Source organism: Campylobacter concisus (assembly GCF_003048835.2).
Taxonomy (GTDB): domain Bacteria; phylum Campylobacterota; class Campylobacteria; order Campylobacterales; family Campylobacteraceae; genus Campylobacter_A; species Campylobacter_A concisus_D.
The window spans coordinates 1,666,882-1,724,552 of sequence record NZ_CP060705.1; the positions used below are offsets into that span (position 1 = coordinate 1,666,882).

Sequence of the window (57,671 nt, forward strand, 5' to 3'; positions counted from 1 at the left end):
TCTTTGCAAGGTCTATGAGCAGCCTCTGCGCTCTCTGTCACATCAACGCTATCGATGTCAAATCTAAAAGCGCTAAATTTACCAGGTCTTTTTGTGTCGATGAAGGCTGTTAGTCCAGTTAGGCCATCTTTCATGCATTCAAGGTATTTTGCCTCGTCAGGATTTAAAAGACTTTTTGCTCGCTCGATAGCCTTTTGGCACTGCTCTTTGCTGCCAACGCCAAGCCTTGCATCGCTTTTTACGACCTCTTCGCCAAGCTTCACCTCATAGCCTAGCTCGCTAAGTCTTTTTGCTAAAACTGCTGTCGTAAAGAAGGTAAACCAGCCAGTTTCTGGGTGCGAGTGAAAGTATCTGCGATCTTTGATCATATCCTCTTTTAAAGATAGTGCTAATTTTGCTATTTTATCCATGACTACTCCTCGTTTGAAAGTCTAATTAGTGCGTTTGTTAAAATTTTTGTTGCTGTTACGGCGTCTTTAAAATTTATCGCCTCTTTGGTGTTGTGGCTGATGCCATCCACGCAAGGGATAAATAGCATGCCAACGCTGTTTGCAAGCTTTGTTAAATTCATCGCATCATGGCCTGCCCCACTTGGCAAAGTAAGAGTTTTTATGCCAAGCTTTTTGGCTTCATCTTCAAGTAAATTTATGGCGTGCTCGCTTAGTTTTACTGGCTCGTCGCTACTTAGCTCTCTTATCTCGTAGCTAAATTTTAGCTCGCAGCTTAGCTCTTTTATAAAATTTCTAAGCTCTAAATTTAGCTCATCAAGGCTTTTTTTATCGATATCTCTTAGATCAACGCCTAGCCTAGCCTCGCCTGGCACGACGTTTAAAACGCCTGGTTTTGCATGAACGTAGCCAACGGTCGCGACGGCTGTTTTTTTGTTTTTAGCAAATTTATTTGCAGCGATTATGATGTGTGAAGCAGCAAGCAGGGCATCACTGCGCATATTCATCGGAGTTGCGCCGCTGTGATCAGCTTTGCCCTGTATTGTGATCTCAAATCTAATAGGCGCTGCGATACCACTTACCACGCCAACGCTTATAGCGCTTCGCTCAAGCACTGGACCTTGCTCGATGTGAAGCTCAAGATAGGCGTGTAGGGAGTTTTCTTTTAAGATGGCTTCATCTAAATTTTGTGGCTTAAACCCCGCTGCACTCATCGCCTCAAAAAGTGAAATTCCATCTTCATCTTTTAGCTCATGAAGCCTTTGCTGGCTTAGTTTGCCGCTTATTATCTTGCTGCCGATAGTCGCTGTCTTAAAGCGGCTTGACTCCTCACAGCTAAAATTTATAAGCCAAAGTGGGCGTTTTAGCTTGATGCCAGTCTCTTTTATCGCAGTTAGTGCCTCAAGACCAGCCATAACGCCAAGTGTGCCGTCATAAAAGCCGCCATTTGGCACGCTATCTATGTGAGAGCCCACGCAAACTGGCTTCGCGTCCGCTTCGCAGCCCTCATCATAGATGGCATAGATGTTGCCGACATTGTCAATTTTAAGTTTAAAGCCATTTTTTTCTATCAAATTTATAAGAAATTCTCTTGCTTCAAGGTCCTCTTTGCTAAAGGCTAGCCTTGTTAGCCCGCCACCTTTTAGCGCTCCAAACTCGCTTATAGTGTTAAAATTTGTCTCAAATCTCTTAGCGTCTATCATCATAAATCCTTAAAATATAAAGCCAATCTTAAAAAGATTTATTACTTTAAGCATTTTACATTTTGTTTTATGATTTGAAGCTGAAAAAGTGTGAGTTTTTAAATTTTATAAAGCTGAGTCTTGAGATCTTTGATGATAAATAGCAGTTTTTCTAAAATTTCTATCTTATTTGGGTTGTCAGAGCCTTTTAAAATTTGCTGTTCATTCTCATAAAAGGCGATTTGCATATTTAAAATAGCCTTTTGCAAAGTGGTTGGGTCGGTGATCTCATGGATCTTTTCGTCCATTAAAATTTCTCTAACCATCTCCTCATCGCTCACGTCGTATCTATAAAGGATAGCATTTAGATACTCAGGATGCTTTATAAAGTATCTAGCCCCAAGCTTTGAGAGTATCTCATCTCTGTAGTTTGGGTTATTTAGCATGGTTTTAAAAAGAGCAAACTCGAGTGGGTCTTTGTTCATCACAGCTGGTACCTCATCTACCATGACAGAGTTGCTAAATTCATCTTTATCTTTTTTTTTAAACTCTTTTTTAAATTTATATTCATTTTTTGGCTTCTGCTTTAGCCCAAACCTATCTGCCACGCTTTGTGGAGTTAGGTTAAATCTTGCCGCTACCTCTGTTACATACGAGCTTGCTATCTCCTCTCCAAGCTCGTCCATATAGGCTTTTATCTCGCTTAGGCAGTTATCTCTTTGCATTGAGCGAGTGATGTCATACTTTTGCATGATCTTTTCTATGTAAAATTTCACCGCATCCTCGCCAGAGCCAAAGAGCTCTTTTAGCTCCTTTATCTTACCTGCAAAGACCATATCAGCAGGATCTGCGCCGTTACTTATGATGACTACTTTTGTATCTATCTTATTTATGCTTAGCAGGTGAGCGGATTTTATGGCTGCATTTATGCCAGCGCCATCGCCGTCAAAGCAAAGCACTACGCTTATCTCGCCCCTTTTTAAAAGTGGTAAGTGGCTAGTAGTAAGTGCTGTTCCAAGCACTGCAACAGCGTTTGTAAAGCCAGCATAGTGAAGCATGATGACGTCAAGGTAGCCCTCTGTTATGATGATCTGATTTTTCTCAAATATACTTTGCCTAGCTAGGTGGTAGCCGTAAAGTAGCTTTGACTTATCAAATACCGCACTTTGGGGCGAATTTACATATTTTGCAGGGTGATCTGAGATCGTTCTGCCGCCAAAGCCAACAAGCCTTGTCGTGTGCGAGTAGATGGGAAATGTTATGCGCTCGATAAAACTAGCATAAATTCCCTTCTCATTTTGCTTTAATATGCCAACTTCAAGCGCCTCTTTAGGCTCGATATTTTCATTTTGCAAAAGCCTAATGGTGCTTTTACTATCCCCAGCCCAGCCAAGCTCAAATTTCTCGATCATCGCATCATTTATACCGCGCGACTTGATATATCTAATGGCTGCTTCATTTTTGTAAAACTCGCTTCTATAAAAGGCATTTACCTTTTCTAAAATGTGCTTATTTTCTTTTTGCGTTGGCACCTTGTCATTTGTGTATTCAAGGCTAAAATTTGAAATTTGAGCGATCTTTTCTATCGCCTCTGGGTAGGTTAGTTTTTCATAATCCATCACAAATTTAACCGCATCTCCGCCAGCCTTGCAGGCAAAACAGTGATACATCTGCTTGCTTTGATTTATGCTCATGCTTGGGTTTTTGTCGTCGTGAAACGGACATACGCACTTGTAGCTTGAGCCCATCTTTTTAACAGGGATATACTGCTCGATGATATTAACAATGTCTATTTGGTTTTTTAATTTTTCAATGGATTTTGGATCTATCATAAGCAAAATTATACAACTGCTTTGTTATAATTAAAGTAAAATTTTATTACAAAGTGTTAGCGTGGATATTTTTTTCATTGGACACAGAGATCCGATATTTAGCCTTATTATTCTATTTAGTATCATCTTGATGATCGCAGCTTTAAGCTATGCTTGGGGCATATTTTCTAGCAAAGATGAGAAAAAACGTATCGAGAAATTTATAAAGAAATTTGACAGCAAAGATGGCATAAGCGACGAGCACAAGCAGATGCTAAAAAGCCCAGAAGTAGATATACCAAGCCTTAGCATGCTAGGTCAGACCTTTGCTAAAAATGGCGACTTTGAAAAATCGATCGGCGTCTATCTAATCGCACTTGAAAAGGTAAAAGATAAAAACGAGAAAGAATTTATCCTAAACGAGCTTGGAGAGGTCTATTTTAAGGCTGGATTTTTAAAAAAAGCTAGCGAAATATTTGAAAAAGCGCTCGAGCTAAGCCCTAGAAATGTCCTCGCACTGCGCTTTTTAACGATGATAGATGAGAAGCTTAAAAACTATAAAGAAGCGCTTTATGCACTAAATTCTCTTGAAGAGCTTGGGACAAATGTAAAAGATCAAAAGGCCTATATAAAGGCGATTAGCACGCTTGATGATAGAAATTTAAGCTTTAGCGAAAAGGTGGAAATTCTCTCGCATCTTAGCCAAAATTTTGAGCTTTTAAAGCGCATGATCTTAGCACTTTTCATAAGACACAATGAAAATTTAGAAAATTTAAAAGATTTTGCCAAATTTGAAGATGTGCTAGACCTGCTTTACAACCTAAAAACGCCTATAAATTTAAGCGATCCAAAATACAAATCACTCTTTTACGCAAAGGGCGATATAGATGAGCCATGTGAAATTTACGGCTTTGAGCTAAACGCCATAAAAAGGCTAAACGATGCTAAATTTGACGCGGCTGGGCTAAGCTTTAACTACGTTTGCAAAAACTGCAAAAACTCATTTCCTATGCACTTTTACCGCTGTCCGGTCTGCCACGAGCTAGGAAGTGTCAAAATTTTATCTCACATCACAGAAAAATCAAGTGAAGATAGTAACACTTTTTAGCGACGGCTCATGCCTTGGAAACCCTGGAGCTGGCGGCTGGGCTTACATTTTGAGATATAACGAAGCGCAAAAAAAAGAGAGTGGCGGCGAGGCATATACGACAAATAACCAAATGGAGCTAAAAGCTGCGATAATGGGGCTAAAAGCACTAAAAGAGCCCTGCGAGGTAAGGCTCTTTACCGATAGCTCATACGTGGTAAATAGCATAAACGAGTGGCTTGCAAATTGGCAAAAGAGAAATTTCAAAAATGTAAAAAATGTCGAGCTTTGGCAGGAGTATTTAGAGATTTCAAAGCCGCATAAAGTCGTAGCTAGCTGGGTTAAGGGGCATGCTGGACACCCTGAAAATGAGGAGTGCGACCAGATGGCAAGGGACGAGGCATTAAAAATAAAAGATGAGAATAAAATATGAAAAATTTAGAAGAATTTGAACGTAGTCTTGGTTATAAATTTAAAAAATCTGAGCTTTTAGAAGAGGCTCTAACGCACAAGAGCACTAAGCAGGCGTTAAATAACGAGAGGCTCGAGTTTTTGGGCGATGCGGTGATGGATCTGCTCGTGGCTGAGTATCTTTTTAAGAAATTTAGCAAGATCGCAGAGGGCGATATGAGCAAACTTCGCGCCGCACTTGTAAACGAAAAAAGCTTTGCAAATATGTCTAGGCGACTAAAAATGGGCGAGTTTTTAAGACTTAGCCAAGCCGAGGAAAATAACGGCGGCCGCGAAAAAGATAGCATTTTAAGCGACGCATTTGAGGCGGTGATGGGGGCTATCTACCTAGAGGCTGGGCTTGATAAAGTGCGAGAAATTTCGATCGCCTTGCTTGAGCTTTGCTATCCGCAGATCGACTTTGCGCACCTTGAAAAAGACTACAAAACCGCCCTTCAAGAGGTCACTCAAGCAAACCTTGGTGTCATACCAAGCTACGAGCTCATAGGCTCTTTTGGCCCTGATCACAAGAAAGAATTTGAGATAGCTCTACTACTAAATGGCAAGGAAATTTCACGTGCCGTTGGAAGCTCGAAAAAGCAAGCCCAACAGCTCGCAGCAAAGATAGCGCTAGAAAAAATCAAAAAATAGGATAAATTTTGAATACATTTGGCAAAAAACTAACCTTAACTAGCTTTGGCGAGAGCCATGGGGTGGCGATAGGCGGCGTGATAGACGGCCTACCTGCTGGGCTAAAGATCGATGCAGACTTCATCCAAAGTGAGCTTGACAAGCGTCGCCCTGGACAAAGCAGCTTCACAACGGCAAGAGATGAGGCCGATAAGATAGAAATTTTTAGCGGCGTTTTTGATGGCATGAGCACTGGAGCGCCGATAGGTTTTGCCATTTTTAACAACAACCAAAAGTCAAATGACTATGAAAATTTACGTGAAATTTTTCGCCCTGGGCATGCTGATCTTACCTATTTTAAAAAATATGGCATTAGAGATCATAGAGGTGGTGGGCGCGCGAGTGCCAGAGAGACTGCGGTAAGGGTCGCTGGCGGGGCATTTGCGCAGCTACTTTTAAATGAATTTAAGATAGAAGTTTTAAGCGGCGTGCTTGGCATCGGCAAGGTCATCAGCGAAAAAGTTGATTTTGCTTTTGCTCAAAATTCGCAAATTTACGCCCTTGGCAACGAAGAGGCAATGAAAGAGGCGGTTAGCAAGGCTAGAAGCGAGCACGATAGCGTAGGAGCTGTGGTTTTAAGCGTGGCTAAAGGCGTGCCAGCTGGTCTTGGTGAGCCACTTTATGATAGGCTAGATAGCGCTTTAGCGGCGGCCTTAATGGGTATAAACGGCGTAAAGGCCGTAGAGATCGGTGCTGGCGTAAATGTAAGCTCCATGCTTGGCTCAGCAAACAACGACGAGATGGACGAGCTTGGCTTTTTGAGCAACAACGCTGGTGGCATACTTGGAGGCATAAGCAGTGGGGCCCAGATCGTGCTAAAGAGCCATTTTAAACCAACGCCTTCGATATTTAAAGAGCAAAAAACTCTAAATTTAAAGGGCGAGGCGGTGGATTTTGAGCTAAGAGGCAGGCATGATCCTTGCATAGGCATACGTGGCAGCGTCGTAGCAACCGCGATGATAAGGCTAGTTCTTGCTGATATGCTCTTACTAAATGCAAGCACAAAGCTTGAAAATTTAAAGAAAATTTACGGCTAAATTTATTTACTAAATTTCAGCTAAGCTTCGAGTTAAAAACAAATCAAATTTAGCCCCCCAAAGTGAGAGCTAAATTTAGAAATTTACAGCGACCAGCTTGATCTGGCCTTTATATATTTCTAAATTTGCTAATACCCTGCGTCCGCACTTGCTTGAGCGATGCCAGATGTGCCTTTGTCGCGAGTTAGAATTCTCCTCTAGTACTTCAGGATCGTAACATGCACCTTCGCAGATGGCGATGACGTGCTTTGGGATGATGAGCGACTAGCGCGCCAACTAAAATTTCACCCATGTCGTTAAATACTCTCACCACGTCGCCAGTTGCTATGCCTTAATTTACATTTATAAGCATCGGCTCTCTAGCACGCATTTTGGCGTAGTTTCTGATCACGGAGTTATTTGGCTGTGAGTGGAGGCGGTATCTTTGGTGCTGGGTCTTTGCACTCAAATTTAGCCTTTTTCTAAAAGATTTTTATTAAAATTTTAAGCCATTTCAAACAAAATTTGCAAACTAACTTTTACCAAATTTCATCTATAATCCCCTTATGAAAAACGAAAATTTGCAAGAGAAAATTTACGCCGTTATCGACCTAAAGTCCTTTTACGCCTCGGTTGAGTGCGTAGAGCGCGGGCTTGATCCATTTAAAGCCGATCTTGTCGTGGCTGACGCTAGTCGTGGCAGTGGCGGCATCTGCTTGGCTGTTAGCCCTGCACTTCGTGCCAAAGGGGTGAAAAACCGCTGCAGACTCTTTGAGATACCAAGGGATATCAAATTTATCGCTGCACCGCCTAGGATGCAGTTTTACATCGACTATGCCGCTAGGATTTATGAAATTTATCTAAAATATGTCTCCAAAGAGGACATCTACGTATATTCGATCGATGAGTGCTTTATCGACCTCAATTCTTACTTGAAATTTTACGCTCTTGGCGCAAAAGAGATGGCAAAGATGATGATGGATGAGATCTTAAAAACGACTGGCGTTACGGCGACTTGCGGCATTGGGACAAATTTATACCTCGCAAAGATCGCCCTTGATATACTAGCAAAGCACCAAGATGACGGCATCGCGTATCTTGACGAAGAGCTTTATAAAAAGCAGCTCTGGACGCACCAGCCACTAAGTGACTTTTGGCGCATAGGTAAGCAAACTAGACTAAAGCTCGAAAAATGCGGCATCTTTTGTATGAAAGATATCGCAAATGCACCAAAAAGCCTGCTTGAAAAAATTTTTGGCGTTGATGCCTACATCACGATCGATCACGCAAACGGCATAGAACCAACGACGATAGCCGAGATAAAGGCCTATAAACCAAGCACGAAGTCCTACTTTAGCTCGGAAATTTTGCCCAGAGACTACGAGCGCTGCGAGGCGGTGATCGTGCTAAAAGAGATGGCTGACAGGCTCGCTCTTAGGCTCATAAACAAAGATGTGAGGGCGAGTGGGCTAACGATAAATGTGAGATTTGCCGATAAGCTTGAGCCACAGCAACGTGCAAGTGTGCGGTTTAAAACGCCTACAAATATCTCAAGCGTGCTGATGAGTGCGGCTGAGGAGCTGCTTTTAAATAAGATAAAAAATGCTGGGCTAATTAGGCAAATAGGCATATCGGCAAACGATGTGGTAAAAGAAAATTTGGCAGAATTTAGCTTATTTGAAGATAACGCCAAAGAAAAAGCGGTGCTAAAATCACTAAATTTGATAAAAGAGAAATTTGGCAAAAACTCGATCCTACGCGCGATCGACCTGCTGCCAGAAGCGACTGGGCAAGATAGAAACAAAAAGATCGGAGGGCACAAGAGCGGTGAGTAAAGATAGGGCAAAAATTTTTAGCTCGTTTAATCCTCTCTCAACATTAGAGCGAGCCTTGCGACAAAAAGAGCGAGAAAAATGCGAAAAACTAGAGCTTGATGAGAGCAAGGTCGATGAAATTTTAAAAACGGTAAGCGAGATAAAGATAGCTGATGAGGTGCGTGTGAGCTACCACGACGGCTTTACTTACGTAAAAACTAGTGGCCTAGTCTCGGATGTAAATTTCAAAGATAAAATCCTCATGGTCGTAAAAACTAAGATCAAATTTGAAGATATAAATGAGGTGGAGATAGTAAAGAAACGCGCAGTTAGAAACGAAACATTAGATGGGGCATTTTTTTAGTTATATTATTTAAAAGCTTTTTAGAAACTAGGATTTTTCTTTTTGCAAAAGCATCAGTTATGGATAGAAATTTATGAAAAAAGCTGATTAAATTTATAAATTTGCTTTTTAGCTTTATTTCGTTTAGACGTCTAACTCACACGATAAAAACTTGCTGTAACGTCAAACGCTTGTCTGCTTCTTGCTTGATACGCAAAGACTTGCCCATGTCTTTGCTAGCTTGCGCTCTAACACTATTTCAATTTAATAGGTCGTTTTATCATCAAAATAGGTCAGACTTAAAAAGCTAATACAGGTCAAATTTTATAAATTTAATCCTTCCAAAGCCACCATTTTAGCTTGGCTTTGTCTGGGTGCGGAGTATTTGCGTAGTAACAGACCATGCGGTAAACATAGAGGATACACCTATCACTGCCTCGTCCAAACGCCTTTGTGCATTCAAACATCTCGTCAGCATCTGCGCCTTTTAGCGAAGCGATATCCTCGTAGCCAAGTGCTAGCAGATCTGCCTCGGTTGCCTCGCCGACGTAGGGAATTTTCTTAAAAACGCTCAAATTTACCTCAAATTTCTTTTAAGCTCGCCAAACTCGCCGCTTTAAATGAAATTTTAAATTTTATTCGTGCACTACAAAGCTTGTTAAATTTTATCTTGCTACTGCACTAAGTCGTCATCCAAGCTTCTGGCGAGGTGATTTAATTTAAAAATTTCTTACGCGCAAAACCACCATTAAAATGATTTCCCGTCAAATTTCGTGCAAAACTCAAGCCCTAAATTTGCTCCAAAATTCGTTCGCAAATTTCTCTTGGGTTTGCGTTTTCGTAGATCGGTCTGCCAACGACGATAAAGTCGCTGCCCTCTTGCTTTGCGCTAACTAAATTTGCAACCCTCTTTTGATCGCCCGCGCTCTCACCAAAAGGCCTAACTCCAGGGCAAAGCGTGATGAAATTTTGATTTATCACGTCTTTTATGAGCTTGCTTTCAAAGACCGAGCAGACCATGCCGTCAAGTCCCGCTTCAAAGCTCATCTGGCTAAATTTCCTAACCGAGCGAGATAGCGTATCGTTATAAACCGCTTCAAATTCGCTCTCATTAAAGCTAGTAAGTGCCGATACTGCAAGCACTAAAGGGCGATTTTGTAGCGCATTAAGACGCTCCATTACAGTTTTCATTGCACGTACGCCAGCACTTGCGTGCAAGTTTATCATATCTACGCCTATCTTTGAGACGACCTCAGCAGCGTCTGCCATCGTGTTTGGGATGTCATAGAGTTTTAGATCAAGAAAGATTTTAAACTCCCCTGCCCCTTTTAGCTCCTCTATAAATTTAGCTCCGTCTCTAAGATAGCTTCTAAGCCCCACTTTTAGCCAAAGATCAAGCCCTTTTAGCTCTCTTACAAGGGCTAAATTTTCATCCTTGCTCGCCATATCAAGAGCGACGCAGAGCCTCATAGATCGCCCTTTATCTTATCTAGCACGCCGTTTATAAATTTTGGCGCCTGGTCGCTTCCAAGCTCTTTTGCAAGCTCGATCGCCTCGTTTATGATGACGGCTTTATCAGTTTGGCTAAATTTCATCTCGTAAAGCCCAAGTCTAAGGATGGCTAACTCTGTTGCGCCAACCTTGCTAAAGTCGCCATCTTTTAGGTGTGGCTTTAAAATTTCATCTAGTTTTTCTTTGTTTGCTAGCACCTCTTTAAAGGTCTGCTGCGCCTCGTTTTTGCGCTCATTTCTTATCTTTTTCTCTTCTAAAAATTCCTCTTCAAACTCCGCAGTTACAGGGTTTATCTCGTTTGAGTAAAGCAGTGAAACGATCGCTTGTCTCACTTGATGACGTGTGGCCATTTTACTCTCCTAGCTTTTTGTATAAATTTAGCATTTCTATGACGCCAGTCATCGCTTCAAAGCCTTTGTTTCCAGCCTTGCTGCCAGCTCGCTCGATCGCTTGCTCGATGCTATCTACCGTTAGCACGCCAAATGTGACTGGCTTTGCGTGTTTTAGCGTCACGTTTGCGATGCCTTTGGTGGTCTCTGCGCTTACGTAGTCAAAGTGCGGCGTTGCGCCTCTTATCACCGCTCCCACGCAGCAAACCGCGTCAAATTTACCGCTTGCAAGCACCTTTTCAAGCGCCATAGGTATCTCAAATGCCCCAGGGACTAGCACTAAAGTTAAATTTTTCTCATCGCCGCCGTGACGTAAAAATGCGTCTTTTGCGCCTTCTACCAAGCGGTCTGTGATGATGTGGTTAAACCTTGCGTTGATGATCGCGATCTTCTCATCGCCTTTTAAAGCTAAATTTCCTTCGATTATTTTCATCTTTTCTCCTTTTTTTGTGCAAGTTTAGCAAAAGCTTGTTTAATCATCAAACTATCTTTAGCATGATGACGCTAAAGATGATGAGCACTAAAAACAAGGTCTTTTTAAAATTTATCTTTTCATCTTCAAAAACTACGCCAACCACGACTGCTCCGATCGCTCCGATACCAGTCCAGATCGCATACGCCACCGACATAGCGACAGTTTGCATCGCGTAGCTAAGCAGCGTTAGAGAAAGGGCGAAATTTCCAAGCAAAAGGATGAAATTTGCCCACTTTTCTACGCCTGTGCTCTTTGAAAATTTCGTGATAAAAAAGACGCCAGAAACCTCGCAACATCCAGCTAGTAAAAGCGCTAAAAAGTGGATCATTCTTTTATGCCTTTTAGCCCAAGCACGCCTAAAATGAGCGTCGCTATAAAAAATAGCCTAATGAAATTTGGCATGATCCCACTTGCTGCGTAGTCGCTAACGATCTCAGCTATGACGATAAAAGCCGTCCCAAAGCCCACAAATACGGCATAAGAGATGCTTACAGGCAGATACTTTAAAGCCTTCATAAACGAGACAAAACTTATGCTTACTAGCAATGTCGTGAGCAAAAACTCGCCTAAATTTGCTGCGTGCTTTAGCCCATACGCCCAGCCACACTCAGCTACCGCGCCAAGCAATATCCACAAAAAACCTCTATTTGACATAAATTTACTTCATGCCTTTTATGGTATCAACGATCTCTTTTACATTTGCGTTAATCGCCTTATTTTCAAGGCTATCATCGTTATTTTGTCCAACTAGACCCTTTAAATTTCCAAAGACTCCAGGGTCAAACCTTAGCTCGCTAGAGCCATAATGCCTTAAAACTTCGCCATTTCTAATGACTTCTACCTCGTAAGTAAGGTAGATATTGCCCATCCTATCGCTCTTAGCAAAGGTTGCTTCGCCTATAAATTCCCTGCGGTGAGTTATCTTTATCTTTAGTTCGTCGCTTGAGTTTTGATCAAGCAAATTTTCTTTTGTAAGCGCCCCCAAAATTTGCTCATTGTACTTTTTCTCGACCATTTTTGGGCTTTGGTAGAGAAATTTTGTCGGCTCGTGATGCTGCACGTGAATGTACTCAATGCCCTCAAATTTATACTTGCCAGCAAGCGGTGGCAATTTTGGCTGAGATGAGCTACAACCTACAAAAAACAGCACCCCTAAAAGTAGTGCAAATATCCTTTTCATCTCTCTCCTTAGCTTAAAAATTTAAAATTTCCTCTATTTTTAGCGTGTCATTTACGACTTTTTCAAGCTCGTCTAAATTTAGCATATTTGGCCCGTCGCATAGCGCTTCGCAAGGATTTATGTGCGTCTCGTAGAAAAATCCATCCACCCCAACGCTAGCTGCCGCTCTTGCAAGATAAGGCACAAACCTAGCATCGCCGCCGCTCTTTTCGCCAAGTGCACTTGGCATCTGCACGCTGTGAGTCGCGTCAAAGATGACTGGCGCAAATTCTCTCATCATCACCAAATTTCTCATATCAACGACTAAATTTCCATATCCAAAGGTACTTCCACGCTCCGTTAGCCAGACGCCATTTACCTTTGCGACATCGTATCCGTCGCCACTCACACACCTTGTCTCAAGCACCTTTTTAACAGAGTGCTTCATAGCAGACGCTGCCAAAAACTGCCCTTTTTTGATATTTACGACCGCTTTTGTCTTTGCAGCCGCTACTAGTAGGTCTGTTTGGCGGCATAAAAATGCAGGGATCTGCAGCACATCAGCCACCTCGCCAACAGGTGCTGCCTGATAGCTCTCGTGGATATCGGTTAAAATTTTAAAGCCAAATTCTTTTTTCACATCAGCCAAAATTTCGCAGCCTTTTTCAAGCCCAGGCCCACGAAATGAGCTAATGCTCGTGCGATTTGCCTTGTCAAAGCTCGACTTAAAGTAAAAATCAAGCTTTGGATTTTCATTAAATTTAACTAACCTTTTTGCCACTTCAAAAACAAGCTCCTTGCTCTCTATCACGCAAGGTCCAGCGATTAAGATCATTTTTTCTCCTTTATTTTTCTTTAACAACTAAAATTCCACTCACCACGACAAGCACGATACCTGCGAGTGCCAAGTGATTTGGTAACGCATCGCCCATAAAATAGCCAATAATAAGCGTAAAAATGACGTCTGCATAGCTAACCGCAGCGATGACGCCAGCCTTTTTACCGACTGCAAATGCCTTTGTCATAAACGCCTGAAAATAGTATCCGCTAAGCCCCATTAGCAAGATAAAAACGACGTTGTGCCAGCTTGGCATAGCAAATTTAGAAAATAAAAAATCAAGCGGCTCATATGTAAAAAACTCAGCCATCCCCATACAAATAAGCGGCAAAAACGAGCCCCAAAGCATGAAGCTTAGCACGATCACGTTTGTGCCGTAGCTCTTGTTTAGCTCCTTGACACTCGTGTAGGCAATAGCCGCTCCAAGACCGCTCCAAATACCGATGATATCGGTTTTATTGATGCCTAAATTTGGCTGAATAACAAGCAAAATTCCACCAAATCCTAAAAAGACAGCAAACCAGCCAAGCGAGCTTAGACGCTCCTTAAAAATAATAGCTGCGAGAATGGCTGTAAATATCGGATTTGTCTTTTGAAAGGTAAAGGCTGTGGCTAAATTTACGTGCGCTACGTTATAAAAAAATGCAAAAAGCGCCACCGTGCCCACAAAACCACGAAACATCAGCAAGAAAAAGTGCCCACCAGTTTGTTTAAATGGAAATTTATAGATGGCGTAGATGACGATGAAAAGTCCGATCAAATTTCTAAAAAAAACAACCTCGATAGAAGGCATATCTTTGCTCAGATACTTTGCAAATGCGCCAGTCACGGCAAACATAAAGCAAGCAAAGAGCATATAAAAAATGCCAAGATGTGAAATATAAAACCTTTTTAACATCGCAAAACCTCTAAATTTAAAGCACTCATTTTAATAAAAAATGGCTTAAATTTTGGTTGATTTTTTCTTTTATTTCGGCGCTTTTAAGCGTAATTTTATACTTTATATAAGAGAAAAATTTGTATAATCAGCCATCATAAAAAGGACAAAATTTGCAAAAAGTAATATTAGTAGGCAAGCCAAATGTCGGCAAAAGCTCACTTTTTAACCGCTTAGCAAGAAGACGCATCGCCATAACAAGCGACGTTAGCGGCACTACAAGAGATACAAATAAAGCTAAGATCGAAGTTGAGGGCAAAGAGTGTATATTAATCGACAGCGGCGGGCTTGATGATAGCAGCGAGCTTTTTAAAAACGTAAAAGCAAAGACCTTGGCAGAGGCTAAAAACTCAGACGTCATCTTATACATGGTCGATGGCAAAATGATGCCAGATGATGAGGACAGAGCCATTTTTTACGAGCTTAGCAAGCTAAATTTACCAATCGCTCTAGTAATCAACAAAGTCGATAGCAAAAAAGACGAGCAAAGAGAGTGGGAATTTGTAAGTTTTGGCGCAAAAAACTCATTTGGCATTTCAGTAAGCCACAACACCGGCGTCGATGAGCTTAGCATCTGGCTGGCAAAACACTTAGAAGCGAAAGTGCAGATAAAGGCCGATTTGATCGATGATTTTGATGATTTTTTAGAGAACTATAACGACGAGGGCGAGCTAAGCGACGAGATAGACTATGAGAGCAAAAACATAAGAGTTGGCATCATAGGCCGTGTAAATGTCGGCAAAAGCTCACTTCTAAATGCCCTTGTAAAAGAGAGCCGCGCCGTTGTTAGCGACGTGGCAGGCACTACGATCGATCCAGTTAATGAAATTTACGAGCATGATGGCAGAGTTTTTGAGTTTGTCGATACTGCTGGTATCAGAAAGCGCGGCAAGATCGAGGGCATCGAGAGATACGCGCTAAATAGAACTGAGAAAATTTTAGAAGAGACAGACGTGGCACTACTTGTGCTTGATAGCTCTGAGCCGCTAACTGAGCTTGATGAGCGTATCGCTGGCATCGCCTCGAAATTTGAGCTTGGCGTCATCATCGTGCTAAACAAATGGGACAAAAGCAGCGAAGAATTTGACGAGCTTTGCAAAGAGATAAAAGATAGGTTTAAATTTCTCTCATACGCGCCGATCATCAGCGTTTCGGCACTTGGTGGCAAGAGAGTGCATAAAATTTACCCACTCATAGTTGAAATTTACAAAAACTACACCCAAAAAATTCAAACTTCAAAGCTAAATGAAGTGATCGGCGAAGCGACCAAGGCGCACCCACTGCCACGAGATAAAGGTAGAGTGGTGAAAATTTACTACGCAGTGCAGTTTAAAACCGCACCTATCATGATAGCGCTCATAATGAACCGCCCAAAATGCCTGCACTTTAGCTACAAACGCTACCTGACAAACAAGCTTAGAGAGAGCTTTAGTCTAGCTGGCGTGCCTATCGTGCTGATTCCTAAAAAACGTGGAGAGAGTGATGAAGACAAAGAACAATAATATCGTTTTGATAGGGTTTATGGGTGTTGGCAAGGGCACGACCGCAAGGGCGCTAAGTAAGGCGCTAAAGACGATGAACCTTGACTGCGACGACTTGCTAGAGAGCTCACAAAACATGAAGATAAAGGCTATCTTTGATGAATTTGGCGAAGAGCATTTTAGGCAGCTTGAAAAAGATCTTGCCAAATTTCTAGCCACAAATGTCAAAAATAGCATAATCTCAACAGGTGGCGGCTTTGCAAAGGTTAAAAATTTAAACAAAATAGGCACCGTGATCTATCTAAAAGCAAGCTTTGATGCGATCATGCAAAGGTTAAAAAATAGCAAAAATATCGAGAAAAAGCTCGCCAAACGCCCACTTTTAAGCGACCTAAAAAAGGCCGAGGCACTTCATCTGGAGCGAGAGAAGCTCTATGAAAAAAAGGCTGATTATATCGTTGAAGTGGAGGGCAAAACTCCAAAACAGATCGTAAAAGAGATAAGGATGCTTTTAAAAATTTAGTTGCAAAGTGGCGTGAATGCTGCTTGCAACGATAAATTTCAAGATCAGGCTAGATGGATATCTAGTGTGGTGTTGGAATTTGTGATGTTTGAGCCAGATTTAGCGTTTTGTAGTGAGAAATTTTGGCGAAGTTTTGAGATAAATTTTTGCTTCTCTTTGTTTAGAGCGCTAAAGCAACAAATATTATGCAGTCAAATTTTAATCAAGGCTAGGAATTTAGCCTGCCATGCTAAATTTTAAGATCAAGCTAGACGCACAAAGTCTAACGTGATGTTAAAATTTAAACGTTTTGGCAAAGATTTTTTGTTTAGTCAAGGCGAAATTTTGTTTTTTTGCCGAGTTAAATTTTAAGATTAGATTAGATACAAAAATCTAATGTAACGTTAAAATTTAGAAAAAGCATTTTGGCGAAGAATTTTGAGATGAATTTAAATGTTGTGCAGCTAAATTTTAATCAAGACTAGGCATTTAGCCTGTCGATGATTAAAATTTACAAACTCATTTAAAGGCGCTCAAAAAACGAAGCCAAAATTTGAAAGGATAAGATGAGAGTATTAACCGGCCTCCAACCAAGCGGAAAGCTGCATTTAGGCAACTATTTTGCCTCGATAAAGCAGATGGTTGATATGCAAGAAAAAAACGAGATGTTTATGTTTATAGCAAACTACCACGCGATGACCAGTCTTAGCGAGGCAAAGGCGCTAAAGCAGAACACTTTTGACGCTGCGTGCGCATTTTTAGCACTTGGGATCGACCCAAATAAGAGCATTTTTTGGGTACAAAGCGACGTTAAAGACGTGCTTGAGCTTTACTGGGTACTAAGCCAGCATACGCCTATGGGCCTACTTGAGCGCGCGCACAGCTACAAAGACAAGGTCGCAAAGGGCCTTAGCTCGCACCACGGACTCTTTAGCTATCCGGTTTTGATGGCGGCTGATATCTTGCTTTATAACGCGCAGGTCGTGCCTGTGGGCAAGGACCAGATCCAGCACGTAGAGATCGCACGTGATATTGCTATCAAATTTAACAACGAACATGGCGAGATTTTCACTCTACCTGAAGCAAAGATCGATGAAAACGTCGCTACCGTGCCTGGCACAAACGGCGAAAAGATGAGCAAAAGCTACGGCAATACGATTGATATCTTCGCAGACGCCAAGACGCTTAAAAAGCAAATTTCTAGCATCGTAACTGATGGCACACCGCTTGAAGAGCCAAAGCAGTGGCAAAACTGCAACGTCTATAATATCGCAAAGCTTTTCTTAGACGAGAACGGACAGCGCGACTTGCAGGCTAGATATGAGCGAGGCGGTGAGGGTCACGGACACTTTAAAGCCTATCTAAACGAGCTTGTTTGGGACTATTTTAAAGATGCAAGAGAGAAATTTGAGCACTATCAAAATAATCCTGACGAGGTGGCTAAAATTTTAGATCTAGGCGCTAAAAAAGCTCAAAATATAGCTCACGAAACGATAGAAAAAGTGCGTGAAGCAGTTGGAATTTACAGATAAGGAAAAAAATGCAAAATTTATATCCCTACGCGCAGATAGTCCATCTTTTTTGTGCGATCATATTTGTTGGCTACCTATTTTTTGATGTGATCATATTAAGAGCGGCGAGCAAAAAGCTGCCACCAGAGCTTGCGCAAAAGGCAAAGCAAGCCATCGGCTCGGTAGCTGTTAGGATCATGCCTATTTGTCTGCTACTTTTAGTTTTAACTGGTGGCATAATGATGAGTAACTGGGTTGGCAGCAAGGCTGGAGGCTACTTTGAGACAAATTTACAGATCGCTTTTATGATCAAATTTTTCTTAGCGATGGTGATCGTGGCTGCGGTTATAGTAAATTTAAGCTGCAAATTTATATTTAAGCGCCCTAGCCCACTTGGCGACATCCACCCTATCGCACTTACGCTTGCGGTGCTAATCGTTCTGCTTGCAAAAGTTATGTTTATGGTTTAAGGAGAGGATAATGATAAATTTAAAACTACTTGAGACAAACTACGATGAATTCGTAAAAAAACTAGAGGGCAAAAACGTTAAAGCTAGCTTACTAGACGAGCTTTTGCACACTTTTAACGAGCTAAAGCAAAAACGCAAAGCGCTTGAAAATTTCCAAGCGATCCAAAACGCAAAGAGCAAAGAGCTTGGCGTAAAAGCAAGAGCCGGCGAGGATGTGAGCGAGCTTAAAAATGAGCTAAATTTAAACAAAGCTGCCCTTGCTGACGCTGACGAGATCGTTAAAAAATGCGAAGAAAAGCTTGAGCAAATTTCATTTAGCGTGCCAAATATCACTGACGATGATGTGCCATTTGGCAAAGATGAGGACGATAACGTCTGCATAAAAACGGTGCTAGAGCCAACTAAATTTGACTTTACGCCAAAGGAGCACTGGGAGCTAGGCGAGAGCCTTGGCTGGCTTGACTTTGAAAGAGGCGCAAAACTCTCAGGATCTCGCTTTACCGTGCTTCGCGGCATGGGAGCAAGGCTTAGTAGAGCGCTTGTTAATTACATGATCGACTTTAACAGCGCGCGTGGCTTTGAGCTTGTAAATGTCCCTTATCTAGTAAGCTCAAACACGCTTTTTGGCACCGGTCAGCTGCCTAAATTTGAAGAGGATCTTTACAAAGTGCGCGACGAGGACCTCTACCTTATCCCAACTAGCGAAGTGCCTGTGACAAATTTATACAATGACACCATTATTGAAGCCGAGCAGTTACCTATAAAGATGACTTGCTACTCGGCATGCTTTCGCCAAGAGGCAGGTTCAGCAGGACGTGACACGAGAGGCATGATCCGTCAGCACCAGTTTGAAAAGGTCGAGCTTGTAAGCATCACAACGCCCGATCAAAGCGAGGGCGTGCTTGCTGAAATGGTAGCGTGCGCGAGCGACCTACTAACTAGCCTTGGGCTGCCTCATCGCCACATGCTACTTTGCAGCGGCGATCTAGGCTTTAGCGCCGCAAAGACGATAGACCTTGAGGTTTGGCTACCAGGTCAAGGAAAATACCGCGAGATCAGCTCTATCTCTAATACTCGTGATTTTCAAGCAAGAAGAGCGAAAATTCGCTTTAAAGATGGCAAGAAAAATATGCTTGTAAATACCCTAAATGGCTCAAGCTTGGCAGTTGGCAGGACGCTAATAGCAATAATGGAAAACTACCAAAAGGCTGATGGCACTATCGAAATTCCAGAAGTTCTTAAAAGGTATATGTAGTGGCTGATGACGAGGTTGTAGTTCTAAAACCACCTGGCGAGCAAGCAGAGCAAGCGCCTGAGGAGGCAAAAGCCGAGGCCGCTGAAGAGATCGTCTCGCTTGAGAGCATCGCAAGTGATGGCGTGCTGCAAGATGAGAGCATCCCAGAGCCAATACCAGTAAAAAAGAGCAAGAAAAAGCTCTTTATCATCATCGGTGCGGCCGCTTTGGTGCTTGTCATCTTGATATCTGTTTTGTTAATTGTTTTGCTAAAAAAAGATAAAAAAGAGGAGATAGACACTACAGCTATCGTAAAAAATATAGAAAACAACTACCAAACGCAAAATTTTGGCGCTTCAAAGATCGATGAGATGATAAACAAGGCAAACCAGCTTTATGAGCGCGGCAATAAATTTGAAGCGTTAAAAATTTATGAAAACATAGCTGTTTATAACCAATCTCTCTCAAACTACAACCTCGGCGTTTCGCAGATGAAACAAGAAAAATGTGACGAGGCGATCATCTCCTTTAACAAAGCGATAACTGACCGAGAAAATACCGCAGTGAGCGCCATAAACGCCGCTGTTTGCTCACTTGAGCTAAATAACACTAAAAATTTCAACTACTACATAGGGCTTGCAGACTCCTTTTTGCAGTATGAAAACAGCTCGCCACTTTACAGCTACTACTATGCGCTGGTTAATTATTACAAAGGTAATTACTACGAGGCGTTGCAAGCACTCTCTCACCCTAGCACAGATGACTACAAGGGCGAGTATGCCTACTTGAGTGCTAAAATTTTATCGCTTTTTGGAGATGACGAGAGAGCCATAGCAAAGCTAGAAGGGCAAAAGGCCTTTAAGGCTGACTTTACGCTAGCACAGCTCTACGCAAGGCTTGGCAAATACGACAAGGCAAGGGACTATTTAACAAGGGCTTCTAAAAATACGCCAAATATCGATCTTATCAAGATGACTGAGGCGCTAATCGATCTAAAGACTGCTGATTATGGCGACGCGGCGGCATTTATCAAAGATGTTTATGACTACAACGCCTCGATGCCAAGCAAAATTTACAAGATAAAGACCATACTAAAGCCAGATCTCTTTGACGTCAGCCTAGCTCAGGCGCACTTTAGCGACGATATATTTTTTGACAGAACAAGGCGCTACGAGACGCTATTTTACTTTGCGCCTTACAAGGTTTTTGACGCAAAACAGAGCATCGAGCAGATAAGAAAGGGCGGAGTTAGCGTCTTTTTAGACGATACCTCAGCGGCAAATGACTACCTTAGCCAAAGTGCCGCCGCCTCAAAGGTCAATGCAAAACTTAGTGAAGCCATCGCAAAGGCACTTAACTACCGATTAAAAGAGGCAAACAAGGACTTTGAAGAGCTTGCCAAAGCCTATCCAAACCACTCGATCTTGCAGTATAACCTGGCTCTAAGCTACGCTCAGCTTGGGAATTTTAGCCTTGCAGCAAAGCACTTTATAGCAAGCTATCATCAAGATGTAAATAACCATCTTTCAGGCATCTTTGGCGCGATCTGTATGGATATAAATAGAAATTTAAATCCAAAACTAGTTGAGGAAATCGGCGAAAATTTAGAAAACGACAAAAGCCTAAAGCCTGTAAATTTATATGCCTCGCTTTTAAGCCTAGTTAGTGGCAACCAAAGCGCGATGATAAGGTGGCTTGAAGAGCCAAAAGAACCTACGACGCTAAATTTAGCCTTTGATATCATCACCGCTAAAATTTCAAACAACGATGAGATAATGTCAAAAAAAGCTGATGAGCTCATGAAAATCTTGCCAAACGACATCATCGCAAATATCTTAAATTTCATCTCTAAAAACAAAGATCAAAACATCAAAGAGTACGCAAAAGCGATACAAATTTACTTTAATGATAAAAATCTCGACTCAAATGCCTTTTATCACGGCGCCGACATCATCAAAAAGCAATACATCAAGCTACTTCAGATCTCAGGCTTGCTAACAAGGGAGCGCGATAGGCTAAGAGCCCAGCTAAAGAGTGCGCCAAAGAATATAAATTTGATCCAAACTCTAGCCTATGTGGATATCTTTACAAATGACTTCGACGAGAGCTATAAGCTTTATAATGAGGTCATAGACGAGTTTAAGATAAATGACGCTGGGACGCTATTTTTGGCCTCTGTGGCAGCCACTGGAGCTAACAAAATAACAAATGCGATCGCACTTTTGGAGCTTACAAAGCTAAATGATCCAAGCGCTGTTGAAAACAGAGCCGCCCTTGGCTTTATGTATCAGCAAATCGATAACATAAAAGCAGCACTTATACAATACAGCAAAGTAGGAAACGTAGGATATAACAACGAATTTTATGATTTTATGATAGATAACTAAAGAAATTTAAAGCTAGGAGCTTGAATTTAGCCTCTAACTTTAGATAAAAACGGCTCTAAATTTAAATATTAGTAACCTCAAGCCTTATCTTATCTGAGACTTCACTAAATTTATAAAGCAAATCGCCGCATTTATACTCTATGCATCTTTCATTGATCTCATCTTTTTTATCTTTTTTAGACAAGATTTTCTTCATAACGTCAGGAAGCTCTCTTTGCAAAAGCAGTTTATAAGACATCCCCATGCCGTGATTTAGAGACTTTATAAATTTGCCATCGACCTCGCTCTCATCTTTTATCATATGAAGTGTTGCGTCAAATTTAAGCTTTTTAAGAGCCTCGTAAAGCTCGGTTTTATCCTTTGCTGGAGCTACATCTTTGTCATAAATGCAGTGATAGCTAACATAAACTGGCTTTTTATAGTTGCTTTGAACATTTAAATGATCTAAATTTAGGATGTTTCTTATCTCTTCTCTTGCATCACTAAAATAATATGGTGATTTATCATCAAGAGTCCAATAAGTTTTATCACAGAAGTAAAGATTTAAATTTTCATATAAATTTCCAGTGCCACAGCCAAAAAACCTAGTAAAATCAATCTCCTTGCCAAAACCAATAAGTTTCCATAAAAATATAGCATATGAGCTATTATCTATCACCCCATCAACTAGCCACGGAGCTATCTTAGCGCACATATGTGCCAGATATCCACCATGCGAACTACCTACCATTATCACTGGCAGATGTTCAAATTTGGCACTATTTATATATTTTTTTGTATAAAGAACGGCATTTAGCACATCCATTGCCTGCATAACGCCAAAATTTTGATATTCGTTTTTTGTCGGTAGCATAGTCATACTAATATCTAAACTAAAATCGTCTGGCAAGACCCCGCTCTCTTTTCGAATAGTGATCTCCTCACTAAGACTTTTAAGTAAAACAGAGGTTTTGTCGTAGTTATCAACTATTTTTAAATCAATAGGTAGAGTTATACCGATCTTTGCCAGTTCCTTTATTAGTATTGCACGGTCTAGATCATCAAGTCCGATTTTTGCTCCGATCTGTGGACGGTTGCCTATGCAGTGATAATCCACACTAATGCAAGCTACATCATAAGACTCTGCCATAGCTTGCATCAAGTGACTTCTATAGCCAGAGTCAGAGTCCTCTCCAAAACCAGAAATGATGACTAAAAGAGCTTTTGCCTCTTTAACATCGTCATAACAGGCATAAAAAGATAGAGAAGAGTCTCTTTTTATGCTAAGCTCCACATCATCACAAGATAAAATTTCATAGCTTCCATCAACTAGCATCTTAACTCCTTTTAAATTTTGCTAAATTTCTCTACCTTTGTGAGACGTTATAAAAAAAGCTAACGATCTGTTTTGCTAGGCGCTCTTTGAAAAATGGCCAGATGTAGCTTGGCGAATAGACATTACCAGCTTGCATAAGCGAGATGTTTGTCGCTTTCTCACCGCCATCTTTTGGGCGTACTAGCACACTTACTTGCATGTAGTAAGCGTAGCTGTTTGTGCTAAAGTCGTCATCATAATCATCATAACCAAATGGGAAAAACATCGAGTAGCCAAAGCCAAAACTTGGTCTGCCAAAGCCATATCCCATACCCATTGAAAATCTAGGATCTCTTTTGGTTGTCCTAGAAAAGCTTTGTACGTCGCCAAGGATGATGAAGTCGGCATTTTTGATGTTTGGCTCATTTCTAAAGCCAGCCTTTGCAAATTCGCTTAAAATTTCAGCATTTACATCTTGTCCAGTCGCGCTATTTTTAAAATTTACATAGACGCTTTTGTTTGCTTCACCAAGTGTAAAAAAGATCGGATCGCTCGTTTTTACCGAGATATTTGGCGTGCTACTAGCACATCCGACAAAAAATAACGCCAGGACAAATAAAAATAAATTTCTCATCTTCACTCCTATAAGAGCGATCTTATAGCACCTTCAAGCACACTTTTTGGTGTAAGACCGATAAATTTTGATCGCATCTTACCATCTTTATCAAAAAAATAGATAACTGGCACGCCCATAACGCCACCAACTGCCTTGCTGAAATAATCCACCGAGACCTTATCGCTTGTAGTTTTAAAGGTGATGTTGTGCTCCTTTAAAAGCTCTATATCTTTATCAAAGCCCTTGCTAGGTCCTAAAATACCTATAAATTCAACATCTTTGCCGTATTGTTTTTGGAGTAAATTTAGATCAGGGATCGCAGCTTTACACACTCCGCAGTCCGTGCCAAAGAAAAAGAGCATATATGGCTTGTCGCCTATCTTTAGGCGCTTCTCAGTAGGAAAAAACTGCGTGTCGATGCCACTTGAGTCATTTAGTGTGATGTGGTGCTTCTCATACTGCTTGACGCAGCCCATAACTAGAGCTGCGACCAAGCACAAAAATAGAAATTTAAATTTCATTTGGCACCTTTGGATTTTCGATAGTGCGAATTTTCTCTAGCTTGCCGTGTCTTAGATATACGATCTTGTCGCCGTACTCGCCTAGATCTGGGTTGTGTGTGACTAGAAGTATCGTCTTGCCGTCTTTTCTTAGCTTGCAAAATAGATCAAGTATGATCCTCTCATTTGCCTCGTCAAGGTTACCAGTTGGCTCATCTGCTATTAAAATTTCAGGGTCGTTTATGAGCGAGCGGGCGATACAAAGGCGTTGCTGCTCGCCGCCACTTAGCTGGCTTGGTCTGTGCGTGAGCCTGTGAGAAAGTCCTACTGCATCAAGCGCTCTTTTAGCGTCCTCTTCGTCCACTGAGCTGTGATAATACTGCGCTATCATCACGTTTTCAAGGGCACTAAGATATGGCACGAGGTGAAACTGCTGGAAGATAAGGCCGATCTTTTCACGTCTAAATTTAAGTGTATCATCGGCATTTAGGTTGCTCGCATCATCGCCGCCAAGCATATAGACGCCGCTACTTGGAGTATCCATTAGAGAAAGGATATTTACAAGTGTGCTCTTACCGCTACCGCTTGGTCCCATGACGCTGACCCACTCGCCTTTTTTAACCTCAAAACTTATATCATCAAGTGCTTTTACATCGCCAAAAATTTTACAAATATTTTTAAGTTCTAGTGCATTTTGCATATCATTCTCCTCTTAGTGTATCTGCCATTTTGTTATTAAGTGCCCGCTTAATCGGGTAAAACGCTGCGATCGCTGCAAAAAGAAGTGATATGACCACAGCTACTGGGATGCTTAGAATTCTAAAATCAATACTAGAATCAAATATCGCATAACCTAAAATTTGAGCTAGTAGATAACCTAAAAACGCTCCAACTAACGCTGAAATAAGCGCTGTCACAAATGTCTCAAAGCCAAATAGCCTCAATACATCTTTTTTGCTTGCACCTATAGCTCTAAGAAGTGCGATCTCACGTGATCGAGAGAGCAAGATAGCACTAAGCGTTGTATTTACGCACATTGAAGTAATGAGTAAGATAACGAGGCTCACAAGTGCCATTAGGAGTTTGATCTTCTCTAAGATATAGCCCTCAGACTTTGAGACCTTTGCCACTGGTTTTGCGACTATTTCGTCGTTGCTTATAGTCTTTGCAAGCGATGTTATCTCGTCAAAATTTCCAAGCACAACAGCTTCAGCGTAGTTTATCTTGCCAGCTTTGTTTGAAATTTTTTGAGCCAAAGATAGTGACGTGATCAAAAGAGCGTCCTCTTTGTCGCCACTTGCCACTACACCTTTTATCTTTACATTTATGCTCTCATTTGAGCCAATGGCACGAATTTCTATATCATCGCCTGCTTTAAAGCCAGCTTGACGAGCAAGATCGACGCCTATTAGCACGTTTTTATCGTCAAAATCGACATTTATCATAGTTCCATCTCTAACATCTAAAAACGGCTTAACCTTTTTTAGATTGCTAAATTTTGTCCCCATGACGATGGCATTAGTTGGGCCGATATTTGCCTGAGCAAAGAGATATCCGCTCTCGCCAAGAAGCTTATCTTTTGGCACTTTAGCGATCATTTCATTATATGTTTTTTCACTCATATCATCACTTGTCGCCATATCTTTTGGAGCAAAGATCATATTTGCACCATAAGTTTTTAGCTCGCGTGAGACCTTTGAGTCGATGTCCAGATAGACATTGACAAATGCCGCACACACGCACGCTCCAAGCAAGATCGAGATCACGATGACCATAACCCTTGATGAGCCATTTTTTAGGCTTTTGTAGATAAGGTTGTAAAAGAATTTGCTATTTGCGGTCATATAGCACCTCCGCAGGTAGTAAATTTATGACGTTTCTCATTGGCATTAGCGAGCCAACGACTGAGATGAGTAAGGCAAATGCCACGCTAATTGGTAGCACGATCCATGCTATGCCTATGCCGTGAGAGAATATGATGTAAGACATCACGTAGCTTAGCGCGTATCCTAAAAATGCTCCCGTGATGCCTGCAAAAAAGGCAACCACAAGGCTCTCACTAGCAAAAAGGGCGTAAATTTCAAAGTTACTTGCACCTATGGCTTTTAAAAGGCCGATCTCTTTTTTGCGGCGGTAAATTTCACTTGTCATTAGCGACGTTATACCGATGGCTGAGACCACAAGAGCGATGATACTAACGATACCCATTAGGCTTTGAATTTTCTTTACGATATTACTCTCAGCATCACTTACTTGAAGGCTAGCTTTTGCGCTAACGTTTGGTAAATTTTCTTCTATCTGAAATGCGATAGATCCTGCATAGGCCGAGCAGTACCATTTGTCGTACTCTGCGCTATCAAGGTTGTCTAAATTTCGTCTAGCTTTTAGCGATAGGTCGTTTTCTGGGATCGTCATGGCTGAGACCTCAGCTTTTGTGTATGAGCCAGCGTGTCCTGAGAGATCGCCAGCAAGTTTGAGCGAGCCTATTAGCTTATGTGCCTCATCGCTTGCTCCTTTTAAGATGCCAACCACGCTAACCTCTTTTGTGCCGTTTTTGCCCTCAAGGCTAAGCTTGTCGCCAACTTTTAAATTTTTAGCCTTTGCAAGCTCATCTCCTACTAAAATTTCATCCATGCTCTCATCTTTTGGCCAAGCGCCCTCAACACCCCAAAATCCATATAAACTCTTAACGCCTGTGCTAAATTCTGGCTCATCTTTTAGTCCGATATTTTTATCAAAATATGTCCCCTCAAAGCTAAACTCATCGCCCTTAGCGTCTTTTACCTTTGTCTCTAAAAACGGAGCAAAAGCGACGATGTTATTTCTCCAAAAGATCTCTTTTATCTTGTAGATATCAGCTTCTGGGAGTAAATTTTGTGATTTTAGTGGGGTGAAATTTTTACCCTCGATCTCGATGCTTAGGCTCTCACCGCGTGGTAAAACGACGATATTTGAGCCATATCCTCTAAGCTCACTTGCCACTTGATCGCCGATTTTTAGCGTGATATTTAGCATGCAAGCTATCAAAAGAGCAGCTAGCAAGATGGTGATAAACGCCATCGTCTTTTGCACCTTTGAGCCAGTGATCGAGCTTTTTATCATTCTTAGTTGCATATTTTTCATTTTAACGTTCCATTTGTTTCTACATATTTTTCTGGATTTGCTTCAAATTTCGCCTGAGTTTCGTTGCTCTCAAAGAAATATGTGCGTCCGTAGTATAAATATGATCTTGAATCAAGATTGCTCACCTTTTTGTGGCTTACAGGATCAAGCACCATCTTTTCGACGACCTTGCTAAAGTAGTTTGCCCCTGCAACGATCGTTTTATAATCAACTATGATATTTTTACCATCGAAGGTAAATGCCATAGGGATCGGGTTACAACCGCCCTCTTTGCCAACTGACGGCAAGAAAATTCTAACATTACAAGAGATACAAATAAGATCATTGCCTTTTTTTATGTAGCCCATATCGCCGCAAATCATGCACGAGTCAAAGACGATGACTGGAGATGGGCGGTCGCTAAAACGGTTTAGCAAGAAAAATCTTATCTGCTTGCCCTCATCTGTGATGTAGGCAAATCTGTGAAGTTCATTATCTTTTAGCATATCAACATCAAATATAAATTTATCTCCCACTGGCTCAACCAAGACTGGCTCTGAAATTTGAGGTGGGCGAGATGCGTAAAGATCAAAATAAAGTGAAAATCCAAGCGCTATTAAAACGCTGCAAAATGCAAATTTTGCATTGTCAAAGACATTTTCTCTAATGGCTTTTGTAAAACGGTATTTGATAGAGCCAAACGTGCTCTTATCGATACTCTTTGGCACAAAGCAAAGCGCGATGATGCATAAAAGAAGGATCACTGCTATGTAAAAATAGGCACTAAATTCTGTGACGTAGATGCCTTTTGCGCTGATAGATAAAATTTGAGAATTTAGCTCGCTACTTATCTTTAAAGCGCCTGCACGTAAAAGTTCGAGTGCAGTTTGTGAGCTTCTATCAACTAGCAAAAAGACCAATGTGATAAGAGCTAAAATTTTAGCTACTGATGATGGGATGCTTGCTTTTAAATTTGAAATGAAGAAAAATAAAAATAGTATCAAGATCATCGCAAAGATCATCAAAAAGAAGCTTATGACTGAAAGCGTGTCAAGCAGCTCGCCACCAAATAACGGGAACAATGCACTACTTGAGCTATAGCCAAAGCCAAAGCCGATGCCTAAAATAAAAAATGTTACGATTTTTGCTATCTTAAGCTCGAAAAATATCCATAAAATGCTAATTAGTAAAAAAACCAGTGTCACAGAATCTATGAAAATTTTAAACTGATCATCAACAAGCGCATGACGAGCAGCTTTAAAGATAAGCACACCAGCAACAACGCCAAGAAATGACGGTAAAAAGATCGTTTTTAAACTTTTGCCATTGTTATTTAAGGCAGCAAAAAGCGTAAATCCAAGGAGGGCTAAAAAGACCTGATAGAAGTAAATTGACATAACTAAACCCTATGAGAATTTTTAAAAAGGGGCGAGAACGCCCCAAAGTGATTATTTAACAGGACCACCTGTCCATTGAAATTTATAAGTTGTTGTGAAAGGCTCAAACCATTTACCAACACCAGTCTCTTTGTCAGCGTGGCGACCAAAGCCTTGTTTTTCTGGATTGTCGATGTGGAATTTAAGCTCATAGTTACCAACACCTGTATCCATTTTTACGTTAGCACCGTAGTGTGGGCCATCGCTTGCAACCATTGGCATAAATGTACCTTTTTTAGTTTTACCATTATCAAGGTTTTTTAGCTCATAGTTGATCTTTAGGTATGGGATCCACTCGCCTTCGCCAAAGCCGTTTTTGTTGCCTTTTATAGCGTGGATGTCAGCCTCTAAGTGAAGGTCAGCCAAGCTTGGAGCTAGATCAACGCCTTTTGGCTCCATGTCAATTGGCTCAAGATAAACAGCAGCTATCTCCATGCCATTAGCCTCTACAGGCTCGCCGATTGGGTGCTCTCCAGCAAGTGCAAAACCAGCTGCTAGGCTAAGTGCTAGAGCTGAACTAAGAATTTTATTCATTTCCTCTCCTTTTAATAAGATTAGTTTTTATTTTGTTTTGATTTCATGATAACGATGCCTATAATTAGGGCAAGCACCATAATGATCTGAGGTACTAAACTCTCGTAATATGGCATAAGTCCTAGCCAGTCTCTCATCCAGTCAGGAAAATTTAGTCCTTTTATGATAGTTGGGATGAAAATTTTGCCTTCAACTAGCTCGCCAACGCCCTTGCCAACAAAGACGATCGACATGTAAAAGATGATCGCTGATGTAAATATAAAAAATGGTTTAATAGGAATTTTAATAGCGAAAATTTTAAATAAGAAATAGACTATTAAAAGAACGATAAGACCTACAACAAAGCCAGCTGCGATCATTGAGTAGCCAGCTGAGTCTTTTGCATCAAAGATAAGCGCTTGATAAAATAGCACTGTCTCAGCGCCCTCTCTAAATACCGCTAAAAATACAGTCCACCAAAGCATCGTGCTTGAGCCACTTGAGATAGACTCAGATAAGTGAGATTTGATGTAGTCGTTCCATTTTTTAGCACCAGCATTTGAAAGAAGCCAGAAGCCAACATAAAATAGAAGTCCCACTGCAACAAGCATCGTGATGCCTTCCATAAGCTCTCTTTTTTGACCTGCTGCCTCGCCAAAGATGACATTCATTATCCAAGCCATGACAAAGCTTAAGATGACAGCTACGCCAACTGAGCTATATACGACCTTGCCCATAGATTTTGCATTGCCAGTTTTTACAAGATATGCAACGACGGCTGCAACGATGATAAGAGCTTCAAAACCCTCTCTTAAGATGATAGTTAGAGCCCAGATAAATAGCGTCCAAGGTGAGCTTGAACCGCTAGTTTTCTCAAGTGCAGCTGCTAGCTGAGATGACATCTTGCTTGCACTTTCTTCAAGTGTTTTTTCATCTGCACCTGATTTCATAAGGGCTACAAGGTTACCAAATGTAGCTTCGATAGCTGTTTTTAAATTTACATCTATCGCACCTACTTTGTTTTCCATGCCGCTACCTTCAAACTCATCAAAGTAGATGTCTTGGATATCGCCCATAGCTTTAGCGCTATTGCCACCTTTGTAAAGCGCGATGGCTGCTTGAATTTTGTCATTTATGTTTTTAACAGTTTGAGTGTAGTCTGTGCCACTATCTTCGCTGCTATCGCTAGATGCTGCACTACTCATATCAACTTTTGCTAGTTTTACTGTTTCAGCTGGAAGTTTTGCAACAGCATCATAAGCTAGCTTTTTGATCTCTTCTAGCTTTACTTTAAAGTCATCTTTGCTTATGCCATTTGTGATGCCACTGATCGCTTCACCCATCTTTCTTTGGATGTCAGCATCTATGCTTTTGCCATTTTCTATATATTGGCGAACGGCGATTTCAAGTTGAGTGTTTCTATAATCATTAAATTTAGCATCTTGGATAGAATTTTTAGCATCATCTTGTTTATCGCTCTCGTAGCTTGCTATGGCTTTATCCAAAGTAGCTGATAAATTTTCAAATGCTACCTTCCACTCAGGGATAAATTTAGAAGTGTCATAGCCACTTGTAGCAGCTTGTGCTGGAGTGTCTGAATACTCACCAACAAGCTTATGTCCATTTAAAATAACTGGCAAAACTTCAGCGATTTCGCTATTTATCTGATCTATTCTTTTTTGCACATCATCTGGTGCTTCGCCAGCTTTTATCGCCTTTCTGATCTCGCCAAACTGCTTCTCCATAGAGTAAGCTTTTTTCTGACCTAAATTTATTCTGATGCCAGCTTCGACATCTTCAAACAGACCAAAATAAGCATTTTGAGTATCGCTAACTGCTTGCTCGACATTGCCAGCTCTATACTCTGTTATTACCTTTTGTAATGACTCTTTTATCTGAGCTGCGACTTGTGTGTAGTCGTCATTTTTTGCCACAAGCCAGATAGGAAGTAGCATGATAAGCATAAATTTAAAAATTTTATTCATTAATTAAACCACCTGTGAGATTATTTTAATGTGAAATATTACCAATGCTTTACTTTGATTAAAATAAAAACGATTATCATAAAAGAATGTAATTTGAAAGCATAAATAATATTTTTTACAATCTAATAATCAACTTTACGTAAATTTAGGGCTTTAGAGGGTTAGATCAAAATTTCATATCGAGATAAAAAAGTTATATATTTTTGCTAATTTCAATAGATAAGAAAAATTATTGATGAAATTTTAGATTATAAAAATCATAAAAATAATTTAAATTTTATAAATTTAAAAGGAGAGCAAGCGCCCTCCTTAGTGTTATACATTTAGTCCTGTATTTCTTAGCATGACGCGTTTGCGATATACATTTGAAACCTCAGCAGCGTCGCCAACTAAAAGCGCGTTTGTAGAACAGATAGCCGCACACATAGGAACTTTGCCCTCAGCCATTCTGTTTTGGCCGTAAAGTTCTCTCTCCTCGTGTGAGTTAGTTGGCTCTGGACCGCCTGCGCACATAGTGCATTTATCCATTACGCCTTTTACGCCAAATGCCCCGTCTCTAGGGAACTGCGGCGCACCAAATGGACAAGCATACAGGCAGTATCCACAGCCTATGCACTTGTTTTTATCGTGAAGTACGATGCCATCAGCTCTAATGTAGAAGCAATCAACCGGACAAACTTGCTCACAAGGCGCGTCGGTGCAGTGCTGGCATGCGATAGTAGTTGAGACCTCTTTACCCTCTATGCCATCGTGAAGCGTGATAACCTTTCTTCTGTAAATTCCTACTGGAAGCTCATGAGCAGAAGAGCAGGCGACTTGACATCCAAAGCAGCTGATACATCTATTAGTATCTACAAAAAATTTCATTCTTGCCATTTTTCTCTCCTTACTCTTTACCTAGGGCGTCTCTCTCGCCATACTCGTGATAAAACGACGTTTTAAAGGTGTTCTCTTCAGCTTTTTCTATGCGGCAAAGACCTGCGTTAAATTCTGAAATTTGAGTAACAGGGTCAAATCCGTAGTTAGTAACTGTGTTAAAGCTCTCGCCGATAACATAAGGCTTAGTGCCCTCTGGGTAGCGAGCTGAGAGATCGACACCTTGCATAACGCCAGCGAAGTTGTAAGGCATACAAATTCTATCTGGAGTTACCATATAGCTGTGATAGCATCTTACTTTGATCTTTGTGCCTTGTGGGCTGTGGATCCACATCATATCGCGATCTTTTATGCCGTATTTTAAAGCAAGCTCAGGATGGACATTAGCAAACATCTCAGGTGTGATGGCTGAGAGATATTTACTTGTTCTTTCGATCATTCCCGCACCACTTAAATTTACGACGCGTTGCGTGCTAAATACGATAGGGAACTCTTTTGACCAGTCTTTTGCTTGTTGCTCTGACTTAAATTTAGTAGAAACACGGAAATTTCTAGCTTGATCATCAAATGTCGGATACTTTTGGACAAGATCCCAGCGTGGTGAGTGGATAGGCTCTCTATGTTTTGGGATAGGATCAAGAAACTCCCAAACGATAGCTCTAGCTCTTGCGTTACCATATGGCACGACCCCTTTTTCACGGCATTTTTCTAAGATGATACCGCTGTAGTCCATGCTCCAGCTAGGTCCTATTTTAGCTTTCTCTTCTTCAGTTAGAGTGATGCCCAGGACTTTTTCTATATTATCTTTTGTGATTTGCGGGTAGCCACCTTTTATGGCTGAGCCAACTAAAGTTGCCTCTTCGCTAGCTAGCTGGCTAACGCCGTTATGCTCTAAGCCAAAACGGTTTCTAAAGCCAGAGCCGCCCTCTGCATAAGACTTGCTCATATCGTAAAGTATCGGCGTGCCAGGGTGTTTTTCATCCCATGCTGGCCATGGCTTGCCGTAGTACTCACCTTTTACTTCGCCACCAAGACCTATTAGCGTATCTGGGTCAAATTTATCCCAGTTTGCTTGGTGACGTCTAAACATCTCAGCAGTTCTGCCGCCATAACCGATAGAATTTCCAACCCTTGCTATCTCATTTGTCGCATCATCTGGCCATACAAAGTCATCTTTTACTTGTTTTAGCTCTCTATCTACAACAGCCATCTTCATGCCTTTTACATATTCATCGTAAAAGCCAAATTTCTTAGCAAATGCAAACATTACTTCGTGATCACCCTTGCTCTCATAAAGTGGATCAACGACTTTCGTTCTCCACTGACCTGAGCGGTTTGTAGCGTTTAGGTGACCTTCGTTTTCAAAGGCAGTTGCCACTGGTAAGATATAAACGCCATCTTTTCTATCTGAAAGGATAGAAATTTCATTTACAAATGGCTCAGCAACTACGATCATATCTAGTTTTGAAGCCGCTTCTTGAATTTTAGCTAGGTGCGCCATAGATGTTAAACCAGTTCCTTGAACCCAAAGAACTCTTAACGCGCCACTGCTAAAGGTATTTTCCTCTTTCAAGACGCCTTGCCACCATTTTGAAAGTGACCAGCCTTTTTCATTTCTCCAGTTTCTATCCTCTGGATTTTTAGGATCGTGGTAATAATACTCTTCAAAAACAGTGTTTTTAACTGGTGTGCCGCCTTGTTTTGGCTCTTTGGTTGAGACTGCAAAGCGTTTTACAAACTCGTCATAATCAACGCCCCAGCCTTGACAGTAATACTTCCAAGCCGCGTCAGTTAGTCCGTAATACATCGGCAAGCTATCTGAGAGGTTACACATGTCGGTTGAGCCTTGAACGTTGTCGTGACCACGGATGATGTTACAGCCGCCACCTGGTTTGCCCATGTTGCCTAGGATTAGTTGAAGGATAGGTAAAATTCTCGTATTTGAGCTACCAACTGAGTGCTGTGTGATACCAAGTGCCCAGATCACTGTGCCTGGTTTTGTGTGAGCTAGGATATTTGCAGCCTCTATCAGCTTATCAACTGGCACGCCTGTAACGTCAGATGTGACCTCTGGTGTCCAGTGCTCAGCCTCTTTTGCTATCTCATCGATGCCGTAAGTTCTATTTTTTATAAATTCTTTATCTTCCCAGCCATTTTTTAAGATGATGTGGATAAGTCCATAAACAAGCGCTATGTCGGTGCCTGATCTTTGTCTTAGGTATAGATCAGCGTGAGCGGCTGATTTTGTAAAGTTTGGATCAGCTACGATCACCTTTGCGTTGTTTCTATCTTTTGCTTGTAAAGTGTGCTTCATGCCGCCAACTGGGTTTGCCACAGCTGGATTTGCACCTATTATAAATATACATTTTGAATTTGCAGCCATATCCCCAAAGTGGTTTGTCATCGCGCCATAACCCCAAGTATTCGCCACACCGGCGACTGTTGCGCTATGTCAAATTCTTGCTACGTGGTCGTTGCTGTTTGTGCCCCAAAACGCAGCAAATTTTCTAAAGTAATATGCTTGCTCGTTGTTAAATTTCGCTGATCCTAAGAATATAACGCTATCAGGACCATCTTCTTTGCGGATCTGAAGCATCTTATCGCCGATCTCATTTACAGCTTGATCCCATGAAATTCTTTGCCATTTGCCATCAACTTTTTTCATAGGATATTTGATGCGCTGTTTGCTGTGTGTAAGGTCGATCTGATCGATACCTTTTGAGCAGTGTGAGCCTTGAGATATCGGGTGAAACATCGCCATATCTTGACGAACCCAAACACCATCTTGTACCTCAGCCTCGATACCACAGCCTGCTGAGCATATAGAACAAATAGTTCTAACCTTTTTTGAGCCAGGGAAAGGATCTTTTATCTCCTCTGCGCTAGCATGTCTTATCGTATCATTTTGTCCAAAAGCCATTGTGGTGCCTGCACCTAGTGCGGCTAGCTTTAAAAATGAACGTCTTCCTATACGTGCATCACTCATGGTTATCTCCCTTAGTATGCGATTTTATAGTAGGTTTCCCAGTTTTTGCTTTTTTTATAAAGCACCTCTTTTTTGTTAGACTTGCCTACGACAACGCCATTGTCATCAGGAGCCAAGTCATCGCTAGTCACTTTTGCTACAGCTGAGACTGCGAGTACTCCGCTGGCAGCACCGACTTTTAGAGATTTTTTAAGAAAATCTCTTCTTGATCCTTGCATTTTTCCTCCTTATACCTCAAAAATTTTTGAGAAATTTGGTTCATTAATATGTAAAATTTGCATATTTAGAATTTCTAAAATATCACAAATAGCCTATTTTAGGTCATTTTAATAGCCCAAAGTTAAACTATGTAAATTTAGCATATTTCTAAGTTAAGCAAAGTAAATATAAAAGTTTAATTAAGAATGTTAAGTATTTATTAAAAATATAGTTAAATATACTTTAAATTTACAAATTTTATTTGTAGTAGAAATTCTAGGGAGAGCTCCCTAGAAAATGTTATTTTAGATCGCTTTTATTTACGATAAATGGCACTGATCTAACGCCAGCTGCAAAGTATTTTTTGCGGAGATTATCGATCTTTGCGACATCATCTTTGCTAACGCTCTTATCATCTACATTGTAGTCTTCAGCGTAGTATTTTCTTAAAATTTTAACCTTATCGCTGTCACTCTTAGCAGCTTTTACATCTTTGTAGATTAGCGAGCTTTTTTGAAGTGATGAGACGTCATGCACTGGAGTTAGGACGATTTCAACGTTGCTATCTTTTAGTGTTGTCTCGATCTTTGCTAGCTCAGCTCTGCAGTATGGGCACTCAGGGTCTGAAAACATTATGATAGTTGGCTTTTTAGGATCGCTACCAAGAACGATGATGTTTGCCTTGTCTTCATCTTTATAAATTTTAGAAATTCCCTTTGCGATGACCTCTTTTTTCACTTCAGCTAGGTATGATTTTTGCTCTTTTAGATCGATCACGTCTGGGAAGATGAAGTCGCCTTTTGTAAATACTATCTCATCTTGTGAGTTGCCATCTTTGCTTAACTTCACAACGACAGCTTCGATGTCGCCTGCAACTTTGTGACGATCAGCTACCTTTACTTTTACGCTGCTATCAACCATTTGAGAGTAGAACTCCTCTATTTGCTTATCGCTTGCTGCCATTAGGCTAGTTGCCGCGATGATTGAGGCTAAGATCACTTTTTTCATTTTTATCCTTTTTAAAAATTTGGCGGATTATATTTGCTTTTTGTAAATGAATACTAACCGCGAAAAACCCTATCATTTCCCTGCTTCATTATGTCACTCTCAAGATCGAGCTGCTCAAGGTAGGCGATTATATATTTTCTACTTAAATTTAGCACATCCTTGGCGTTTGTGACATTTACAAAGCCCTGTTCTTTTATGATGGCTCGCAGCTTATCAAGGGCTAGTTTTAGCGAATTTCTAGTGATAAAAAGGTTATGCTCTAGCCTTATGACCCTGCCCATTGCGGTTAGTTTTTTAAGGGCATTATCGCCGCTAACTCTATCGATCTCAAGATCATCATATATATTATATGGCGCAGTTGGGGCTAGCTTGCCACTTTCTAAAATTTCATAAATTTTCTCTTCTAGTCTAACTTTTAGTTTGCTAAGATCAACGCCTTTTTTGGTATAGACGCCACTATCTTTTGCGATTAAATTTATACTTTCAAGCTCATCAAGCGCTTTTTGGGCCAAATTTTGACTAGCCCAAGCAAGTTTTAGGCTGATACTTTGAGCTGAAAAGACAGCAAATTCATTCTTTTCTATCATAAATTTAATAGCTGATTTTATCCGCTCAACCGCGCTTAGGTCGTAGATATTTAAAGCCTTTTCATCGACAAAGACGTTTGAAACTTTTTTAGCAACTGCCAAGGCCTCTTCGTGACTTAGACCAAATCTTTGATAAGAAGAGATGATGCCAAAGCCATTTTTGTGGGCTTCTTTAAGTATAGAAAAGGCTTCTACAAAATCATGCTTTAAAAGCGAGGCTAAAAAGAGAATTTTGCCAGCCTTTTTTAGTGGCTCAAGCACAGGATTTAGCACCCTACCACCGCCTATCACACGCACATCTGAGATAAGAACAAAGGCCTCGTCAAATTTCAAAAACATATCGCTTTGAAATTTAAAGCTCACGAAGTAGCTATCATCTTTTTGGCTAAGGATTAGCACCTTTGCGGGCACGTTTTTAGCACCCACGCAAAAGGTCACGCTTTGTGAATGTATCAAATTCTTAGCAGTTACGACCGCATCAACCTCTCTAAATCCCCTAAAAAAGCCCTTTTTGCTAAGTAGCTGCCCCTTTTTTAGCTCGCTAAGCTCGATACCTGTTAGATTAAGCGCCACACGGCTGCTAACACCTGCGCGCTCTACGAATTCATCGTGGCTTTGCACGCTTCTTACTAGCACCTCTTTGCCAGCGTCGTAGTTAAAAAGCTTCTCATTTTTGCTAACGCTTCCCTCTATAACGGTGCCAGTTACGACATTTCCGATACCTTTTAGGCTAAAAACCCTATCGATGTAGTATCTAAAAACGCCCTCCTCATCGCGCTTTTTGGCTCTTAGCGTAAAGAGATAGTTTCTAAGTTCATCAGTGCTTGCCTTATCCTTTATACTAACGGCGAAAATTTCTAAAATTTGCAAGTTTTTAAATTTAGAAATTTCATCTCTTATCTCTTTTTTTCTTAAATTTATGGTGGCCTCATCGACCAAATCGCACTTTGTAAGCGCTACGATCACAGATTTCACGCCAAGAAGATTTAAAATTTCAAGGTGCTCCAAGCTTTGGGGCATAAGCCCGTCATTTGCCGCCACCACAAACAAGCACGCGTCAAAGCCGTATGCGCCACTTATCATCGTTTTTATGAGATTTTCATGCCCTGGCACGTCGATAAATGCGATATTCTCATCATTTTTGCTTAAATTTGAAAAGCTTAGATCGATCGTTATACCACGCTTTTTCTCCTCTTCAAGATTATCCCCCTCAAAGCCGTTTAGCTCCTTTATAAGCGCGGTTTTGCCGTGGTCGATATGCCCTGCTGTTCCTATTATTAAACTCATTTTTCTTCCGTTTCATTTATTATTTTTATTAGCGTCTCTACGTCATCATCAAGAAGCGATCTAAGATCTAGCATAAATTTGTCATTTTCTATGCGTCCGATCACCTTTTTTTGCCTAAATTTCTGCTCATTTAAAACTGCATCTCCACTAAATGCAAGCGCCACGCTTGGGATCTTTTTATTTGGCATAGCACCACCCCCTACAAAGGTCGAAGTTCGCACTATCTCAAGTGGATTTTTTAAATTTTTATTTATAAAATTTGCTAAGCCTTCAAGCTCTTTTACGCTTTTATGAAGCAGTTTTTGCGTTGTGATTAGCTCAAATTCTTTGTTTAGATAAGCTTTCATGCTCTCAGCCAAAAGCGAGATGATCACTTTATCGACGCGAAGCATCCTTAAAAGCTGGTTTTTCCTGAGCTTTGCGATGAGCTCTTTTTTGCCGACAATTATGCCACACTGCACCGCACCAAGCAGCTTGTCGCCGCTAAAACTAACTAGCGAAACATCTTTTAAATTTTTTAGATCTGGCTCGTTTTTGTCTAAGTTAAAGGGCAAATTTCCATAAAATCCACTGCCAAGATCAAAATAATCTATCAAATTTTGCCTGCTTGCTAGCTCGCTTAGTTCATTTGCTGAGCTCTCTTCGCTAAAGCCAACAATGTCAAAATTTGATCTATGAACCTTTACAAGCATCGCCGTATCTTCGCTGATCGCCTCTTCGTAGTCTTTTAGCCTAGTTTTGTTTGTAGTGCCGACCTCTTTTAGGATGCAGCCTGCGTTTGCCATCACCTCTGGCACTCTAAAACTACCGCCGATCTCGACTAGCTCGCCCCTACTAACGACTACCTCCCTGCCCTTTGCAAAGGTGTTTAGCACCAAAAAAACAGCGCTTGCGTTGTTATTTACAACGATGGCGTCTTCAAAACCAAAGGCCCTTGCTATTAGCGAGCCAACGTAGTCATATCTGTTGCCTCGGCTGCCTGTTTTTAGGTTGTATTCAAGGTTTGAGTATCCTGTGATAACAGGTGTCGCACGGCTTAAAATTTCTTTATCAATGACGCTTCTAGCGAGGTTTGTATGTATGGCAACGCCGGTTAAATTTAGCACCCTTTGAAGGTTTGCTTCGTTAAATTTATCATACTCATCTAGGATCAAATTTATTATCTCTTCGCTGCTAAAGCTAGCATTTTCATTTAAAATTTTGGCTCTAACCTCATCTAAAATTTGCCTTGCAAGCATAGTGACTAAACTCGTGTCAAGTCCCGAAAATGCTTCGTTTTTTATGATCTTATCAACTTGTGGGATATTTCTTAAATCGTTCAATTTGCGCTCCTAGTAAGTTAGTTTTACCAAGGCGTGATTTTAACATAAAAATATTATAAATTAAAACTTAGAGCAAAAAAAGAGGATATAAATTTCAGAGTCTATTAATCCCATTAATATTAGAATAAGTCCGTTTTTGATAATAGGAGAAACAATGAAAGAATTTGGCTTTTATAACGATTTTGACGACGCTTTGATGCTAAACGAGCAGATAGAGATCAACAACGAAAATGGCGACTATCTAGTCTCAAACTCTCCAAAGCTAAAAGCAAACATCATCGCACCTGAGATAAATTTCTACCTTAAAAATACCACCGCAAGCGTCTTAGAAAAAGCCAAAAATACCCTTTTACTCTACGAGGCAAGGGCGAGCGCCTTTGACATGGCAAAGGATGTGGATTACGAAAAAGAGGTCGGCAAAAATGTCGTCATTGTAAGTAACTCAGGCCGAGCAGAGCTAGCAAATTTACTAAAAGAAAATGGCTACAAAGTGATAGAGCTTACGCACTTTGAAGTCAAATTTATATATGGCGCAGCTGGTGAGCTAAGCGTTTTGGTGCTTAGAGCAAATGACGAATTTGAGGTTGATTGCGACTTTTTCTTAGTTGAAAACGCAAGGGACTATATGCTAAAACAAAGCGGCTGCTACGAAATTTCAGGGCTAAAAGATGAAAAAGTGCTTGAAATTTTAAATGCAAAAAGCCCAAAATTTAGATACAAAAGCTTTACTCAATACGACTCATCAATCTGTCAGTATCACGAGCGCAGGACTGAAATTTGCGGTCGTTGCGCCGAGGTTTGCCCAACGGTTGCTATCTTAAAAGAGGACGAGACAAAGCACCTTATCTTTTCAGCGATCGACTGCACAAACTGCGGAAACTGCATCAGCGTCTGCCCTAGCGGCGCGCTCGACTACACACTAATGCCACAAAGCTCATTTGCCGCTGTGGCAAAGCTTTACAAAGGCAAGACCCCTCTTATCGTGCCTGAGGAGATGAGTCTAGATGAGCTAAATGTGAGCCTACCAGAAAATGTCCTACCTTTTGCCATCTCAGCCGCCCACTTCTTAAGCCAAACGCACTTTTTGACACTTCTTCAAGAGAGTGGCTCGAGTGTGATTTTATATAGCAAGAGCCTTGGCAAGGGCGAAAAAGACGCCATTAGCATCTTAAATCAAATTTATGAGCTTAAATTTAAAGAGACCGCTATACACCACGCAAAAGACAAGGCTAGCCTTGAAAATGCGCTAAAAAAGGCTAAACTAATTGATGGCTCACAGCATTCAATGACAGAATACGCGCTGCCAAAGAGAGAAATTTTTGCCAAAAGGCTTGAGTTTATCGTAGGAGAGAGCGATCTTGGCGTCGTAAAAAGCGGCGAGATGATAAGATATGGCGAAGTCACGATAAATGCTGATACCTGTACGCTCTGCCTTAGCTGTGTTGGAGCTTGTAACGTAAGTGCTTTGGTGGCTGACAAGAAGACAAATTCTATTTTATTTAACCCAAGCGTTTGCACCGCCTGCGGCTACTGCGAGCTAAGCTGCGCTGAGAAAAACACCATCTCACTTGAGGTCGGCAAGATCGCTCTTAAGCCTGAGTTTTTCGTTTATAGCGAGCTTGCGCATGACGAGCTATTTGCCTGCGTGGAGTGTGGAAAAGAGTTTGCGACCAAAAAAGCGGTCGAGAAGATCGCATCGATCATGCAACCACGTTTTGGCAACGACAGAGCCAAGATCAAGTCGCTTTACTGCTGCGCTGACTGCAAGGCAAAGATCATGGTGCAAGCCCAGCTAAACGCGATGAAAGAGGATTTATTAAATGGATAAAAACATCATAAAAGCAAGGTCATATTTTTACGAATTTTTAGCATATCCACTCTTTTTTCACACCAGTGATGAGGGGTTTGCGAGATGGAAAGAGCAGCTTAGCTACCTAGCGCAAAATCCTTTGAGCGAGCAAAGTGCAGAGGCGTTTGCAAATTTAGATAAATTTAGCTTTGATGAGCTTGTAAATGAGCAAAATGACGTTCTTTTTGGCTTTACAAATATCCCTTTAAGCGCCTCATTTTATGAAGAGGGTAGAGATAACGGCGCGGCTAGACTTAGGGTGATACACTGCCTAAAGCTTAGCCCATATAGGCGTGATAAGGAGCTTTGCAAGGATAGTGAGGACTATGTTGGCTTTATATTTTTAGCGATGGCAACATTTTTAAGTGATGAATTTAATGGCGCAAAAAATATCAGCGACAAGCTCTTTGGCGAGACTTTAAATTTATTTATAGATGAGTTTGGCTCGCTACTTTTAGCTCATAAAAATGCAAATTTCTTCCGCTCATATGCGATCATTTTAAAAGACTTCATCGAGCTTGAAAGAGCTGTTTTAAGCCTAGAGGCACCAGTCAAGCCACAAGGCGATAGCGTCGCTATGGCAGCGCTTAAAAAAGAGCCTTATCAAAGCAAGATGCCGACCTTTAAAACTAAGCTTCACTGGGAGGAATTCTCTCCAGTCATCTCACACGAGTTTAAAGACTAGCTCAAATTTACTCTTAGCCTAGCTAGGAGTAAATTTAACATCCGCTTAAATTTGTTATCTTGATATTTTATGATTATTAGCAATTTGGCGTTAAACTTCTTTAAATTTTTTACAAAGGACTTACAATGGTAATGACACACTACATGGAGCTTTTATCGCTCAATCAACCTTACAATCTAATCCTCTTCATGGTGATACCTGTGGGGCTTACGGAGCTTTTAGTGGCGATGGAGTTTCTCACTATGTATCACATGGATAGCGGCAAAAATGCTGGCTTTAAGGCTGTTGGCAAATTTGCTGGCATAGTGCTTGGGGTCTATTTTACAGCTCTTGTGATCTATTTTATGGCAAAAATTTATCCAAGTATAAAATGGCGTGGATATGCCGATGTCATCGCTGTCTACTCATATCTCATCAGCGTCATACCACTTCTTGGCATCGCGCTTTTAGAGCTAAATTTGATCTACAAAAACGCAAGCGAAAAGGCAAAGCTAAAGCTTCACTTTTGCCTACTCATATTTGCCTTGATCGTCGCACACGTCGCAATGATATTTGGCATGGTTGATCCTACCATAACTGGCTACAAGGCTGAAAACGGTGAGATGGGTATGCATATGAATATGCCGATGAACATGCCAGCAGATATGCCAATGCACGATCACCACAAGATGATGCAAAATATGGGTGAGATGCATATGAATATGATGATGCAAAATATGAGTGATGATAACTCAACTAATATGCACATGCATCACTAAATTTAAAAGCTCCAAATTTACTCTTTAGAGCTAGCTAGCAAGATCTCTCTAGGTCTTGCTTCAAGCTCTTTTATCTGCGTATCTTTGGGATTTATAGCGATCTTTTTAAATTTCTCCAACCTGCTATCAAGCCCACCTTGTCCGCTCACGCTTTTAACGACCTCGTTAAAGTTATCATTTACCGATCTCACCGAGTTTCCAAGCCTATTTAGCTTCTCAGCGACGGTGCAAAATTTCTCATAAATTTCATTTGCGCTTTTTAAAATTTCCTTCGCCTCTTTGTTGCCATTTTCCATGCGCCATAAATTTGCCACCACACGAAGTAGCGGCATGAGCGTCGTGTGCGAGACTAGCACCACTTTTTTCTCATAGCCGTAGTTAAACAAATTTGGATCAAATTTCAAAGCCTCCAAAAATGCCGGCTCAACTGGCACAAACATCAGCACAAAATCAGGGCTTTTCACAAGCGATGAGTAGTCTTTTTTAGCTAGCTCGTCAATGTGTTTTTTTATTGAGGCGATATGCTCGCCAAGAGCTAGCTTGCTCTGGGCTAGATCAGCCGCCGCAACTGCTTTTTCGTAGGCATGGAGTGAGACTTTGCTGTCTATTATCATCTGTTTATCGTCTGGGAAATTTATGACAAAGTCAGGTATGAGCTTTTTGCCGCTCACGTCAAAACTCTCTTGCGTCGTGTAGTGCGTGCCCTTTTCTAGCCCTGCAGCTTCCAGCGTGCGCTCAAGCTGCATCTCGCCCCAGTTGCCAAGGACCTTGTTGCTGCCTTTTAGCGCCGTGCTTAGTGAGTTTGCCTCTTTTGACATATTTTTGCCAAGCTCGACCACCTCTTTTAGCTGCGCACTAAGCTCGCCTGCGCTCTTTTGCGAGTCGCTGTGGGCGTCATTTACTCTCTTTTCAAAGCTTGTTATCTTCTCTCCAAGTGGCGTTAGCAAGAGCTCAAGCGACTCTTTGCTGTTTTTTGAGAAATTTGCACTTTTTTCTTCAAATATCTTATTTGCAAGGTTTGCAAACTCTAAATTTAGCTCGTTTTTTACCTTTTTTAAATTCTCTTCTTGCGATCTTAGGATGTTTTCTTTGGCCTCGATCTCGCTTTTTAGTGCGACAAGCTCACACTCTAGTTCATTAACACGTTTGTGAGATTTTTTAAATTCATCATCTTTAAAGTCAAGTTCATTTTGCACTTTATTTAAATTTTCTTCTTGTGATATTAAGCTTTTCTCTTTTGTCTCCACCTTGCTTTTTAGAGAAATTATTTCACACCTTAACTCATTTTCTAGTTCATAAGATTTTTTTAAATTAATCTCTTTTAAATTGAGCTCACTTTTTGCCTTGTTTAAATTCTCTTCTTGTGATCTTAGGATGTTTTCTTTGGCCTCGATCTCACTTTTTAGTGCGACGATAGCGCGTTTTAGCTCATTTTCACTCTCGTTTGATCTTTTTAGCTCATCCTCTTTTGCACCAAGCTCGTTTTGTAAATTTAAAGATAGCGTCTTTGCCATCTCAGCCATCTTTGTCTGGCTGCCAAGCTCCTCGTTTAGACGCCTTAGCTCGCGCTCTAGCTCATCCTCTTTTTCATCTTTTTGCTTGAGCGAAATTTTATACTCGTCTAAATTTTTAGCTAGCTCATTTATCTTGTCGTTATTTGCTTCAAGCTTTGCTCTTTGCTCGATATTTAGCCGCTCGCTATCTTTTAGCTCATCTTGTAAATTTTCTAAATTTTCTCTTTGTTTTGCCTTCTGCAAATTTGCATTTATCAAAAAAGCTACTAGTATCACGCAAACAAGCGCAAGGGCCGCTATCAAAATATATAAATTTTCTATCGTTAGCACTAAAATTTCCTTTTAAATTTTGGCTTTATTATATTTGAAAATTTGTAAAAGAGTTGTGAAAAATAGCTTGCAACCAAAAAGGAGAGATAAAATTTAGTGGTTAAATTTAATAAATTTAGGCGAAGTATTTTTCGCTTAGACGAGACGGTTTTAAATTTTGTGACGGGAGTTACCGAGTGGGTAATGACCGAGCAAAATTTAAAACCAACGAAGTATAAGTAGAAAAAGACAAGCCTAAAGAGTCTAAATTTTAAACTTCGTATCTCTCTCCTGGCTTCATTTCTATCATCTCCCACGGCAACCCCTGCTTATTTAGCTCGTCCATGAAAGGTTTTGCGTCAAAATTCTCCATGTTAAAGACGCCTTTTCCGCTCCAGATGCCTTTTGCCACCATTAGTGAGCCGATCATCGCTGGCACGCCCGTGGTGTAGCTAACAGCCTGCGCGCCTGTCTCAGCGTAGCAAGCCTCGTGATCGCATACGTTGTAGATATAGACTTGGCGCTCTTTGCCATCTTTTAGCCCACGTATCACGCAGCCGATGTTTGTTTTGCCTTTTGTGCGAGGGCCAAGACTTGCAGGGTCAGGTAGAAGCGTCTTTAAAAACTGGATCGGCACGATTTTCATGCCGTTATGCTCGACTTCGTCTATGCGCAGCATTCCCACGTTTTCTAGGCACTTCATGTGAGTTAGGTAGCTTTGTCCAAAGGTCATGAAAAAGCGAATTCTCTTTAGTCCTTTGATGTTTTTAACTAAGCTTTCAAGCTCCTCGTGATAGAGCAGGTAGCTATCTTTGACGCCAACTTTTGGGTAGTCCCACTTAAACATGATCTGCATCGGCTTTGTCTCGATCCACTTGCCAGCCTCCCAGTAGCGGCCATTTGCGCTAACTTCGCGTAAATTTATCTCTGGGTTGAAATTTGTCGCAAATGGATATCCGTGATCGCCAGCGTTGCAGTCTAGGATGTCGATCTCGTGGATCTCGTCAAATAAATTTTGCTGTGCATAAGCGCAAAATACGTTTGTCACGCCTGGGTCAAAGCCAGAGCCAAGAAGCGCCATGGTGCCAGCGTTTTTGAAGTCACTATCCTTCGCCCACTGCAGCTTATACTCAAATTTCGCCGTGTCTGGGTGCTCGTAGTTTGCGGTGTCGATGTAAGGTATGCCAGTTTGCACGCAAGCGTCCATAAGAGTTAGGTCTTGATATGGCAGCGCGACATTTAGAAGCAAATCAGCCTTTGTTTGCTTGATAAGCTCTACCACGGCAGCTGTGTCGTCAGCGTCGATTTGCGCGGTGTTTATCTGCACGCCAAGGCGATCTTTTATAAATTTAGCGATCGCGTCGCACTTGCTTTTTGTGCGGCTTGCAAGGGTGATATTTGTAAAAACGTCCGAGTTCATCGCACATTTTACGGTTGCGACTTGGCTAACGCCGCCTGCACCGATGATTAAGATATTTGACATTTTTGGCTCCTTAAAATTTTAGTGATTTTAGCAAAGTTAATATAAATTTCTAGCTTCGAAAGGTAAAATGAGCCAAATTTTAAAGGTAAAAAGATGAAGAAAATTTTGCCATTTTTAGCGCCTATTTGCCTCTTTGCAAGTAGCTGCGACGAGCTGGTGCAAGAGAGCGTAAATGAGTTTTATAAAAGTGATAGAAATTTAGCTCGTGCTATAAATTTAGCCACGCAAGCAAGCGAGGCATGCCTAAAGGCTGGCGATACCCAGCAGGCGATCACTTCGCTCATAAATGGCGCCAGCATGTGCATGGTAAATAAAGAGCCACAAAAGACGCTAGAGCTCTCACAAAGAGCACTTGAGCTCGCGGCAAACGTTAGCGACAAACTACTGCTAGCACGCTCTTATCAAAACATAGGTGCAGCAGAAAAGATGCTAGGCAAATATGACGAAGCGCTTGCTAATTTTCAAGAAGCTCTAAAAATTTATGATGCCACGCCAAATACCCCAATGCACGACGAACTCGTCTGCATAAAAGGCATCGCAGGCACCTACTACCTAAAAAATGACTTTGACAAAGCCCATGAAAACCACCTTTTAGCGCTAAATTTACTTGATATCACGCCAGAGCTAAGTGGCAACGAGCTTGTGCGCTCGGAGCTTTTAGTAGAGCTTGCCAACGATCTAGCAAAGCTTAAGCAAAATGACGAAGCCGCCAAAAACTACAAAAAAGTGCTTGAAATTTTAAAAGGCAAGGAGCAAAACCCTCGCGCGCTGGGTCTTTTGGAGCGAGCTAGCAAAGGACTAAAGGAGCTTAACTAAAGTTTTTCTTTAGGCTCTTTAATACAAAATTTGCAAGCTCGAGCCCCTTTGAGCGGTGCGAGATTTTTAGCTTTGTGCCCTCATCTAGCTCGCCAAGCGTCTTTGTAAAGCCATTTGGGATAAAAAGTGCGTCGTAGCCAAAGCCGTTTGTGCCACGCTCCTCGTTTATCGCTTCGCCATACATAAAGCCATGCGTCGTGTAGTCGCCAAATTTTGAGCTAATAGCGATACAGGCGGTGTAGTGAGCTGGTGAGCTCTTTAAATTTAGCGCCTTTAGCTTGCTAATCAGCTTTGCTCTGTTGTTTGCGTCATTTGCGTTTTTGCCGCACACTTTGCCATTTTCATCAAGGTCAAAGTAGCGCGCTGAGTAGATCCCTGGCTCGCCACCAAGTGCATCCACGCTGATGCCACTATCATCGCTAAGCGAGATAAATTCGCCCTCATGCCCAAGCTCTTTAAGCTTTGCAAAGACAGCTTTTGACTTTATGAGTGCGTTTTCTTGAAAGCTACTGCCATCTTCAACTATCTCAAATGGCTTTACAACCTCGCTCAGAGCGTAAATTTCATAGCCTTTTAAAAACTCTTTTATCTCTTTTACTTTGTCTAAATTTGACGTTGCAAGCACGATTTTCATTGCAAAACTCCTTGATTTTTGGGCGTATTTTACATAAAAGTAGATTAAATTTTTAAATTTAGATTAGTGTTAAAATGATAAAATTAAGGCTTTTAAACGAAGGGAAATTTATGTTAAAAAGTGTTTTGCCACTATCTTTTATCATCGCAAGCAGATTTTTAGGTCTTTTTATCGTCCTGCCAGTTCTTAGCCTCTATGCCCTAAATTTAGAGGGCGCGAACGAATTTTTAGTGGGGCTAATAGTAGGCGTCTATGCGATCTCACAGATGATATTTCAAGTACCTTTTGGCGCACTCTCAGACAAGATAGGCCGCAAAAAAGCCCTAACCATAGGCCTTTTGGTCTTTGTAGTAGGCTCTATCGTCTGCGCTCTAGCAAGCGACATCTACACTATGCTATTTGGCAGGTTTTTGCAAGGCATCGGAGCGGTCGGAGCAGTGGCAACAGCGATGATAAGCGACTTTGTAACAGAAGAAAACCGCTCAAAAGCCATGGCGATCATGGGGGCTTTTATAGGGCTTAGCTTTACGCTTTCTATGGTGCTTGGGCCGCTACTTGCTAGAAGCTACGGCCTATCAAGCCTCTTTTACTTTAGCGCCGCACTTAGCCTACTTTGCGTGGTGCTACTCTACACCGTCGTGCCAAAAGAGATAAAAGTGAGCGAAAAGGCCGAGAAAGTGCCATTTGGCAAGCTCTTTTTACAAAAAGACTATATGATCATAAATTTCACCTCTTTTATGCAAAAAATGCTTACAAGTATCGCATTCTTGGCGATCCCGATCATATTAGTAAAAGAGTATGGCTATGAAAGTGGTGAGCTTTACAAGGTCTATACGCTTGGCGCCGTGCTTGGCTTTTTGGCTATGGGGCTGGCTGGATTTTTAGGCGACGGCAAGGGACTTAGCAAGGTCATCTTGATAGCTGGCACGCTGCTTTTTGGGCTAACCTACGCCATTTTTGCCTTTAGCTTTACGCTTTTTGTCTTTGTGCTTGGCGTGGCAATATTTTTCGTTGGCTTTAACATGCACGAGCCCATCATGCAATCAACCGCGACCAAGTTTGTAAAATCCTCACAAAAAGGCACCGCTCTTGGCGTTTTTAACTCATTTGGCTACCTTGGCAGCTTCGCTGGAGGCGCCGTTGGCGGATATGTCCTGCACGCATTTGACTTTAAAACGCTAGCCATCATCTGCGTGGTGCTTTGCGTGATCTGGCTTGTTTTGCTATTTAGCTTGAGTGATCCAAGAATCTTTAAAAATATCTACCTAAGCCCAGAAGCGAGCTTAAATTTAGAGCTTCTAAACAGCCAAAAAGGCGTGGTGGATTATTACAAAAACGAGAAAAATCAAGTGATCAAATTTGACTCTCGCCTAACAAGCGAGGCGGCTTTAAAAGAGAGCTTGAAGTTTTGATCTACGACGTCATCATCGTTGGTGCTGGCGCTAGCGGGCTCTTTTTAGGGGCAAATTTAAAAGGCAAAAAGGTTGCCATTTTAGAGAAAAACAGCAGCGCTGGCAAAAAAATCTTAGCAAGCGGTGGCGGTAGATGCAACATCACAAACCGCTTTGTAAGCGCCAAAAACTACCTTGGCAAGCAAAAAATTATAGAGCAAATTTTAAAAGTACTAAACCCTGATCAAGTTTTGAAATTTTTTGGTGAGCTTAAATTTAGCGAGCAAAAGCAAAATCAATTTTTCTGTGATAGCGGCGCAAAGAGTGTTTTGAGCCTGCTTTTAAAAAGGCAAAATGCAGAGATTTTTTATAACAAAGAGGTTGCCGGCGCTAAAAAAGTAGATGAAATTTTTGAAATTTTGACAAAAGATGAGAAATTTAGAGCTAGAAATTTAGTCGTCGCAAGTGGCGGACTAAGCTACAAAGCACTTGGCGCAAGCGATGTTGGCTACAAGGTAGCTAGCGAATTTGGCCTTGAGCTCTCAATGCCTGCCCCAGCCCTTGTTGGCTTTAGCGTGCAAAAAGATGAGTTTTGGTTTAAAGAGCTTAGCGGCGTTAGTCTAAGCGCAGAGGTAGTGATAAACGCCAAAAACGATAGCCGTAAATTTATCGGCGACTTGCTTTTTACACATAGGGGCGTAAGTGGCCCAGCGATACTAAATGCCTCACTCTTTTGGCAAAATGGGCGAATTTGCATAAATTTTTTGCCTAAATTTAGTGAGAAAAATTTAGTAAATGGCAAAAAACAGCTTAGCTCGGTTTTGCCTTTGCCAAAGAGATTTGTGCTGGAGTTTTTAAGAAATTTTGGCTTAAAAGATAGAGCTTATTATGAATTTAGTGATGATGAAAAAAGCATCATAAAAAGGCTTTTTGCTTACGAGTTTGCCCCAGCTGGGACATTTGGCTTTGAAAGGGCTGAAGTTACAAAAGGTGGCGTGAAAACTAATTTTTTAGATGAAAATTTAGAGAGTAAAAGTGTAAAAGGAATTTATTTTATAGGTGAAGTTTTAGATATTACCGGTATGCTTGGCGGATATAACCTACATCTAGCCTTTGCAAGCGCTTTAAAGGTTGCTAGCGCTTTAAAAAATAGCTAAAAATCAGAGTGAAATTTAGCTAGTGGCAGCCAAAACTGCCACTAAATTTAATATTTCTCGCTTAGATACTCTTGTAAGCTTTTTACCTCAAGTGCTTTGCCAGTTTGAACTGTGCTTAGCGACTTGGCAGCTGCGAGTGCTGCACGGATCGTTGTAAAATATGGAATTTTAAATCTAAGTACATTTTGGCGGATCTTTTTGCCGTCATCCACGCTTGATTTTGTATCGCTTGTATTTATAACAAGTGCTATGTCGCCATTTTTTAGTCTATCTTCGACGTTTGGTCTGCCCTCGCTTATCTTATAGACAAACTCGGCTTCGACGCCAGCTTCGGTTAAAATTTTATGCGTTCCACCAGTTGCGATGACGCTAAAGCCAAGCGCTATGAGATCTCTTGCAAGGTCTGGTGCGTAAGATTTATCAGCGTCAGCTAGCGTTAAAAATACCCTGCCTTTGCTTGGCAAAGTGTTGCTCGCAGCGATCTGGCTCTTTGCAAATGAGCTTGCAAAGTCGTGGCTGATACCCATGACCTCGCCCGTGCTCTTCATCTCAGGGCCAAGGATGAGATCGGCGCCACTTAGCTTGTTAAACGGCAGCACGCACTCTTTTACGCTAACATGCGAGCTCACACGAGGTTTTAAGATGTCGCCATCTTCATAAACGACCTTGTAATCATCATAAAATTTAAGTGCCTCACGTAAATTTCCCTGCCACATAACTCTTGTCGCCACCTTTGCCATAGGCACGCCAGTGGCCTTGCTCACAAATGGCACAGTCCTGCTCGCGCGAGGATTTACCTCGATCATATAAAGCTCGTTTTCATAGATGGCAAACTGGATATTCATAAGGCCAACAACGCCTAAATTTAGCGCGATATCTCTGGTTTGCCTCTCCACTTTTTTTATCATTTCATCACTTAAGCTTATCGGTGGCAATATGCAAGCTGAGTCTCCAGAGTGAATTCCAGCCTCCTCGATATGCTCCATTATCGCACCTATATAGACCTCTTTGCCGTCACATATCGCGTCCACGTCGAGCTCTTTTGCGTCTTGTAAAAATTTATCAAGTAGCACTGGCGAGTGGTTGCTAACCTTTACCGCCTCGCTCATATACTCTTTTAGCTCACTCTCGTTATGCACCCTTCTCATTGCTCTACCACCTAAAACGTAGCTTGGACGAACAAGCACTGGGTAGCCGATAGTAGCAGCCTTTTGCAAGGCTTCTTCTAGGCTAGTGGCGGTGTCATTTTTAGGCTGAAGGACGCCTATTTTATTTATAAATTCGCTAAATTTCTTTCTATCTTCGGCCACGTCGATCACTCTTGCGGTTGTGCCGATGATCTTAGCGCCGATCACGCTTAGGCGTTTTGCAAATTTAAGCGGAGTTTGACCGCCAAAATGCACGATCACGCCGTCTGGCTTTTCACGCTCGATGACTGATCTAACGTGCTCAAAATCGATCGGCTCAAAATACAAAATATCGCTGGTGTCGTAGTCGGTTGAGACGGTTTCTGGGTTGCAGTTGTACATTATCGTTTTTATGCCAAGGTCTCTTAGGGCGTAGCTTGCATGCACGCAGCAGTAGTCAAACTCTATGCCCTGGCCGATCCTATTTGGTCCGCCGCCTATTATCATCACTTTTTTAGCGTCTTTTACAGGTTCTTTTTTAGGAAATTTAGTGATATTTGTGGTTGAGTAAAGATACGGAGTGAGCGCCTTAAACTCGCCCGCACAAGTATCAACCTCGTTGTATTCAAGCTCGATGCCAAGCTTTTGCCTAGCAAAATAGATATCATTTTGGCTAAGCTCAAGATCGTCTTTTTCATTTATAAGCACAGCTATCATCTTGTCTGAAAAGCCCATACTTTTGGCCTCTCGCAGTAGCTCTTCGTTGTTTAAGATATCCATGTCGATCTTATCTTCAAATTTAACTATCTCATAAATTTGCTCCAAAAACCAAGGATCGATCTTGCTAAACTCATGCACCTCAGCCACACTAAAGCCATCTCTAAAAGCTTGTGCTAGATATAAAATTCTTCTCTCATTTGCATTTCTGATGCCATAAATCAAAGCGTTTTTCTCTAGGCTAAGGCTATTAAATCCGCAAAGATCACGCTCTAGGCTACAAAGCGCCTTTTGGATACTCTCTTTAAATGTCCTACCTATCGCCATAACCTCGCCAACTGACTTCATCGCAGTGCCTAGATATGGGTTTGATCCTGGGAATTTCTCAAATGTAAAGCGTGGGATCTTTGTCACGATATAATCAATCACCGGCTCAAAGCTAGCAGGCGTGCCAGTGATGTCGTTTTTGATCTCATCTAGGCTAAAACCAACTGCTAGAAGTGTCGCGACCTTTGCGATAGGGTAGCCAGTAGCTTTACTGGCAAGCGCCGAGCTTCGGCTAACGCGTGGGTTCATCTCGATAACGATCATACGGCCAGTTTTTGGGTCTATGGCAAACTGCACGTTGCTGCCGCCAGTATCAACGCCTATCTCGCGAAGTATGGCAAAGCTAGCGTCACGCATAGCCTGATACTCTTTATCTGTGAGTGTGAGTGCTGGTGCGACTGTGATGCTATCTCCTGTATGCACGCCCATTGGGTCGAAATTTTCGATCGAGCAGACGATGATGCAGTTGTCATTTCTATCTCTGATGACCTCCATCTCGTACTCTTTCCAGCCAAGCAAGCTCTCTTCTATCAAAATTTCATGTATCGGGCTTGCATCAAGGCCGGTGTTGGCTAGCTCTTTAAATTCGTCCATATTATAAGCCACACCACTTCCTGCGCCACCAAGCGTGTAGCTAGCTCTTATGATGAGTGGAAAGCCTATCTCGTTTGCCGCATTTAGCGCGTCGTCCATATTGTAGGCATATCTACTCTCAGGCAAGTCCATGCCGATCTTTTGCATAGTCGCTTTAAAAATTTGTCTATCTTCGCCCTTTTTTATCGCTTCTGGGTTTGCACCAAGAAATTTAACATCCTTTAAAAGGCCGCTCTCAAAGACCTCCATAGCGGCATTTAGCGCCACTTGACCGCCCATAGTTGGCAAGATAGCATCAATATTTTCTTTTTCGATGATCTTTAAAATGCTATCTTTTGTGATAGGCTCTATATACGTTGCGTCAGCGAAATTTGGGTCAGTCATAATGGTGGCTGGGTTTGAGTTGATGAGCACTACGCGGTATCCAAGCTCTTTTAGCGTCTTGGCTGCTTGCGTGCCTGAGTAGTCAAATTCGCAGGCTTGACCGATGACGATAGGGCCTGAGCCGATTAGTAAAATGGTATTTATATCTGTTCTTTTTGGCATCATTTTTCCTTTGTTACAACGTATAGGTAGTTTGGTATGTTTAGCTTCGCATAGGGCTCAACTATCACGCTTTGATAGGAGCTCTCTTTTAAAATTTTACTCACGCGCCCTACTGGCACTCCACTAAAAAATATCCCGTCAAGCCCGCTCGTAAAGACCTCGTCGCCCTCTTTTGGGCTGAGCCATTGTGGGATAAATTTCACCATTATTTGGCCTTGATTTCCATGCGCGACGCCTGGAATTTTCTCATTTCCTATATAGACTGCAAATATACTTTTTGGGTCATTTTGCAAGTAAGCTAGTGGCTTGCCGTCTTTTGCAATGACGATGCCAGCACTGCTTCCTTGATATATGAGACCGTAAATTTTATTTGGGTCGTATCCTTCAAACTCGCTTATCCAAATTTTATTATAATCCCCGATATGCACGTAACTAAGCCCTTTTACTAGCTTTACAGCTGGGGCGTAAGCGGTTGAGTTTTTATCTTTTAAAATTTGATTTAGCTCGTTTGCAAAAGTAGATAGAAGCGTGGCTGAACGCTCTAGCTCTTTGTTTTGCGCTCTTAGCCTTTCTATCTCGCTAGCCTGCCTAAAATATTCATTTATATAATCTTTCACGCTTTTGGCAAAATTGTCATATGAATTTATAGCGTAGTTGCTAAATTTGATAGAGATGTTGCTTAAAATTTCGCCCTTAAACATCGAAGCGCCAGCAAGCAACGCTATAAAAACAAAAAGAACAATCTTACTCTTCATTTGTTAGCTGTTGTAAAAGTCCGATCTCTTGAAGTGCCTTGCCTGTACCCCTAGCAACAGCAAGAAGCGGCTCATCAGCTACAAATACTGGAAGTTTAACGATATCAGATAAGAACTTATCAAGCCCTCTAATAAGCGCCCCACCGCCAGTTAGCACGATACCAGTCTCCACAATATCGCCGGCAAGATCAGGCGGCATCATCTCAAGCACGGTTTTAAGCGCGTCTGCGATCTCTTTTAGCGGCTCTCTCATCGCCTCTCTCACATCCTCGCTTGTTAGCTCAACCCTGCTTAAAAGACCGCTCACTTGGTCGCGTCCTTTTACCACTACGCTTAGCTCTTTTTCAAGCTGCACAGCAGAGCCCACAGCGATCTTTATCTCCTCGCCTGTTCTCTCGCCTATTAGTAAGTTGTATTTTTCTTTTATGTAATTAACTATGCTGCTATCTATCTTATCGCCAGCTGTGCGGATAGATTTTGATATTACCAGACCACCAAGTGAGACGACACCGATCTCAGTCGTACCACCGCCGATATCAACTACAAGGTTGCCTTGTGGCTCGCGAACTGGTAAATTTGCTCCGATAGCTGCTGCCATAGGCTCTTCTATCAAAAATACCTCTCTTGCACCAGCACTTAATGCGCTCTCTCTAACAGCCTTTCTCTCAACCTGAGTAAGTCCGTAAGGAACTGAGATGATGATCCTTGGGCGTAAGAAATTTTTCCTTCTATGAGTCTTTTCTATAAAGTAGCGTATCATCCTCTCTGTCATGTCAAAGTCCGCGATAACGCCATCTCTCATCGGTCTTATCGCCTCGATGTCGCCAGGAGTTTTTCCCACCATCTCTTTTGCAGCGTGGCCGACTGCTAGAATTTTTTGTTTTCCATATTTTTCACGTCTTACTGCAACAACCGATGGTTCATTTATGATTATTCCCTTATCTTTTACTAAAACCAAAGTGTTTGCCGTACCTAAATCTATACCCATATCACTTGAGAAAAAACCTATAACCTGATCTAAAAACATCTATTTCCTTTACGCTGTTAATTTATTGTGCTTTACCAAAATCGGCTTTGCCTTGTCTTTTACCGTCTCTTTTGAGATCACGATATCGTAGTCTTTTAGCTCTGGCAGATCATACATTATATCTGTCATAAGCTCTTCCATTATGCTTCTAAGCCCTCTTGCTCCAGTCTTTCGCTCGATAGCAAGGCTCGCTATCTCTTCAAGCGCCTCATCATCAAATTTAAGTGTAGCACCATCGATCGCACAGAGCTTTTGATATTGTTTTAATATCGCATTTTTTGGCTCGGTCAAAATTTTAACCATATCCTCTTTTGTTATCTCATTTAAAGTAGCCACCACGTGAAGTCTGCCGATGAGCTCTGGGATGAGGCCGTATTTTACAAGATCGTCTGGCTCAAGCAAGCTTAGTAAATTTTCTTTTTCATTTTTGCCACGTTTTTCTTGGTTAAAACCAAGTACATTTTTGCCAACCCTGCGCTCTATGATGTCAAGAAGTCCGTCAAATGCACCGCCGCAAACAAATAAGATATTTGTCGTATCTATCTGGATAAAGTCTTGGTTTGGATGCTTTCTGCCGCCTTTTGGTGGGATATTTACAACACTTCCTTCGATGATCTTTAAAAGTGCTTGCTGCACGCCCTCACCTGAAACGTCTCTTGTGATGCTTCTGTTTTCGCTCATCCTAGCGATCTTGTCGATCTCATCTACAAAAACAATGCCCTGCTCTGCCTTTTTCACGTCGCCATTTGCAGCTTGCAAGAGCCTTGTAAGGATATTTTCAACGTCCTCGCCGACATATCCAGCCTCAGTTAGGCTTGTCGCGTCGCAAATCGCGATAGGCACGTCAAGAAATCTCGCCAAAGTCTGAGCCATCAACGTCTTGCCGCTTCCAGTTGGACCAACAAGCAAGATGTTTGACTTTGAAATTTCAGTGTCGTCTTTGATGTCGCTTTGTTTAAAAATTCTCTTATAGTGGTTATATACGCCGACGCTAAAGACCTTTTTAGCCCTATCTTGGCCGATCACGTAGTTATCAAGTACCGCTTTTAGCTCCTTTGGAGTGAGCTTTTGATACTCTATCGCCTCATCGTTTTTACTCTCTTCTACACTCGTGTCACCATGTATCATGTCGTATGCGGCACTGATGCAATACTCGCATATATAGGCGTTTCCTTCGATATCTGCCAATAACCTTCTCTCAGCAGACTCAGCCTCGCCACAAAAATTACACTTTCTAGCCATTAATCTCTTCCTTTTGCAAGCGGAATTCCTCTTGTCGTTTCTAATATAAATTTACACATTTTTTTAACATTTTCGTCGCTGGTTTTTGCGATCAGCTCGTTTGCTTGATCTTTTAGACTGATGCCTTGATTAAACAAAAATTTATAAGCGCGAACAAGCTCTTCAACCTGCTCTTTGTCAAATCTACGTCTGATACCAACTAAATTTAAGCTTCTTATATAGGCTCTGTTGCCCTCAGCTAGGCAAAATGGCACTACATCTTGACTTAGCGCACTTGCTCCTGCGACCATGCAGCTTTCCCCAACTCTAACAAACTGATGAATAGGCGTAAGACCGCCCACAACAGCGTAGTCACCAAGCTCGACGTGGCCTGCTAGAGTTGCGTTATTTGCCAAAATGACGTTATTGCCGATGATACAGTCGTGTGCGATGTGAGAATATGCCATGATAAAGGCGTTATCGCCGATCCTTGTTATACCATCGCCCTTGTGCGTGCCTGAGTTTATCGTGCAAAACTCACGTATAGTTGCGTGCTCGCCGATGATGACGCCAGTATCGACCTCATCTTTATAGCTGATATCTTGCGGGATGTCGCCCACGATGGCGTAGCTAAATACACGAGAGTTATCGCCGATCTTCGTCTTGCCAAGCACCCTTGCGCCTTGTTTTATCGTGACGTTGTTGCCAAGGACCGCATCTTTGCTCACAAATGCGTAGGCCTCGATATTTGCGTCATCTCCTATTATCGCTCCATCTTCTATAACAGCTGTTTGGTGGATATTTTTCATTATTTCTCTTTTTCTTAAGCAAAAGCCTATTTATCGACTATCATCGCTTTAAGTTCAGCCTCGGCGCATAGCATGTCATCGACGTATGCTTTACCCTCAAGCACCCAGATATTGCCTTTGTGTTTTAATACATTTAATCTATACTCTAGCCTATCTCCAGGGCGGACTGGATGGCGAAATTTAGCCCCATCTATGCTCATAAAATAGACCACTTTGTTTTCAATGCCAGCTTGATGCTCGTCACTCATACTCTTAAACGCTAGCACGCCGCCAGCTTGCGCCATACCCTCGATGATCATCACGCCAGGATAGATCGGGTGACCTGGGAAGTGCCCCTGAAATATCGGCTCGCCAATGGTTACATTTTTATAAGCGACGATGTTTTTCGCAGGCTCTAGCTCGACAACTCTATCGATAAGCAAAAATGGAAATCTATGTGGGAGAATTTTTTGAATTTCTACGACGTCTATCACGTTTTAGCCTTAGTAATGTAAATTTTGGCAGAT

The 57,671-nt window shown here is 41.5% G+C and carries 54 protein-coding genes and 1 pseudogene (1 of these 55 running past the window's edge); 18 read left to right on the top strand and 37 right to left on the bottom strand.

Going from position 1 to position 57,671, the window contains the following annotated elements:
• From CVT08_RS08385 to dnaG, 3 genes are all read right to left on the bottom strand, one after another.
• Positions 1–410, bottom strand: the start of a protein-coding gene (locus tag CVT08_RS08385; protein ID WP_107855795.1) for an amidohydrolase. Its footprint begins 910 nt before the window's first position; the window shows 410 of its 1,320 coding nt (coding positions 1–410); its start codon is at positions 408–410; its stop codon lies off the left edge, out of view.
• A 2-nt stretch (positions 411–412) separates the two neighbouring features.
• The gene (locus CVT08_RS08390; protein WP_107855794.1) at positions 413–1,651 is read right to left on the bottom strand and encodes a M20 family metallo-hydrolase; all 1,239 of its coding nucleotides are present in this window, start codon (positions 1,649–1,651) and stop codon (positions 413–415) included.
• Positions 1,652–1,749: 98 nt separating this feature from the next.
• Positions 1,750–3,462 (bottom strand): DNA primase, encoded by a 1,713-nt coding sequence (gene dnaG, locus CVT08_RS08395; RefSeq protein ID WP_187153559.1) that lies wholly within the window; start codon positions 3,460–3,462, stop codon positions 1,750–1,752.
• Positions 3,463–3,523: 61 nt separating this feature from the next.
• Between dnaG and CVT08_RS08400 the strand changes: the two genes are divergently transcribed.
• From CVT08_RS08400 to CVT08_RS08430, 6 genes are all read left to right on the top strand, one after another.
• Positions 3,524–4,549 carry a tetratricopeptide repeat protein gene (locus CVT08_RS08400; protein ID WP_107855792.1) on the top strand — a complete coding sequence of 342 codons (1,026 nt, stop codon included), beginning with the start codon at positions 3,524–3,526 and terminating at the stop codon, positions 4,547–4,549.
• Positions 4,527–4,961 carry a ribonuclease HI gene (rnhA, locus tag CVT08_RS08405; protein WP_107855791.1) on the top strand — a complete coding sequence of 145 codons (435 nt, stop codon included), beginning with the start codon at positions 4,527–4,529 and terminating at the stop codon, positions 4,959–4,961. The genes CVT08_RS08400 and rnhA overlap by 23 nt, the downstream gene beginning before the upstream one ends.
• The gene (rnc, locus tag CVT08_RS08410; RefSeq protein ID WP_107855790.1) at positions 4,958–5,629 is read left to right on the top strand and encodes a ribonuclease III; all 672 of its coding nucleotides are present in this window, start codon (positions 4,958–4,960) and stop codon (positions 5,627–5,629) included. The genes rnhA and rnc overlap by 4 nt, the downstream gene beginning before the upstream one ends.
• A gap of 8 nt (positions 5,630–5,637) precedes the next feature.
• Positions 5,638–6,705 carry a chorismate synthase gene (gene aroC / locus CVT08_RS08415; RefSeq protein ID WP_107855789.1) on the top strand — a complete coding sequence of 356 codons (1,068 nt, stop codon included), beginning with the start codon at positions 5,638–5,640 and terminating at the stop codon, positions 6,703–6,705.
• 545 nt (positions 6,706–7,250) lie between these two features.
• Entirely contained in the window at positions 7,251–8,519 is a 1,269-nt protein-coding gene (locus CVT08_RS08425) for a DNA repair protein (protein WP_107855788.1), read from the top strand.
• Positions 8,512–8,862, top strand: coding sequence for a YolD-like family protein (locus CVT08_RS08430; RefSeq protein WP_107855787.1), 351 nt, complete (start codon positions 8,512–8,514; stop codon positions 8,860–8,862). The genes CVT08_RS08425 and CVT08_RS08430 overlap by 8 nt, the downstream gene beginning before the upstream one ends.
• Before the next feature lie 311 nt (positions 8,863–9,173).
• On the opposite strand, the gene CVT08_RS08435 is transcribed toward CVT08_RS08430, so the two are convergent.
• The 9 genes from CVT08_RS08435 to CVT08_RS08475 all read right to left on the bottom strand — a co-directional run bounded on the left by CVT08_RS08435 (position 9,174) and on the right by CVT08_RS08475 (position 14,112).
• Positions 9,174–9,416 (bottom strand): helix-hairpin-helix domain-containing protein, encoded by a 243-nt coding sequence (locus tag CVT08_RS08435; RefSeq protein WP_107855786.1) that lies wholly within the window; start codon positions 9,414–9,416, stop codon positions 9,174–9,176.
• A gap of 214 nt (positions 9,417–9,630) precedes the next feature.
• Positions 9,631–10,311, bottom strand: a complete 681-nt coding sequence (gene pyrF, locus CVT08_RS08440) for an orotidine-5'-phosphate decarboxylase (protein ID WP_107855785.1) — start codon at positions 10,309–10,311, stop codon at positions 9,631–9,633.
• Complete coding sequence (nusB, locus tag CVT08_RS08445; RefSeq protein WP_004317696.1) at positions 10,308–10,703, bottom strand: transcription antitermination factor NusB; 396 nt, start codon at positions 10,701–10,703, stop codon at positions 10,308–10,310. The genes pyrF and nusB overlap by 4 nt, the downstream gene beginning before the upstream one ends.
• Position 10,704: 1 nt before the next feature.
• Positions 10,705–11,175 (bottom strand): 6,7-dimethyl-8-ribityllumazine synthase, encoded by a 471-nt coding sequence (gene ribH, locus CVT08_RS08450; protein ID WP_107855784.1) that lies wholly within the window; start codon positions 11,173–11,175, stop codon positions 10,705–10,707.
• Positions 11,176–11,221: 46 nt separating this feature from the next.
• Positions 11,222–11,545 carry a DMT family transporter gene (locus CVT08_RS08455; protein ID WP_107855783.1) on the bottom strand — a complete coding sequence of 108 codons (324 nt, stop codon included), beginning with the start codon at positions 11,543–11,545 and terminating at the stop codon, positions 11,222–11,224.
• A complete protein-coding gene (locus CVT08_RS08460; protein ID WP_107855782.1) occupies positions 11,542–11,871 on the bottom strand; it encodes a DMT family transporter in 330 nt (109 codons plus the stop codon). Before CVT08_RS08460 ends, CVT08_RS08455 begins: the two co-directional genes overlap by 4 nt.
• Before the next feature lie 4 nt (positions 11,872–11,875).
• Entirely contained in the window at positions 11,876–12,397 is a 522-nt protein-coding gene (locus CVT08_RS08465) for a hypothetical protein (RefSeq protein ID WP_107855781.1), read from the bottom strand.
• A 13-nt stretch (positions 12,398–12,410) separates the two neighbouring features.
• A complete protein-coding gene (kdsA, locus tag CVT08_RS08470) occupies positions 12,411–13,211 on the bottom strand; it encodes a 3-deoxy-8-phosphooctulonate synthase (RefSeq protein WP_107855780.1) in 801 nt (266 codons plus the stop codon).
• A 10-nt stretch (positions 13,212–13,221) separates the two neighbouring features.
• Positions 13,222–14,112 carry a DMT family transporter gene (locus tag CVT08_RS08475; protein WP_107855779.1) on the bottom strand — a complete coding sequence of 297 codons (891 nt, stop codon included), beginning with the start codon at positions 14,110–14,112 and terminating at the stop codon, positions 13,222–13,224.
• Positions 14,113–14,264: 152 nt separating this feature from the next.
• Here CVT08_RS08475 and der point away from each other — a divergent pair, with 152 nt between their 5' ends.
• From der to CVT08_RS08510, 6 genes are all read left to right on the top strand, one after another.
• A complete protein-coding gene (der, locus tag CVT08_RS08480) occupies positions 14,265–15,653 on the top strand; it encodes a ribosome biogenesis GTPase Der (protein WP_107855778.1) in 1,389 nt (462 codons plus the stop codon).
• On the top strand, positions 15,634–16,155 hold the full coding sequence (locus tag CVT08_RS08485; RefSeq protein WP_107855777.1) for a shikimate kinase: 522 nt from the start codon (positions 15,634–15,636) through the stop codon (positions 16,153–16,155). Before der ends, CVT08_RS08485 begins: the two co-directional genes overlap by 20 nt.
• Positions 16,156–16,700: 545 nt before the next feature.
• Entirely contained in the window at positions 16,701–17,666 is a 966-nt protein-coding gene (trpS, locus tag CVT08_RS08495) for a tryptophan--tRNA ligase (RefSeq protein WP_107855775.1), read from the top strand.
• Positions 17,667–17,674: 8 nt separating this feature from the next.
• Positions 17,675–18,115 (top strand): copper resistance protein CopD, encoded by a 441-nt coding sequence (locus tag CVT08_RS08500; RefSeq protein ID WP_107855774.1) that lies wholly within the window; start codon positions 17,675–17,677, stop codon positions 18,113–18,115.
• Positions 18,116–18,125: 10 nt separating this feature from the next.
• Complete coding sequence (serS, locus tag CVT08_RS08505; RefSeq protein ID WP_107855773.1) at positions 18,126–19,370, top strand: serine--tRNA ligase; 1,245 nt, start codon at positions 18,126–18,128, stop codon at positions 19,368–19,370.
• Positions 19,370–21,736, top strand: a complete 2,367-nt coding sequence (locus CVT08_RS08510; protein WP_107855772.1) for a tetratricopeptide repeat protein — start codon at positions 19,370–19,372, stop codon at positions 21,734–21,736. Before serS ends, CVT08_RS08510 begins: the two co-directional genes overlap by 1 nt.
• Positions 21,737–21,797: 61 nt before the next feature.
• Here the strand turns inward: CVT08_RS08510 and CVT08_RS08515 are convergent, their stop codons facing one another.
• The 16 genes and pseudogenes from CVT08_RS08515 to selA form a co-directional block, all read right to left on the bottom strand.
• The gene (locus CVT08_RS08515; protein ID WP_107855771.1) at positions 21,798–23,051 is read right to left on the bottom strand and encodes a DUF2920 family protein; all 1,254 of its coding nucleotides are present in this window, start codon (positions 23,049–23,051) and stop codon (positions 21,798–21,800) included.
• Between the two features lie 31 nt (positions 23,052–23,082).
• On the bottom strand, positions 23,083–23,664 hold the full coding sequence (locus tag CVT08_RS08520; protein WP_103558944.1) for a hypothetical protein: 582 nt from the start codon (positions 23,662–23,664) through the stop codon (positions 23,083–23,085).
• A gap of 8 nt (positions 23,665–23,672) precedes the next feature.
• Positions 23,673–24,167 carry a TlpA family protein disulfide reductase gene (locus tag CVT08_RS08525; RefSeq protein WP_012001226.1) on the bottom strand — a complete coding sequence of 165 codons (495 nt, stop codon included), beginning with the start codon at positions 24,165–24,167 and terminating at the stop codon, positions 23,673–23,675.
• Positions 24,157–24,846 carry an ABC transporter ATP-binding protein gene (locus tag CVT08_RS08530; protein WP_107855770.1) on the bottom strand — a complete coding sequence of 230 codons (690 nt, stop codon included), beginning with the start codon at positions 24,844–24,846 and terminating at the stop codon, positions 24,157–24,159. Before CVT08_RS08530 ends, CVT08_RS08525 begins: the two co-directional genes overlap by 11 nt.
• Before the next feature lies 1 nt (position 24,847).
• Positions 24,848–25,990, bottom strand: a complete 1,143-nt coding sequence (locus tag CVT08_RS08535) for an ABC transporter permease (protein WP_103598595.1) — start codon at positions 25,988–25,990, stop codon at positions 24,848–24,850.
• A complete protein-coding gene (locus tag CVT08_RS08540) occupies positions 25,977–27,269 on the bottom strand; it encodes an ABC transporter permease (protein WP_107855769.1) in 1,293 nt (430 codons plus the stop codon). Before CVT08_RS08540 ends, CVT08_RS08535 begins: the two co-directional genes overlap by 14 nt.
• The gene (locus CVT08_RS08545) at positions 27,266–28,645 is read right to left on the bottom strand and encodes a Fe-S-containing protein (RefSeq protein ID WP_107855768.1); all 1,380 of its coding nucleotides are present in this window, start codon (positions 28,643–28,645) and stop codon (positions 27,266–27,268) included. Before CVT08_RS08545 ends, CVT08_RS08540 begins: the two co-directional genes overlap by 4 nt.
• A 51-nt stretch (positions 28,646–28,696) precedes the next feature.
• The gene (locus CVT08_RS08550; protein ID WP_004317727.1) at positions 28,697–29,218 is read right to left on the bottom strand and encodes an iron transporter; all 522 of its coding nucleotides are present in this window, start codon (positions 29,216–29,218) and stop codon (positions 28,697–28,699) included.
• Positions 29,219–29,238: 20 nt separating this feature from the next.
• Complete coding sequence (locus CVT08_RS08555; RefSeq protein WP_107855767.1) at positions 29,239–31,182, bottom strand: FTR1 family iron permease; 1,944 nt, start codon at positions 31,180–31,182, stop codon at positions 29,239–29,241.
• A 315-nt stretch (positions 31,183–31,497) separates the two neighbouring features.
• The gene (fdh3B, locus tag CVT08_RS08560; protein ID WP_103636294.1) at positions 31,498–32,058 is read right to left on the bottom strand and encodes a formate dehydrogenase FDH3 subunit beta; all 561 of its coding nucleotides are present in this window, start codon (positions 32,056–32,058) and stop codon (positions 31,498–31,500) included.
• 10 nt (positions 32,059–32,068) lie between these two features.
• Positions 32,069–34,801, bottom strand: a complete 2,733-nt coding sequence (locus tag CVT08_RS08565) for a formate dehydrogenase subunit alpha (RefSeq protein ID WP_269059488.1) — start codon at positions 34,799–34,801, stop codon at positions 32,069–32,071.
• Positions 34,784–35,044, bottom strand: a pseudogene (locus CVT08_RS10270) (hypothetical protein); the annotation flags it as partial. The gene CVT08_RS08565 and the pseudogene CVT08_RS10270, both read right to left, overlap by 18 nt.
• Before the next feature lie 11 nt (positions 35,045–35,055).
• A complete protein-coding gene (locus CVT08_RS08575; RefSeq protein WP_004317725.1) occupies positions 35,056–35,262 on the bottom strand; it encodes a twin-arginine translocation signal domain-containing protein in 207 nt (68 codons plus the stop codon).
• Positions 35,263–35,542: 280 nt separating this feature from the next.
• Positions 35,543–36,250, bottom strand: a complete 708-nt coding sequence (locus CVT08_RS08580; RefSeq protein WP_107855765.1) for a thioredoxin domain-containing protein — start codon at positions 36,248–36,250, stop codon at positions 35,543–35,545.
• A gap of 53 nt (positions 36,251–36,303) precedes the next feature.
• Positions 36,304–38,124: a selenocysteine-specific translation elongation factor gene (gene selB / locus CVT08_RS08585; protein ID WP_107855764.1), complete on the bottom strand. Its 1,821-nt coding sequence runs from the start codon at positions 38,122–38,124 to the stop codon at positions 36,304–36,306.
• Positions 38,121–39,446 (bottom strand): L-seryl-tRNA(Sec) selenium transferase, encoded by a 1,326-nt coding sequence (gene selA / locus CVT08_RS08590; RefSeq protein ID WP_107855763.1) that lies wholly within the window; start codon positions 39,444–39,446, stop codon positions 38,121–38,123. The genes selB and selA overlap by 4 nt, the downstream gene beginning before the upstream one ends.
• A gap of 154 nt (positions 39,447–39,600) precedes the next feature.
• On the opposite strand from selA, the gene CVT08_RS08595 reads away from it, so the two are divergent.
• The 3 genes from CVT08_RS08595 (at position 39,601) to CVT08_RS08605 (ending at position 42,738) form a co-directional block, all read left to right on the top strand.
• Entirely contained in the window at positions 39,601–41,274 is a 1,674-nt protein-coding gene (locus CVT08_RS08595; protein WP_107855762.1) for a 4Fe-4S binding protein, read from the top strand.
• The gene (locus CVT08_RS08600) at positions 41,267–41,980 is read left to right on the top strand and encodes a TorD/DmsD family molecular chaperone (RefSeq protein WP_107855761.1); all 714 of its coding nucleotides are present in this window, start codon (positions 41,267–41,269) and stop codon (positions 41,978–41,980) included. The genes CVT08_RS08595 and CVT08_RS08600 overlap by 8 nt, the downstream gene beginning before the upstream one ends.
• 125 nt (positions 41,981–42,105) lie before the next feature.
• Positions 42,106–42,738, top strand: a complete 633-nt coding sequence (locus CVT08_RS08605) for a DUF6803 family protein (RefSeq protein WP_103597249.1) — start codon at positions 42,106–42,108, stop codon at positions 42,736–42,738.
• Positions 42,739–42,755: 17 nt separating this feature from the next.
• Here the strand turns inward: CVT08_RS08605 and rmuC are convergent, their stop codons facing one another.
• On the bottom strand, positions 42,756–44,582 hold the full coding sequence (gene rmuC / locus CVT08_RS08610) for a DNA recombination protein RmuC (RefSeq protein ID WP_230855931.1): 1,827 nt from the start codon (positions 44,580–44,582) through the stop codon (positions 42,756–42,758).
• A gap of 250 nt (positions 44,583–44,832) precedes the next feature.
• On the bottom strand, positions 44,833–46,044 hold the full coding sequence (locus tag CVT08_RS08615; protein WP_107855760.1) for a saccharopine dehydrogenase family protein: 1,212 nt from the start codon (positions 46,042–46,044) through the stop codon (positions 44,833–44,835).
• A 93-nt stretch (positions 46,045–46,137) separates the two neighbouring features.
• Between CVT08_RS08615 and CVT08_RS08620 the strand changes: the two genes are divergently transcribed.
• Positions 46,138–46,860 carry a tetratricopeptide repeat protein gene (locus CVT08_RS08620; RefSeq protein WP_107855759.1) on the top strand — a complete coding sequence of 241 codons (723 nt, stop codon included), beginning with the start codon at positions 46,138–46,140 and terminating at the stop codon, positions 46,858–46,860.
• Here CVT08_RS08620 and CVT08_RS08625 read toward each other — a convergent pair.
• The gene (locus CVT08_RS08625) at positions 46,853–47,494 is read right to left on the bottom strand and encodes a non-canonical purine NTP pyrophosphatase (RefSeq protein ID WP_107855758.1); all 642 of its coding nucleotides are present in this window, start codon (positions 47,492–47,494) and stop codon (positions 46,853–46,855) included. The genes CVT08_RS08620 and CVT08_RS08625 overlap by 8 nt on opposite strands.
• Positions 47,495–47,604: 110 nt before the next feature.
• Here CVT08_RS08625 and CVT08_RS08630 point away from each other — a divergent pair, with 110 nt between their 5' ends.
• Complete coding sequence (locus CVT08_RS08630) at positions 47,605–48,906, top strand: MFS transporter (protein WP_107855757.1); 1,302 nt, start codon at positions 47,605–47,607, stop codon at positions 48,904–48,906.
• Complete coding sequence (locus tag CVT08_RS08635) at positions 48,903–50,042, top strand: NAD(P)/FAD-dependent oxidoreductase (RefSeq protein WP_107855756.1); 1,140 nt, start codon at positions 48,903–48,905, stop codon at positions 50,040–50,042. The genes CVT08_RS08630 and CVT08_RS08635 overlap by 4 nt, the downstream gene beginning before the upstream one ends.
• Before the next feature lie 47 nt (positions 50,043–50,089).
• Here CVT08_RS08635 and carB read toward each other — a convergent pair whose 3' ends face one another.
• From carB to fabZ, 6 genes are read right to left on the bottom strand one after another with little or no spacing between them, the layout of a single operon-like run.
• Entirely contained in the window at positions 50,090–53,353 is a 3,264-nt protein-coding gene (gene carB / locus CVT08_RS08640; protein ID WP_107855755.1) for a carbamoyl-phosphate synthase large subunit, read from the bottom strand.
• A complete protein-coding gene (gene mreC, locus CVT08_RS08645; RefSeq protein ID WP_087583513.1) occupies positions 53,353–54,108 on the bottom strand; it encodes a rod shape-determining protein MreC in 756 nt (251 codons plus the stop codon). The genes carB and mreC overlap by 1 nt, the downstream gene beginning before the upstream one ends.
• A complete protein-coding gene (locus CVT08_RS08650; RefSeq protein ID WP_002939972.1) occupies positions 54,098–55,135 on the bottom strand; it encodes a rod shape-determining protein in 1,038 nt (345 codons plus the stop codon). Before CVT08_RS08650 ends, mreC begins: the two co-directional genes overlap by 11 nt.
• A gap of 9 nt (positions 55,136–55,144) precedes the next feature.
• Positions 55,145–56,377, bottom strand: a complete 1,233-nt coding sequence (gene clpX / locus CVT08_RS08655) for an ATP-dependent Clp protease ATP-binding subunit ClpX (protein ID WP_103642398.1) — start codon at positions 56,375–56,377, stop codon at positions 55,145–55,147.
• Positions 56,377–57,165 (bottom strand): acyl-ACP--UDP-N-acetylglucosamine O-acyltransferase, encoded by a 789-nt coding sequence (gene lpxA, locus CVT08_RS08660; protein WP_103607779.1) that lies wholly within the window; start codon positions 57,163–57,165, stop codon positions 56,377–56,379. Before lpxA ends, clpX begins: the two co-directional genes overlap by 1 nt.
• 26 nt (positions 57,166–57,191) lie before the next feature.
• The gene (fabZ, locus tag CVT08_RS08665) at positions 57,192–57,638 is read right to left on the bottom strand and encodes a 3-hydroxyacyl-ACP dehydratase FabZ (RefSeq protein WP_107855754.1); all 447 of its coding nucleotides are present in this window, start codon (positions 57,636–57,638) and stop codon (positions 57,192–57,194) included.
• Positions 57,639–57,671 lie beyond the last annotated feature (33 nt).

Coding starts and splice junctions, on each gene's coding strand:
- CVT08_RS08390 (WP_107855794.1), bottom strand. CDS start 1,651: ATGATAGACGCTAAGAGATTTGAGACAAATTTTAACACTATAAGCGAG.
- dnaG (WP_187153559.1), bottom strand. CDS start 3,462: ATGATAGATCCAAAATCCATTGAAAAATTAAAAAACCAAATAGACATT.
- rnc (WP_107855790.1), top strand. CDS start 4,958: ATGAAAAATTTAGAAGAATTTGAACGTAGTCTTGGTTATAAATTTAAA.
- CVT08_RS08425 (WP_107855788.1), top strand. CDS start 7,251: ATGAAAAACGAAAATTTGCAAGAGAAAATTTACGCCGTTATCGACCTA.
- pyrF (WP_107855785.1), bottom strand. CDS start 10,311: ATGAGGCTCTGCGTCGCTCTTGATATGGCGAGCAAGGATGAAAATTTA.
- nusB (WP_004317696.1), bottom strand. CDS start 10,703: ATGGCCACACGTCATCAAGTGAGACAAGCGATCGTTTCACTGCTTTAC.
- ribH (WP_107855784.1), bottom strand. CDS start 11,175: ATGAAAATAATCGAAGGAAATTTAGCTTTAAAAGGCGATGAGAAGATC.
- CVT08_RS08455 (WP_107855783.1), bottom strand. CDS start 11,545: ATGATCCACTTTTTAGCGCTTTTACTAGCTGGATGTTGCGAGGTTTCT.
- CVT08_RS08460 (WP_107855782.1), bottom strand. CDS start 11,871: ATGTCAAATAGAGGTTTTTTGTGGATATTGCTTGGCGCGGTAGCTGAG.
- CVT08_RS08465 (WP_107855781.1), bottom strand. CDS start 12,397: ATGAAAAGGATATTTGCACTACTTTTAGGGGTGCTGTTTTTTGTAGGT.
- kdsA (WP_107855780.1), bottom strand. CDS start 13,211: ATGATCTTAATCGCTGGACCTTGCGTGATAGAGAGCAAGGAGCTTGTT.
- CVT08_RS08475 (WP_107855779.1), bottom strand. CDS start 14,112: ATGTTAAAAAGGTTTTATATTTCACATCTTGGCATTTTTTATATGCTC.
- CVT08_RS08485 (WP_107855777.1), top strand. CDS start 15,634: ATGAAGACAAAGAACAATAATATCGTTTTGATAGGGTTTATGGGTGTT.
- trpS (WP_107855775.1), top strand. CDS start 16,701: ATGAGAGTATTAACCGGCCTCCAACCAAGCGGAAAGCTGCATTTAGGC.
- CVT08_RS08500 (WP_107855774.1), top strand. CDS start 17,675: ATGCAAAATTTATATCCCTACGCGCAGATAGTCCATCTTTTTTGTGCG.
- serS (WP_107855773.1), top strand. CDS start 18,126: ATGATAAATTTAAAACTACTTGAGACAAACTACGATGAATTCGTAAAA.
- CVT08_RS08515 (WP_107855771.1), bottom strand. CDS start 23,051: ATGCTAGTTGATGGAAGCTATGAAATTTTATCTTGTGATGATGTGGAG.
- CVT08_RS08520 (WP_103558944.1), bottom strand. CDS start 23,664: ATGAGAAATTTATTTTTATTTGTCCTGGCGTTATTTTTTGTCGGATGT.
- CVT08_RS08525 (WP_012001226.1), bottom strand. CDS start 24,167: ATGAAATTTAAATTTCTATTTTTGTGCTTGGTCGCAGCTCTAGTTATG.
- CVT08_RS08530 (WP_107855770.1), bottom strand. CDS start 24,846: ATGCAAAATGCACTAGAACTTAAAAATATTTGTAAAATTTTTGGCGAT.
- CVT08_RS08535 (WP_103598595.1), bottom strand. CDS start 25,990: ATGACCGCAAATAGCAAATTCTTTTACAACCTTATCTACAAAAGCCTA.
- CVT08_RS08540 (WP_107855769.1), bottom strand. CDS start 27,269: ATGAAAAATATGCAACTAAGAATGATAAAAAGCTCGATCACTGGCTCA.
- CVT08_RS08545 (WP_107855768.1), bottom strand. CDS start 28,645: ATGTCAATTTACTTCTATCAGGTCTTTTTAGCCCTCCTTGGATTTACG.
- CVT08_RS08550 (WP_004317727.1), bottom strand. CDS start 29,218: ATGAATAAAATTCTTAGTTCAGCTCTAGCACTTAGCCTAGCAGCTGGT.
- CVT08_RS08555 (WP_107855767.1), bottom strand. CDS start 31,182: ATGAATAAAATTTTTAAATTTATGCTTATCATGCTACTTCCTATCTGG.
- fdh3B (WP_103636294.1), bottom strand. CDS start 32,058: ATGGCAAGAATGAAATTTTTTGTAGATACTAATAGATGTATCAGCTGC.
- CVT08_RS08575 (WP_004317725.1), bottom strand. CDS start 35,262: ATGCAAGGATCAAGAAGAGATTTTCTTAAAAAATCTCTAAAAGTCGGT.
- CVT08_RS08580 (WP_107855765.1), bottom strand. CDS start 36,250: ATGAAAAAAGTGATCTTAGCCTCAATCATCGCGGCAACTAGCCTAATG.
- selB (WP_107855764.1), bottom strand. CDS start 38,124: ATGAGTTTAATAATAGGAACAGCAGGGCATATCGACCACGGCAAAACC.
- CVT08_RS08595 (WP_107855762.1), top strand. CDS start 39,601: ATGAAAGAATTTGGCTTTTATAACGATTTTGACGACGCTTTGATGCTA.
- CVT08_RS08600 (WP_107855761.1), top strand. CDS start 41,267: ATGGATAAAAACATCATAAAAGCAAGGTCATATTTTTACGAATTTTTA.
- CVT08_RS08605 (WP_103597249.1), top strand. CDS start 42,106: ATGGTAATGACACACTACATGGAGCTTTTATCGCTCAATCAACCTTAC.
- CVT08_RS08615 (WP_107855760.1), bottom strand. CDS start 46,044: ATGTCAAATATCTTAATCATCGGTGCAGGCGGCGTTAGCCAAGTCGCA.
- CVT08_RS08620 (WP_107855759.1), top strand. CDS start 46,138: ATGAAGAAAATTTTGCCATTTTTAGCGCCTATTTGCCTCTTTGCAAGT.
- CVT08_RS08625 (WP_107855758.1), bottom strand. CDS start 47,494: ATGAAAATCGTGCTTGCAACGTCAAATTTAGACAAAGTAAAAGAGATA.
- CVT08_RS08630 (WP_107855757.1), top strand. CDS start 47,605: ATGTTAAAAAGTGTTTTGCCACTATCTTTTATCATCGCAAGCAGATTT.
- carB (WP_107855755.1), bottom strand. CDS start 53,353: ATGCCAAAAAGAACAGATATAAATACCATTTTACTAATCGGCTCAGGC.
- mreC (WP_087583513.1), bottom strand. CDS start 54,108: ATGAAGAGTAAGATTGTTCTTTTTGTTTTTATAGCGTTGCTTGCTGGC.
- CVT08_RS08650 (WP_002939972.1), bottom strand. CDS start 55,135: ATGTTTTTAGATCAGGTTATAGGTTTTTTCTCAAGTGATATGGGTATA.
- clpX (WP_103642398.1), bottom strand. CDS start 56,377: ATGGCTAGAAAGTGTAATTTTTGTGGCGAGGCTGAGTCTGCTGAGAGA.
- lpxA (WP_103607779.1), bottom strand. CDS start 57,165: ATGAAAAATATCCACCAAACAGCTGTTATAGAAGATGGAGCGATAATA.